Genomic DNA, 57671 nt, shown 5'->3' with positions numbered 1-57671 from the left:
AGGTGCCGTAGGTTCAGTAAAAGCAGATCAGCTACTCGAACGCCCCGCACCTTCACTTACACAGGCGCTTTCGGGTCGTATGGCAGGGGTGCAAGTAAATACTAACTCTGGCCGTCCAGGCGGTCGTACTACTATCCGGGTACGGGGTTTTAGTTCTATCAACTCTTCTAACAACCCTCTTTACGTAGTAGATGGTGTGATGCTTCCTCAAGGAAACCAAAACCAGTTTACCTCAGCAATCGATTATATCAACCCCAACGACATCGTGTCGGTGGAAGTATTGAAAGATGCTTCTTCTACCGCTATTTATGGAGCTAGAGGGGCTAATGGCGTAATCTTGGTAACTACCAAAAAAGGAAAAGCAGGCGAAGGAACGGTCACTTACAATGCCGACTTCAGCGTAAATACCATCGGACCCAACCGCCCTGAAGTACTCAATGCCAAACAATATTTGGCAGTTGAAGATTTGGCATGGGCCAATATGGCCAAGTATGACCCTGTAGGCTGGGCAGCAGGTAAATGGGCTTACTTAAACCCTAAACTTCGCCGCACAGATCCACGGATTTTTGATGCTAATGGAAACCCTCTTTACGACACCGATTGGTTTAAAGAGACTAGCCAAAATAGCCTTTCTCAAAACCACCAATTGGGTTTCAGCGGTGGTAACGAGCGTACACAGTACTCCTTCTCACTCAACTATCGCGACGACCAAGGGCTTATCAAAACTTCTTACATGAAGCGTTATGCAGGTCGTTTTACGATTGATGATCAAATCAAAAAATGGTTGAAAGTAGGAGGTACTTTGAGCTACAACAACCAAAGCGAAAACCTTGTGGATATCAATGACGCAGTAGCGCGCCAAATCGTGGAGGATTTTCCATTTATGCCTACTCGCTATGCCGACGGTACATTTGCCAACAACCGTGACTACCCCTACGCAGAGGGTACTATGAGCTCTTTGCACCGCTTGATGGGTCGTAAGTATATTTTGAATACCCAAACTACCGTGGGTAGTATGTACTCAAACATCAATATCGCTAAAGGATTGGAGATGCGTACTGTATTTGGGGTAAATGTATTGACCCAAGAAAACAACCAATCTCAAACTCGTACATTGAATATTGGTGGTAATGGTAATGCTTCTACTAGCAACAGTAAAGAGAGCTTCTGGTCGTTGGAAAACTATTTGACTTACAACAAACAAATCGGCGATAAACACTCTTTGACTGCCCTTTTGGGGATTTCTTGGCAAGAAACAAATGCTTTTAGTATGAGTGCAAGCATCAACAACTTTGCTACTGACTACTTTGGCTTTAACAACCTCGGTGCAGGTGCTACCAACCCTGGTGTGGGCTCAGGTGCATCTCGTTTTGCCTTTAACTCATACTTTGGACGTATCAACTATACCTTGTCCAACAAGTACTTGTTTACCTTGACTGGTCGTGCCGATGGTTCGTCAAAATTTGGGGATAACCACAAATATGCCTTCTTCCCTTCAGGAGCATTTGCGTGGCGTTTGTCTGAAGAAGATTTCTTGAAAGGCAACAATGTTATTTCTAATTTGAAATTACGTACTAGCTTTGGTTTGACTGGTAACTCCGAAATCCCGGCCTACTCTTCACTCGCCCTTCTTAGCTCAAACTACGCTACTTTGTACAACGATTCGCGCGTGTCAGGTACGGGTATTTCACGTTTGGCTAACCCCGATTTGCGTTGGGAAAAAACAGCCCAAGCTGACGTAGGTGTTGAATTGGGACTTTTGAAAGGCCGCGTAAATATTGAGGCTGACTTGTATTATAGAGAGACTACCGATATGCTTTTGGATGCCCCTGTACCGCGTACAAGTGGATACGCTACTATCAGACGTAACGTAGGCTCAATGTACAACAAGGGTATTGAAATCGCCATCAACTCTACTAACATCGACAACGGAGTAGTTCAGTGGAATACCACCTTCAACATTTCAATGAACCGTAACAAGGTGCTTTCTTTGGCAACACCTTCTGACATCTTCAATGTAGGGGGACCTAACTTCACCAACCCTACCAACGTGATTCGTATCGGAGAACCCGTAGGTTCGTTTTGGGGATTAACTCGCTTAGGTGTATGGAGCGAAGCCGAGCGCGAAGAAGCTGCTAAATTCACTAGCTACCGCAACGGTCTCACTATCTTGCCTGGTGATATTAAGTACTTGGATGTAAACGGCGATAAAGCAATTACTGATGCCGATCGTAGCATTATCGGAAACGGTAGTCCTAAAGGCTGGGGTGCATTGACCAACACCGTTCGTTATAAAAACCTTGACTTGACCTTAGAGCTTCAATATATGTATGGCAATGACGTAATGCTCATGAACCTTCACCCAAGCGAGGACCGCCAAGCACTTGCCAATAGCTATACATCTGTATTGAACGCTTGGACTCCTCAAAACCAAAACACGATGATTGCCGAAATTCGCGATACAAGAGCGGGCTATGTAACAAATGTGGATAGTCACTGGATCAAAAATGGCTCATTCCTTCGTGGTAGAAACTTATTGTTGGGCTATACTTTCCCTAGCCACGTTACTAGCAAACTAAAATTAAGCCGTCTTAGAATCTATACTAGTGCCCAAAACTTCTTCTTGTTGGTAGAAGATAAAATCGTAGGAGATCCAGAAGTAACTCCTACCAACCAAGGAAATGGCAACAGCGCCTTCTCTCAAGGGATGATTTGGCACAACTATCCTAAGCCTACCACTTACATGCTAGGGATTCAGGTTGGATTCTAATTAATTACTTAATTCAAAAACGAAATTTGCGATGAAATTAAATATCATAAAGAATGTAGGCAAGGCAGCGTTGTTAAGTGCTGTGTTGCTAGGACCGTCGGGTTGTACTGAATTCTTAAAAGAACAAGCACCGTCTAACTTAACGCCCGATAGCTTTTACACTATTCCCGATCACGCCGAGGCCGCTTTAGCTTCTGTATATGCTGACTTGAGATTCATGGGTGATGGTGCGGGGATTTTTTCTTCCAACTGGCAATTGCTAGAAGCACTTACAGGTACTTCTACTACCGAAACAGCCCAAAACTCTGACCTTAACAACTTGTATGGGTTGGTTCATGATGGTAACACCGCTCACGTAGTAAACTACTGGAATGGGCTTTATAAAGTAATTTCTCAAGCCAACCAAGTGATTGCGAAAGTACCGCCAATCACCCCTATGCCTGAGGCGCAGAAAAAGAAAATCTTGGGTGAAGCGCGTTTTCTTCGGGCTTCTGCTTACTTCACTGCCGTAAGACTTTGGGGAGATATACCATTGATTACAGATCCTCAAACTGCTGGTTCTACTGACTTTCAACCCACTCGTACTTCTCAAGAGGAGATTTATAAGTTGATTGTCGCTGACCTCACCGAAGCTGAAAATGCAGGCTTGGCATGGATGGATGTAAGCGGACGCGTCAATCTTGCCGCTGTAAAAGCACAATTGGCTCGTGTGTATCTCACAATGGCTGGTTTTCCTCTCAACAAGGGGGCTTCTCACTATCAACTAGCCGCTAGCAAAGCACTTGAAGTAATCACCTATGCTAATGCTAACCCTAATGTCATCAACTTGTTTGCCACGTATGAGGAAGTACATCAAGAAAACCTCAAAAACAGAATTGAGCACCTTTTCATGCTGCAATACAACACTGTGGTAGCCGGAAATCCGATGGGTAATATGTTCCCTAACTTCAAGCCCGTTACTTACAACGGTCCTTCAGGTACAGGTAGCACAGTGCCTACCCCTTCATTCTACAACTCTTATGAGCCAGGCGATTTGCGTGCTAAAGACCAAGAAGGGTATTTTTATACGACCTATTTTACAAATGGCAATGGAGCTCGTTTTAATTTAGGAGCTCCTTATATCTTCAAGCACTTCAATCGTACCGCAAATGGTACTTCTGGCACCGCAGGTACACGCCAAGACAACTTAAACGTACCTCAAATTCGCTACGCCGAAGTACTACTTACCTACGCTGAAGCCCAAAATGAAGTAGGTGGTCCTAATCAAGCGGCCTACGATGCGATGAAACGAATCAGAGACCGGGCTAAACTTACTACTCCTGCCCTTGGTACATTTACTCAAGCTACCTTCCGCGAAGCGGTTTGGAGAGAGCGTTGGCATGAGCTATGCTATGAGCAAATCACTTGGTTTGACATGGTTCGCCTTCGTAAAGTATACAACGAAAAAACCAATGGATTCGACAATTTCGTAGGCCACGTTAATCTAAGCTCCAACAAAGCACTCGAAGCTAAGCACTTGTTGTTGCCCCTTGGAAAACAAGAAATGCTTAACAACCCGAATCTAAAACCACAAAATCCAGGATATCCTAACTAGTTTTTGTGTTTGTTTTTTAGTATAGTTTACTCCCCAACCGAAAAAGTTGGGGAGTTTTTTGTTTTATTCACTTTGGCGGTCATGCTTCACCCACACTAGGTCTTCCGTCTGGAAGCCAATCGCCTTAGCCTTCTGAACATACGCCTGCTTCACCGACTCAGGAATAGTGGTGGTACGAGAAAGAATCCACATATATTTGGTATTTTCTCCTACTACTAGCGCGTATTGATAGTTTTCGTCAATAGCGATTACGTTATAACCCGCATAAAAAGGCCCAAAGAACGATACTTTCAATTTTGCCTCTTTAGGGTCACCCACCGGTTTGGCTTTACCTATGCTTTGTTCCCATTTTTCTTTTTTGAAATTGTAGCCTCGGTTTTCTACCCTGATATCACCATTGTCTTTGAGCGAATAGTGGGCTGTTACATTATCCAAATTGCGTTCCCATTTATAGTCCAAACGGGCTATCTCATACCACTTCCCAAGGTACTTTTGCTGGTCAAAAGGTTTTATAGGTACTGCACCTTTGGGTAAAAATCGAAAAGAAGTAAGCGCCACAAAGGTGGTCGCTGCTGCTGAGGCCAATAAGATAGAGGCCACTAATTTATTTTTATTCATAGCTCAATATTTTTATATACTTTCTTCCTAAAAACGAATGCCAACTAAATACAAATCAACATATGAGCCATTAAATATCAGTTAAAATGATTTTATTAAACACAATGGGTATAGAGTACCTTAATTTGAGAAAAAAAATGCTTTATTTGAGGAAATATCTTCAAACAAAAAACTAGCTTTCGTATGAAAAAACCTTTCCTTCTCACGGTTTTATGTGGGTTGGCGTTAAGTCAGCTATACGCCCAACGAACTTTGATTCATTGCGGTAAATTAATCGACGGCCTAGCCAACGACATCCAAAATCAAGTAACAATCATCGTAGAAAAAAATCGAATCATGGCCGTTGAAAAAGGCTATACCAAACCTCAACCTACCGACAAGCTCGTGGATTTGAAAGCAAAAACGGTATTGCCTGGCCTTACAGATATGCACGTACACATCGAAAGCGAAATGAGTCGTGACCAATATCTCAAACGCATGAGCAACAATCCCGCCGACATCGCTTTTGAGGCTCAAAAAAACGCGCTCACAAACCTCATGGCAGGTTTTACTGCGGTACGGGATTTGGGAGGTTCAGGAGTAAATATTGCCCTTCGCAATGCCATCACTAAGGGGCTTGTAAGTGGCCCTCGGATTTTCACATCTGGGCAAACTATCGCCACCACAGGCGGCCACGGCGACCCCACCAATGGACTCAGCCCGATGTATACCGTCCCCGACAAAGTGACCGACGGCATAGTGGACTCGCCTGACGCAGCTCGCAAAGCCGTAAGACAGCGCTACAAAGACGGAGCTGATTGTATCAAAATCACCGCTACTGGCGGAGTGCTGAGTATCGCCAAAAGTGGAAAGGCTCCCCAATTTACCGACGAAGAGGCCGTGGCTATTGTACAAACAGCCAAAGATTATGGATTTCATGTGGCCGCCCACGCCCACGGTACAGAAGGTATGAAACGGGCTATCAGAGCGGGCGTAACTACCATAGAGCATGGCACCTACATGGATGATGAGGCTATTGAGCTTTTCAAAAAAATGGGAACTTACTATGTACCCACTATTATTGCGGGACGTTCGGCGGCCGATTCGGCAAAAATTATCGGTTATTACCACCCTTTTGTAAGAATGAAAGCGTTGGAAACAGGGCCTTTGATTCAAAAAACATTCGAAAAAGCATATAAATCAGGAGTTAAAATTGCGTTTGGTACGGATGCAGGGGTATTTGCCCACGGCAAAAACGCCAAAGAATTTGAATACATGACCGAAGTAGGAATGCCCCCAATGGAAGCTATCAAAGCAGCTACTATTGTGCCTGCGCAGATTTTAGGCGAACAAAATAATATGGGTAGCATCTCTCAGGGAAAATACGCCGATATAATCGCAACCGACGAAAACCCTCTTCAAAATATCAAAACGCTTCAAAACGTAGTGTTTGTGATGAAAGATGGAATTATCTACAAACAATAGGTTTTTTTTAAAAAATCGCGTATATTCCAAAACCGTTAAGTAGGTAATAGAGTTAATATCAAAACTCAATACCATTAACTCTATTACTAATTTTACATCCTTGAAAAAAATCATCGTTATCGGTGCAGGATTTGCAGGACTTGCAACAGCTACAAGCCTAGCCGACAAAGGCTTTGAGGTCACTATCTTAGAAAAAAACGCTACCTTAGGCGGACGCGCTCGTCTTTTTGAGGTCGATGGCTTTCGATTCGACATGGGCCCAAGTTGGTATTGGATGCCTGATGTATTTGAAAATTACTTCGCCAAATTCAACAAAAAGCCTTCTGATTATTATCACCTAATCCGTTTAGATCCTTCCTATGCTGTCATTTTTGATTCGAATACCAAGGTCGATATTCCAGCAGGTATCGAAAAACTGAAAGCACTTTTTGAAAGCATCGAAATAGGCAGTGGCGCAAGACTTGAGGCATTTCTCCATCAAGCCGCCTACAAATACGACGTAGGCATGAACAAGTTTGTGTGGAAACCTAGCCGTAGCCTTTCCGAATTTGTAAGTTTAAAACTCTTATATGATTTGGGACGAATGGATGTACTACAGTCGTTTGCGACTCACATTCGTAAGTTTTTTACTGACCCTAAACTCCTTCAATTGATGGAGTTTCCGATTTTGTTTTTGGGAGCTACTCCCGAAAACACCCCCGCTATGTATAGCCTTATGAATTACGCCGAAATTGCACTTGGCACATGGTATCCGATGGGCGGTATGCACGAAATCGTCAAAGGTATGGTAAGTTTGGCGCAAGAAAAAGGGGTCAACATCTTGTGCAATCAGAATGTGGAAAAGATAGAAATCACGGGCTCAAAAGCCAAAAAAGTAATTACACAGCATACTTCTTTTGAAGCCGATGTAGTAGTAGCAGGAGCAGATTATCACCATGTAGATACGCAGCTTTTAGGAGAATATCGGAATTATTCAGATCAATATTGGGACAAACGCACCTTGGCACCGTCTTCATTGCTTTACTACTTAGGTGTCAATAAGCGTATTCCCAAACTTCTTCACCATAATCTTTTCTTTGATGAAGATTTTAAACAGCACGCTCACGAAATTTATACCCAACCTCAGTGGCCAAGCAAACCTCTTTTTTATGTATCAGCTCCTTCCAAAACCGACCCTACCGTAGCACCAGCAGGGCACGAAAATGTTTTTATTTTGATTCCGGTCGCCCCTGATTTAAAGGATGATAACGAAGCAACGCGGGAGTATTATTTTGATCTCGTCATGAATCGTCTTGAAGCCTATGTAGGAGAGGAAATTAGACCCCATATCGTATATAAACGTACTTTTGCCCACAGCGATTTTCGGGCAGATTACAATGCTTTTAAAGGAAATGCCTATGGCTTAGCCAATACTTTATTACAAACTGCTTTTTTAAAACCAAAACTTAAAAACAAAAAGGTCTCTAATCTGTTTTATACAGGACAGCTCACCGTTCCGGGACCTGGCGTACCCCCTTCTCTTATTTCGGGGCTAGTAGTGGCCGATGAAGTAGCAAAAGAGTTTGGATAAAATAGGAATTGTAGCGCATTACCATCTCGTAAATGGCTTTACTATCAAACGTTTGAAAATCAACCACACACCTTCAATCGCTTGTAGGTAAGCTTCTAAACCCTCAAAAAGACATTTAAAACCCATGATGCAGTTGTTTGACCAAACAAATCTTGAGTGCAGCAAACTTATCACCGAACGATACAGCACTTCCTTTACTTTGGGTATCAAGACCTTGGATAAGAAATTTCACTTTCCTATCTATGCTATTTATGGGTTTGTACGCTATGCCGACGAAATCGTAGATACTTTTTATGATTTTGATCAAAAGCTTCTTCTTGAGCGATTTGTCAAAGATACATACGAGGCGATTCATACTGGTATTAGCCTCAACCCTGTTTTGCATTCTTTCCAAATGGTAGTCAATCAATATCAGATTGAAAATGAGCTTATTGATGCTTTCTTGCACAGCATGGCTATGGATTTGGAAAAGCAAAGCTATACCGACGACAAATACAGTGAATACATCTATGGCTCTGCCGAAGTGGTGGGTCTGATGTGTCTTCGGGTGTTTTGTGAAGGCGACAAAGAGATGTTTAATCATCTCAAAAATGGTGCCCGTAGCCTTGGAGCAGCTTTCCAAAAAGTAAATTTCTTGAGAGATTTGAAAAGTGACTTTGTAGATAGAGGCAGGGTATATTTTCCAGGAGTAGATTTTTTAAGTTTTACAAAAGAAGCAAAACGCCAAATAGAAAAAGATATACAGGCAGATTTTGATGCCGCTTATTTAGCGATTAAGCAGCTCCCCCGAAGTGCCCGTATGGGAGTATATTTGGCTTATGTGTACTATCTCACGCTTTTTAATAAAATCAAAGAGACCCCTGCGACTCGCATTCAGGAAGAGCGTATCAGGGTACCTGATTTTCAGAAAGTAGCATTGCTCGCCAGAACTTATCTTCAATTTAGGATTTCAGATATTTAGTCTTTCTTACCCTTTATTCATAATAGTGCAAAAATGCCAAGGTGGATTCATTTCACTTTGGCATTTTTATCATACAATACCAATCAACATTCCTTACCTTACTCTTCTATAATGCCCCGGTACCCACACATAGTGGTTTCTTCGCCACCGATATTGGCCTGAGACCCATACGTGGCGTGGGGAGGGTTTTCGGGGAATCACTTCTACTCTCGCAATAGGTGGAGCAGGGCGTACTACGGTAGGTCTTACTACACAGCCTGACATCAGATAGGTCATCAGACCCACTACTGTAAATCCGAAAAATTTCTTGATTGTTTTCATAACTTGTGTGGCTTTCAAATTAACATTTAGCTATCACACTTAAAGTGTGTTCGTACTTCTGTTAGAGACCAAAAGGCTTCAATGGTTTAATCCAACAAAAAGCCCCCACCGATTGGGTGGAGGCTTTTGGCACAATTAGCGGTATATAAAAATCAATAGCCCGTATTTTGAGTCAAAGTAGGCTTACCATCTTTTTGACTGTTCAAAATCTCGTCTTGAGGTAGAGGGAAATAGTTGTTTTTAGTAGTAAAGACTTTCCCAGCCATGTATCCGCGCTTTTTGAAAGTACGACCAGAAGGTTCTTTTCCGTCAGCTGCTTCTTCTACGGCATATTTGTTGAGTACCTTTTCGGCAATTCCCCAACGAACCAAATCGAAGAAACGGTGGCCTTCCATCGCAAACTCAAGGCGTTGCTCCATACGAACGGCGTTTCTGCCAAAATCCGCTCCTTTGCTAGCAAAAGTACCCGTAGGATAGGGCTCTACTTTGTAGTTTACGGTTGGGTCTTGTACCGAACCTGTTTTGGCACGCACTCTGATTTGATTTACATAGGCCTCAGCAGCGGCAAGGTTGCCTAATTCTACTTCGCACTCAGCCAACCACAAAATCACGTGTGATAATTTCAACAAACGATAGTTGTTGTTGACATTACGGCGGCTTGTAGAGTGTGTAGTGCTATTTTCTTCGGCCAAATAGTACATCCATTTTTTGCCACTAAAAGGCCCTGCATAAGCTTGGTCGCGAATCCAAGTAGAGCCGGGCATCGGGCCCCAATCCAAGAAATTAACTCCTCTGCGGCCTACTGTCCAATCCAAACGTGGGTCAACAGGAATAGACTTGTCTAAAGTAAAGGCAGTACTTGCACTGATTCCTTGGTCATTGGGCAAGTCCACTTTGTTGTAAGTATCGAGCGTTCCGTCGGCGGCAGTTCCAATCATCGGCAAACCGTCTTCTGTTTTGAAAGCATTCACAAGGTTGTGAGAAGGCTGATAAAAACCGCAACATCCGCGACCTGGCGCCGTAGATGAGTAAGGCCAGTTGAGGTTGTCACCCGCATTTCCGTTGTTGCCGTTGGTTCCGTCGTTGACCGAAAACTGTACCTCAAAAATAGACTCAGTGTTATTATTACCCAAAGTTCTGTAATTGTCATGATAGTTAGCTACCAATTTTTTACCTGAATTTTTCAACACATCCTCCAGCAAAGTTTTGGCAGCGCTCCATTTTTTCTGGAAAATCAATGCCTTCGCTAAGTAAGTCTTGGCAGCCCACTGCGTAGCTCTTCCTTTTTGAGCTTGTACAGCGGGAAGGTTTTTGGCAGCGAAGTCAAAATCAGCTTCAATTTTGGGCCAAATATCTTCGGTGTTAGGTACTTTTGTAGAATTAGGGTCAGCGGCAACGTAGATTTTTTCGTCGATAAAAGGCACTTTGTTCCACATTTTTTTGGCCTCAAAGTGATAGTGACCTCTCAAAAACCGAGCTTCGGCCAGTACTTGCGTTTTTTCGGCGTCGGTCATATCTTTTACTGCGCTACCGCTTACGAGTTGGATTACTTCATTACAACGCGCCACGCCATCGTACGAATGCCACCATTTTCCCAAAAAGTAAGTATTATCAGAAAGCCAGTTGTACTGTTCAATAAACGATTGTTCGGGTTGGTCACCGGCGTCAGTTCCTTTTACGGCGTCGTCGCTACTGATTCCTCCAAACACATAATTGGAAATTGTAGATTGGCGACCTGTGTTTCCTGCTCCCACTCCATCGAGCAAAGAATACGCGCCTATCAATAAGGCATTCACGCCATTTTTGTTACTTAATTGCTCCAAAGACGCTCGTCCTTGCGGCTTCAAGTCAAAGAATTTTTCGGAGCAGGAAAAGCTCACCCCTACCAAAACTAATAATAAAGCTATCTTTTTCATGTTGATTTTCAATTAGTTTGTTTTACTGTTAGAATCCAAAGCGCAAGCCCACAATATACGATTTAGCAACAGGGTAGGCACCTTCATCAATACCCATGTGGATGTCTTGGTTGTCGTTACCTGAACTTCTCAAGTTGATATCAGGGTCAAGTCCTGAGTATTTAGTAAGGGTCAAAACATTCTGACCCTGTACATATACTTGGGCAGAAGCCAAGCCCGCTTTTTTCAGAATAGAAGACGGAATAGTGTAAGTCAATTGAATATTTTTCAAGCGCAAATACGAGCCATCCTCTAAGAAATAAGAAGATACTTGCTGACTAATCGCATCGCCAGAGTTGAGGCGTGGAAGTTTGGCTACATCACCTGATTTTCTCCAAGAGCTATAAAGCATATCTTTAGAGCGGTTGCCTTGAAACACGTTGAAATCAGTCCAGTATCTTACATAATTGAAGATTTGATTGCCTTGTACACCTTGCCCAAACATCGTCAAATCCCAGTTTTTGAATCCAAAATTGAGGTTGATACCATACGTAAAATCAGGGTGAGGATTGCCGATGATAGTTCTATCAGCTGCCGTAATGACACCGTCGCCGTTGACATCTCTAAATTTGAATGTCCCCTCTCTTGTATAGGAACCAAACTTAGGGGCGGCATCCGCTTCGGCTTGGTCTTTGATCACGCCATCCACAAAATACCCATAGTAGCTTGCGATTGGCAGTCCTGCTTTAGTAGCCGAAATAGCCGGAAGGCGAGTTGTGAAGCCAAACACAGTAGCATTGCGGTCATCGTTTAGTTTCAATACTTCATTTTTGTAATGTCCTAAACTCAATCCTACTTGATAACGGAAATCGCCTTTTTTGTCACGGAAGTTTAGACCAATATCAAAACCACGGTTACGTACTTCACCGATATTGGTATAAGGAATTGTACCCGAGCCTGCCGTTCTTGGAATGGCAATTTGGGTCAACATATCAGAAGTTACGCGATTGTACCAGTCAAAAACAAACTCCATTTTGTTGTTGAGCAAAATCGCATCAAGACCTAGGTTCGTAGAAGTATTGGTTTCCCATTTTCCGTTAGGGTTTCCAAACTGTACCAAGTCAAAACCACCCACGATTGACGACCCTGTACCGTTGATGTCATAGGCATTGTTGAGGGGATCAGCCGCATAGAGTGTGTAGGCATTGTACACGTTTGGAATGAGTTGGTTACCAGTTTTACCCCAACCTGCGCGGATTTTCAAGTCATTGACAAATTGAGCTTGTTTCATGAATTCAAACTCAGTCAGACGAAGACCCACCGAAAACGCTGGGAATACCCCATAACGATTGGCTGCCGAGAAGCGAGAAGAGCCATCGCGGCGCAAAGTAAAGTCGGCCAACAAGAAATCTTTATAAGAGTAGTTGATTTTACCAAATTGAGAGAAAAGAGAACTCAAAGTGGCTCCCGAACCAGCATTGCTCAAACCCGCTGCCGAACCAGCATCTAAGTAGCGATATTCTAAATCATCGTAAGCGAAGTTACTTCTACTAGCCTGAAAACCAAACGCGTATGTAGTCACCGCTTCAGTTCCTACCAACACATTGAGGGTATGGTCTCCGATGGTTGTATTGTAATTTAAGGTGTTAAACCAAGTCAAAGAGCGGTCAAAGTTGTTGATCACGTTGAGGCTATTGGCATTTCGTGCTTCGGCAGCTTCAATATCACGGTGGAAATACTCGGAGCGATTGTACTGATTGTATTCAAGACCAAGGCTAGTACGGGCTTTAAGTCCTTTGATAATATCTACTTCTGCAAAAGCATTTCCGAATACGTGGGTTCCTTTGGTGATGTTATCTTTTTCACGATAAAGACGTGCCAAAGGGTTGGGGGCATTTCCGAGGTTGGTACCTTTACTACCCGCAAATCCATTGTAAGGCGAAAGGTTGGTACCGCCTAGCTCAACTGGCCCTCCGGTAATATCAAACACTGGAATAATAGGATGCACCCGAATCGCAAACATGATAGGGTTTGACTCATTGTTGTTGGTGATACCTTGTCTTTCATCATAAGAAAAAGTAAAGTTTTCACCTACCGTAAATCTGCCTTTTTTGAATTCGGTGTTGGCTCTGAGAGAATAGCGGTCATATTTGGTATATCTCAAGATACCATCTTGCTTAAAGTAACCAGCCGAAATAGCATATTTTCCAGAATTTGTACCGCCACTTGCCCCAATTTGGAAGTTGGCGATAGGCGCAGGGTCAAAAATAACATCTTGCCAATCGGTACCTTCTTTGTTGGCTTTAGTGATATTAAAAGCCGTTTTTCCTAAGTTAGGATCGGCGATATCGTTGGTGTATGTATAGTTAGAGGGGAGTGTACCATACACGTTAGGATAAATATAATCAGCAATAGTCTGCTCGCCATTGGCTCCAAATTTATACTGTACAGAGGGGGATGTAGCGGAAGGATTTTTTCCGGCCCCTAAATCTGCCAAGTACAAATACTCACCTAATTCTTTGGTATTCAGCAGATCAAGCATTTTGCCAGGTCTTTGAGTACCTGTATAAAAATCAAATGTAATACTTGGTTCGCCTGTTTTTCCCTTTTTGGTAGTGATAATCACCACCCCGTTGGCTGCACGGGCTCCGTAAATAGAAGCCGCCGAAGCATCTTTGAGTACCTGCATTGACTCAATATCGTTGGGGTTGATTTGGTTGAGGGTACCTTGGGTAGGAACTCCGTCAATCACATACAGCGGGCTGTTGTTGTTGATAGAGCCAAAACCTCTGATACGGACCATCGTACCACCACCGGGAGAGTTATCGTTTCCGACTACTACCCCTGAAGCGCGCCCTTGCAGCATTTGCGTGACACTCGCAGCGGGAGTGGCAGTAAGGTCTTTGGCATTGACGACTGTCACGGCTCCCGTAATATCTTGTTTACGTTGCGTCGCATAACCCGTCACCACCACCTCCGACAGTGATTTGACGTCGACCTTAAGCGCCACATCAATGTTTGAACGACTTCCCACCACAATTTCCTGAGGAGTATAGCCAATGTAAGACACCACCAATACACTACCCGAGGTAGCATTGTTTAAGACATACTTACCTTCTCCGTCGGTAGTGGCGCCTGTATTGGTACCTTTCAAGAGTACACTTACACCAGGAAGAGGAGAGTTGTCGTTGGCGTCTGTCACACGCCCTGTGAGACGATTTTGCGCCCAAGACATGAGCGCGCCAAGCCACAATAGCGTGGCTAAGTAGAAGTGTTTTTTCATATGTAGATTAGATAAATTAAGTGAGCGCTACGATACTCAACACGTTGTAGCAGTATCATAAAGCAAGACAAAGGAATAATTTTACTTCATATATTACAAAAAAACCACCTTTTTTTTCTATCACATTCTTACCATGTTACTCCAATCAATTCTCAACCCTATTTTAGGGTAACAAACTCCAAGTAGCTTCACAGAGAGAGTACTATTATTTCAAACGTTTGCATATACTTTCAAGTGGGTCATATTTTTTATTTAAAAAATTCAATTATACTATTGCATAAAGTTTTCGGACTTATTTTTCACCAACCCATAATCGCTATTAACATTATATGAAAAAAACACTACGCATCTCTCCCGTTTTTTAGCTTTGATTTTATTAATAATCAGCACTTTATTAATCCTTCTTTTACTTTAAAAAAAATCAAAGCACTTTATTTCAATCTATTTTGTTGATGCAAAACATCACAGAGAGATAATGTCTGCTTAACAATTTGTTAAACGCTTAGCTAGACCTTTGTGGGGCTGTTTTTAGAAACTTTCAAATTCTAATCTATGAAAACTTTTTACAATTTAATGCCACCTAAATGGCTTGTTTGGTCATTTTTGGTGGTGGCAATCGGGATTTTACCGGCGGCTAGCTATGCTTCCGTCAAAACTACCGAGAAGACTATCAAGGGGCGTGTCACGGATGCGGCTAACAATGAGCCACTTGTGGGATGTAGTGTGGTAGTAAAAGGAACACAACGCGGAACCAACACCGACATTAATGGCAATTATTCGATTGTGGTCAATGACGACAATGCCGTATTGGTTTTTGGTTTTATTGGCTACGAAAAGCAGGAAATTACGGTAGGAGGCCGCACCACAATTGATGTCTCTATCAAATCAAGCGCTTCTGACTTGGCCCAAGTAGTAGTCATTGGCTATGGTAGTGCTACCAAAAAAGACATGACAGGCTCGGTCAAGTCCATCAAAAGTACTGATTTCAACAAAGGTATTATCAACTCTCCAGAGCAATTGCTCCAAGGAAAAGTAGCGGGCGTCAACGTCACCTCTGCCAGCGGCGAGCCCGGTGGTGCTCAAGGCATTACGATCAGAGGGCCAGGAGGAGTACGTACGGGAAGTACTCCTTTGTTTGTACTAGACGGTTTGGCACTCGACAACTCCAGCACTGGCGGTGCAACCAACCCCCTCAATTTCTTGAATCCTCAAGATATTGAGTCGATTGATGTACTTAAAGACGCATCAGCGACTGCCATTTATGGGTCACGCGGAGCCAATGGTGTGGTATTGATTACAACCAAAAAAGGCAAAGCGGGCTTTTCAAATCTCAACTTCTCTTCCAATGTCGGGGTATCTACTTTGGCACGCGCATTGGATATATTTAGCGCGGATGAATATCGCCAACAAGTCCCTAAAGTGGGGGGTGTTTTGGAAGATTTGAAAGGCAATACTGACTGGCAAAAAGAAGTAACGCGTACTGCCTATACGCAAAATCACAACCTTTCTTTTGGAGGAGGAGCCGACAAGCTTTCTTACTATGCTTCATTGGGGCTCCAAAATCAAGAAGGTATCTTGAAAAACAATCAGCTCAATCGCTACACGGGACGTATAAACGTTACTCAAAAACTTTTGGATGATCGCCTTACGGTGGACGTAAATCTAAACGCTACTTATACTATCAATGAGCGTCCCCCTATTGGAAGTATGTTAGGAGGTGCGATTTCGGCCAATCCCACCTATCCTGCTTATGATGCCAATGGCAATCCTTTCCAGTATGCTAGTGGTGTCAACCCGCTCATTCCCTTAAGGTTGGAAAAAGACATTACCAAAATCAACCGTGTGATTGGAAGTATTTCACCTTCTTTCAAAATCATCGACGGATTGGTATATAAACTCAACTTTGGTATCGACAACTCCAATTCGGTACGTGATTTGCAATCACTGCCCAATGCCGTGCCTCTACAAGACGGACGTCTTGAGACTATCTATACTTACAACAACAACAAGCTCATCGAAAACTACTTGACGTATACACTCAACAAAACCGACCATAGTCTGTCGGCATTGGTGGGGCATTCGTATCAAAAGATTTTTATCCAAGGTCGAAACAATAGCATCAATAAGTTTCCGATTTCGAGTATTGAGCCTATTTACAACCCTGGTTTAGGGCAAGAACTTACGCTTGCCAACAACAAACCCGGTGGATATGCCCTGATCAACGAGCTTCAGTCTTTTTTCTCACGCGTCAATTATCAATACAAAGACCGATACTTGATGACTGCCACTGTGAGAGCGGATGGCTCCTCCAAATTTGGAGCTAACAACAAATACGGCGTCTTCCCTTCTTTCTCTTTGGGTTGGAGAATTTCGGAAGAGTCGTTTATGAAATCGTCGCCATTTAGTGAACTGAAACTGCGCGCAGGCTGGGGTAAGACCGGAAACCAAGAAATACCGTCTAAAATCACCCAAGCCTTGTTTACTTCTCAGGTATCTGGCACCACGAGCTATCCTTTGTACCCTACGGGTTCGTACCCTCCAGGTACGTCTTACTCTCGTTTGGCCAATCCTGACATTCAGTGGGAAGTATCTACTCAAACCGACTTAGGACTTGATTTTGGGTTGTTTAATGGCGCTCTTTCCGGAACCGTGGACTTCTTCAACAAAGTCTCAAACAATATCTTATTGGAAGTAATTCCTGCTGACCCGGTACAGCCGGCGGGTACTTTCTGGACCAACGTCAAAGACATGACCATCACCAATCGTGGGGTAGAGTTGGATCTCAATTATCGGTATACTAGTTTAAATGGCCTTCGCTTTGATGTAGGGGGTAATATTACCTTCATTCACAACCGTGTTAAAAATTCTCCTTATTCGGTGATTCCGTCTGGCTCGGCTTCTGGTTCGGGACTGACCTCTGCTACCATCAATGGCTATCTCAACGACCAGCCTATTGGTACATTTTACTTGAAAGAGTTTACTGGATTTGACGACAAAGGCATCAGTACCTATCTAGATGCCGACGGTGATGGAATCGTTACGGACAAAGACCGTGTCGCTGCGGGGAGCGCACTTCCCACCAAGCAGTTCAATATCAACGGGAGCGTTGCCTACAAAGGATTTGATTTAGTAGCCAATTTTAATGGTGTTTCTGGAAACAAAATCTATGACAATACTGCCAACTCAAACTTCTACAAATTGAGGTTATCGAAAGGCATCAACACCACTCCTGAAGCCATTGCTTATCCCAACGAATCAGTCAACAATGCTGCGCCCGTTTCTACGCGTTATTTGAAAGACGGTGCGTTTTTTAGGCTTAATAACCTCGCTTTAGGGTACAATTTCAACACCAAAGCTTTGGGTATTAATAAATGGGTACAAGGTATTAGACTTTCGGTGACTGGTCAAAATCTCTTTGTTATTACTAAATATGACGGTTATGATCCAGAAGTCAATACTGACCGTACTATCAACGGTATTTCTTCATACGGGATTGATTATCTGAGCTATCCTAAAGCCAAATCATTCATTTTCGGTTTGAATGTTACATTTTAAATTTTGAATTCATGAAAAAGAAGATATATGTATTTTTGGCCGTATTGAGCTTATTTACGGTCAATAGCTGTACCAATTTAGAGGAGATTGTGCTGGACGAAACCTCTGCCACAGGTCTTTCTGACAAACAAGCCGCCGAAGGAATCATCGCTCCTGTGTATGCGCTGCTTCCTAACCTTTTCCAACATACCAATTACTTTGCTCTTCAAGAAATCTCTACTGACGAGGCTATCCTTCCTTACCGAGGTGGCACCGACTGGGGCGACAATGGTATCTACTTGGCCATGCACCGACATACCTACATCAGTACTGATCCCAACTTACGCAATACTTGGAACCTCATTTTGCAAGGTATGTCGCGGGCGATTACAGCGATTAATTCTTTGCCTACACTCAATGATCCCTCTTCCAAAACTTTTTTGGCAGAAGCGCGAGGTATGAGAGCCTACTATTCGCTGCTTACTTTGGATTTGTTTGGAGTAGTTTTTGTAAAAGAGAATTTAGGAGAGACTTCAAAAGTAATTCGCGGAAACGAAGCCGTTGAATATATCAAAAATGAACTACTAGCCGTCGAACCTAACCTTGATGCCACCGTAGGCCCTGGGCGCTTGTCTAAAGGGGCCGCCTGGGGATTATTGGCGCGTTTGTACCTCAATGCCGCTTTTTATCGCGACCCCTACGCAGGGCAGTTGACTTTCAAACCTGAAGATATGGACAAAGTGGTAGAGTACTGCGACAAAATCATTAACTCTGGTCAATATCAACTCTCTAGAGATTATTTCTCTATTTTCAACGACGATAATCATACCAATAAAGAATTGATTTTTGCAGTTGATCAACGTGCTGATCTCAATGGACATAACCGGATGGCGTATTTTTCACTTTCGGGTGACCAATTCCCGCTTCCTGCTTACCCCAATGCCAATGGCACTGACGGGCCAGCGATTACATCCGATTATTATCGTACTTGGGTCAATGCTTATGCGCCCAAAGACCCTTCAGTGGACCCAAGATTCTACAAACAAAATCTATCTATTTATTCTAATCCAGCGGATTCGTGCGTGGCTGCCGAAAACTTCAACATCAACCGTGGGATATTGCGTGGGCAGCAATATGGCTTGATTCGTCGCAATGGGGTATTTCTGAAATGTCCTGATGGAAAAATGAAAGTTGCTAAACTTTTCCACGATACACGCAACAAGCCCACCCTAGCCGTTGATTTTACCGAACAGGTTGATTTTACGGAAGCAGGAAGTAATTATAACACAGGTTATCGTGTCGAAAAATACGAGTTTAGCAAAAAATCAGTGAGTGGTCGGAATTTTGGCGAGGCCGACATTGTGATTGTGCGCTTGGCAGATGTGTATTTGATGCGTGCCGAAGCCAAACTTCGTAAAAGCAACGACGCCGCAAGCGCTCTTGCAGATGTCAATGCAGTCAGAGCAGCTCGCAATGTCACTACACCACCTCCTGCACTTAGCTCTATGAACTTAGATTTACTTTATCGTGAACGTGGATTTGAGTTTTATTGGGAAATGCTTCGCCGCACTGATATGATTCGTTTTGGAAAGTATGAAGATAAATGGACTGAAAAATCAAATACAGACCCTAACAAACGAATTTTCCCTATACCTCAAACGGCGATTGATGGAGCTTCCAATTTGCCGGGCTATCTGGTTCAAAATCCTAGCTATTAATTTTCGAGAATTTATGATTGATAACGCTGGCGATCTTTTGAAGGTCGCCAGCGTTTATTATTAGCGGTGAAAACTCTGTCCCACAAATTTCAGCACTTCAGGCAAAGCCGTACGCCAATACGACCAAGTATGCCCGCCGTCACGTACTCTAAATTCATGAGGGATTTTTTTATCAATCATCATCGCATGAAGAGCCATATTGCCCTTGATTAAAAAATCATCATCTCCACAATCAATATAATATTTTACCTTTTTCAAATCATCAGTATTCCCAGTTTCTACAATTTTAATGGGAGCATTTTTATAATAATGAGCCGTTAATCGATTTTTTCCAGTCAATCCTTTTCCATATAACTCTCCAAAGGTATTATCCCAGCTTGCTTGATCAGTACTAGACGTAAACTCCTCGTCGGTCCATACGGCTGCACTCAATGGCGCCGCCGCCACAAACATATCTGGGTGTTTGGTCGCCATGAGCAAAGTACCAAGGCCTCCCATTGAAAGCCCCGCCACCGCCCTAAACTCACGTTTAGAACGCGTACGATAGGTTGCATCGATGTAGGGGATTAGTTCCTGCACCATAAAATCCTCATACCGTATTTTGTTGTCATAAGAATTCTGATACCATGTCACCCCGGCATCGGGCATCACGATTATCATCGGTGGTGCTTCGCCAGCATTGATGGCTTTGTCGGCAATAATATGCGCTTCGCCAAACTGAGTCCAGCCCGTTTCGTCGTCGGTATATCCATGAAGGAGATATAAAACTGGATAGCTCCGATTGTTTTTTTCGTAATCGGCAGGAAGATATATGCTATACTTTATATCTTTTCCTAGAAGCTTACTTTTGACACTTAGACTTTCTTTGAGAGTGCCGTTTTGTGCGAAAATCACACTACAAAAAAACAATAAGAAAATGGTGTTAAATGTTTTCATATAATTGTATGTTTTTTCGTAAACATATCCACGCGCATGGTTCGTTCCAAGTTATATCATAGCCTCGACGAAAAGCTTATCCATTAAAACCTAGTTAAAATTCTCAGGCAAATTTTTTTGAAGAAATTCTTATTTTTAAAATTGAAGCTAAATCGCTCCTACACTTAGCTATTCGACTGGATATGAAAGTTTTAATTGTTGAAGACGAACCCAAATTAGCGGCGTTTGTCAAAAAAGGTCTTGAAGAACAATCTTGGGAAGTAGATGTGGCTTTTGATGGGCAAATGGGCAGTAGCTTGGCTCTTTCGAATCACTATGACGTAATCGTGCTGGATGTAAATCTCCCCAAAATCAATGGTTTTGAGCTGGCGAATCTTCTGCGTCGCGAAAATCTCCGAACTCCGATTTTGATGCTCACCGCTTTAGGTACCATCAATGACAAAATATCTGGCTTTGATGCAGGTGCTGACGACTACCTAGTAAAGCCATTTGAATTTCAAGAACTAATCGTAAGATTGAGAGCTTTACAAAAACGCAACTCCGAAAGTGGCCCCGTCACTAATCTTCTCAAAATTGCTGATTTAGAATTAGACCTCAACGAACGCATTGCCCGGCGTGGGGGAAATCGAATTGAGCTTACGGCCAAAGAATTTGGTCTTCTCGAATATTTCATTCGTAATAAAGGCAGAGTAGTATCCCGAGTCGACATTGCCGAAAAAGTCTGGGATATACATTTTGATACAGGTACTAATACCATAGATGTGTATGTGAATTTTCTTCGCAAAAAAATAGATAAAGAATTTGAGCATAAGCTTATCCATACAGTGGTAGGGATGGGTTATATCATGAAAGAATTTCAATAATACCTTGTGCGCTTTATGAATATTCGCGTCCGCCTTACTTTGCTTTTTGCTCTCTTGGTGGCGTCTATTATGTTAGTGTTTTCTTTTTCGGTCTATTATTTATATAACCAATATAGAGAACAAGAATTTAGGAAACGACTTCGGGATAAGGCACTTACCACAGTTAGGCTTTTTGAAGACGTAGGAGGTATTACCGAAGAGCTATTGCACGATATAAGCCGCAATGACCTCACCACGATGTACAAAGAGGAAATTACGGTATATGACGCCCACAATCAGGTAGTGTATGACAGTGGCGAAGAACCTTATCATATCAATGCTAACTTTTTAAATCAGGTACGACAAGGAAAGGATGTAAGTTTAAGAGAGGGTGACAAAGAAATAGTAGGGGTAAGGTATATCGACCAAAAAAAGCAAGTCTTAGTGGTAGTAGCTTATGCTATAGATAAGTACGGAATTAGTATTCTTGAACGTCTCCGAACTATTCTTATCACTGGCTGGGCCGTAAGTTTACTAATGGTAGTGCTAGCGGGCTGGTTGTTTTCGAGCGATGCCCTACGCCCTGTCTCGGATATCATTGAGCAAGTCAAAAACATTTCCGCCCGAAATATCCACGAGCGCCTTAAAATAGGCCGGCAAAACGATGAACTTGCCCAGTTGGCAGCCACTTTCAACGATCTCTTGAGTCGCCTTGAAGATGCTTTTAGTTCCCAAAAAAGTTTTGTGTCTCATGCTTCCCACGAACTACGCACTCCTTTGGCTATTATGATGGGGCAGCTTGAGGTATCGCTATTCCAAAAACGTACGATTGACGAATACCAAGAAACCATAAAGGAGACTATCGAAGAAGTAAAAAAAATGCGCGACTTGGTAAATGGACTCTTAGAGCTGGCTCGCCTCAATGATGAAGTCTCGCAGAATCATTTTTCAGAGCTTAGAGTAGATGACCTTCTTTGGCAAACACGCGATATTTTGATACACCATTGCCCCGATTATGATGTTCAGATTAAGTTTGAGGAGTTTCCTGAAGAAGAAGCTTTGCTGCAAATCAAAGGCGATTCGGCTCTTTTACAAACAGCTTTCCTAAATCTCATGGAAAATGGCTGTAAATACTCTCCCGACCATCACGTTAGTTTGACACTTCGCGCTCAAGAAGACCATATCAGGATTTCGTTTAGCGACCGAGGGGTTGGCATTTCGGACACCGATTTACCTCATATCTTCGAGCCTTTTTATCGCGCCAACTCCACGCAGTATGTAAAAGGCTACGGAGTGGGGCTTGCTCTTACTCGACGCATCATCGAACTTCACAATGGCCGTATCTGGGTTTTTTCGCAAATGGGGCTAGGAAGTCAGTTTGTGGTTACGATTCCATTTTAATTCCCTTTTAATCTGGCCTTAATGAGGGTTTAATGGGCTCTTAACACTTTTGTGCAGTTAAATTTCTACTTCTACACAATTGTTGTTATGAGATCAAAGCAAAGTATTTTTAGTAGCTTATCACACCATTGGAGCACCGACCTCCTCTCTGGCTTCTTAGTTTCTTTGATTGCTCTTCCGCTCTGTTTGGGCATTGCAGGAGCTAGTAACTTCCCTCCTATTATGGGCGTAATGACCGCTATCGTTGGAGGGATGGTCGTTGCTTTTTTTGCTGGCTCCGAGCTTACCATCAAAGGCCCTGCAGCAGGGTTGATAGTGATTGTAGCAGGAGCAGTAGATGAACTAGGCAAAGGAGACATGGAGCACGGCTGGAAACTTGCGCTGGGCGTAATCGTAATCGCTGGGCTAATACAAGTTCTGTTAGGATTATTAAAAGTAGCCAAGTTTGTAGATTTCGTTCCGCTTTCTGCCGTTCATGGAATGCTAGCCGCGATTGGAATCATTATTATGTCTAAGCAGCTTCACCTAGCAGTAGGTACCGCCCCGGCCGAAATGAAGGGCAAAGAGCCCCTCGAACTGCTCGAAATGGTTCCTCATAGCCTCGCACATATGGAGTATCATATTGCGATTATTGGCGGTGTAAGTCTTCTTATTATGTTTGGATGGCAGTATCTTAATATTAAAGCCCTAAAAAAAGTCCCCCCTGCTTTGATTGTGTTAGTTGTAGGAGTATTGCTTGGACAATATTTTCATTTGACCGAACCTTCCTACAAAAACCTAAAACCACTCGTTAATCCAGGCGATTTTTCGTTCAACTTTAACGCCGATTTTGCAGCACTTACTGATTCTACGCTATTGCCCATATTTTTGAAATACCTTTTGATGTTTGTCCTCATCGGAAGTTTAGAGTCGCTCCTTACTGGGCGTGCTATCGATTTGATTGACCCAGAAAAACGTAAGTCAAATTTGAGCCAAGATATTACAGCCGTAGGAATCGGTAACGTTATTGCGGGATTGTTGGGTGGCTTACCTATGATTTCAGAAGTAGCACGTAGCTCGGCCAATATCAACAACGGCGCCAAAAGCCGATGGGCCAATTTTTTCCACGGTGCTTTTTTACTTTTGTTTGTTGTGTTACTTGTACCCGTCATCAAAATGGTACCAGTAGCTTCATTAGCAGCCATGTTAATTTTTGTAGGGTTTCGTTTGGCTTCACCTCGGGAGTTTACGCACATTTACCACATTGGTAAAGAGCAGCTTACTATCTTTCTTATCACTATCATTACTACCTTAGCAACCGACTTATTGGTAGGAATAGCAGCGGGAATTCTTACCAAATTTATCATCCAGATAGCTTTTGGAGTCAAAATCAGCGACATTTTAAAGTCACGTTTTGATCTTACCGAAAAAGAAGTAGGAGTGTATCAGTTGAATGTAAACAATGCCGCCGTTTTTGCCAATTACCTTAAACTCAAAAAAATAATCGCTCAAGTTCCGGCGGGTAGTTCATTGGTGATTGATTTTTCAAAAGCAACTTACGTAGATCATACAGTAGCTGATAATCTCAATAACTTTAGAAAAGATTTTGAAGCCGCAGGAGGTGTATTGACTTTTCGAGGTTTAGATAAGCACGAGGCACTTTCGGAGCATCCTTTGGCCGCACGGCGTTTGCCAAAGCACCTTCGTAAAAGTAGAGTAGAAATAGCTTAAAGTTTTTAAAAGTTTCCAAAGCACAAAAAAAGCAGTGAATCACTGCTTTTTTTGTGCTTTGGAATGTATGAATGGGATAGCAAACCTATTTTAGGAAGCAATCCAACTAAAATTGTAATTCAAATCTGGAATTTTGGTACGCTCAGCTACCCTTCTCAAGCGAGCAGGAAGAGCCATCATGTAGTCTCTAGCACGCTCTCCGGCTTCATTGAGACCACTTATTTTATCGATTTTCCATTCTTCCAACAACGATTCCATGATTTCGATATAATCATACGTAGTATATACTCCGATGCGTTGTGCAGCATCTGAATAATGACTAAATGTTTCGCTCAATTTCACTCCCGTTTCACGCAAAAAATGAGCAGGCATTACAATCTTTTTACGCATCATATCTTCAAAAGCGAGCATCATCTCGGAAGGGTCTACCTCAAAAATACGCTCTACAAAAGCTTTATAAGCCTTGGCATGACGCATCTCATCGGCCGCAATCACCCCACACATTTTGGATAAAAGCACATTGCCATATTGCTTGGCCAAAGTAGCCGTACGTCGATGCGAAATATTGGTGGCAAGCTCTTGAAACGATGTATAAACAAAATTGCGATAAGGGTCTGTACCTGTTTGGATATCAAATCCATCGGCAATAAGGTACTGAGTCGATACCTCCATAGCACGCATATTGATACGACCCGACAAGTAGAGGTATTTGTTCAACAAATCGCCATGACGGTTTTCTTCGGCGGTCCAAGCGCGTATCCACTTTGTCCAGCCTTGATTAGGGTCTTGCTGATTTACTCCTTCTACAGTCATCAGCCAAGATTCGTAGGTAGGCAATGCTTCTTCTGTAATAGCATCTCCTACCAACACAGCCATGTAATCGTAGGGCAGCTCACGGGCTGCTTCTTGGAGGAGTTTGATATCATCCAAAAAGTTTTCGCTAGTGGCATCTGGCAAAAAATCAGCAGGTTGCCAAATGTTTTCGATGGGTTTGAGAAATTCATCAAAGATTGAATCAATCTTCTGACCAATGAACTTCATAACCTCTATACGGGTGGAAGGAAGTTGCATAAATATCAATCGGTTAAATAGAATATAACGAAATTTTGCCGAAGGTACGCATAATTTCAAAAAAAATGATTGCTAAGGTGTTTTAGGAATGTTTGATTAATTTTGACCCCAAAAGATTTTTTGCCCCAATTACATGAAAAAAATTCTAGATTACATTCTTAGTGCCATCTACTTGCTATACTTTGGGCTTACGTTGTTAGTATTTCACTTGATTCAGGTGATTTGTTTTAATTTTTTTAGTCGTAAAACTCACCAAAAATCCGTTCACCTGCTCAATGGCTCACTCTTGCATGGTCTATGGATAGTAGGGGCTCGCCTGCGATTTATTTCTAAAGCTACACTTCCGACCGACCGGCCCATTATTTTTATTGCTAATCATCAAAGTATGTTTGACATCGTAGGGATGATTTGGTATCTCCGCAAAAATTACCCCATTTTTGTCTCAAAAATTGAATTATCAAAAGGTATTCCGAGTATCTCTTATAATCTCCGCAAAAGTGGTGCGGCTCTCATCGACCGCAAAGATGGAAAACAAGCAATCATGGAAATCGCTCGCTTGGGAAAAATGATAGAAGAAACAAAATTTTCGGCTGCTATATTTCCAGAAGGTACTCGCTCCCGAACAGGAGCGCTCAAGCCTTTTGCAGCTGGCGGCGTGGGGGTTTTGATTAAGCGCGCCCCGAGTGCGTTAGTGGTGCCTGTAGCTATCAAAAATACCGGAAAACTCAACCCAAAAGGAATCTTTCCTCTTAGTAGTTTTGAGAAACTATCGTGGGTAGTTCTGAGTCCTATTGAGCCTAAAGGTAAAACAGCGGAAGAGGTGCTGGAACTAGCACGTACCGCTATTGAGATACAATTGCAATAGAGCCTTTAGAGTCGATACTCACAAACATTATATCCATTATTTAATCTTTTCCCATAAAATATTTGTTGGGATTTAGAAAATATAGTATCATTTTTGCATATTACTAAAAGTTGAAGTTGATTCTTAAAGTCACCTCAGGCCAATCAATGCATTACGCCAAAGTCGTTATATTGCTATTTTTTAGTCTCCTGATAGGGTTAATGACAACGCTTAAGCCTCTGGCAAGCGGAGGTAAGAAGGCACTTTCTACCGAAAATCAAGCCAAAAGCTCCTGCCCTAATTCAGACTGTGACTTTCCGACGGATGAAGAAACAAGCGAAGAAACCAACGAAGAAGATAGTGAATGGGACGACGAAATTGCATTTTTATTGAATGATATTTTCAAAGTATATGCCTTAGCGGAAATTTTCAGCAACTTCACTTATTTAGTGCTCAACCCCGAGCCTTTTAGTTCTATTTGTATTCCTCCTCCTGAGCAACCCTAAAGTTTTCTTGATTTGAAGAAATAAAAACGTTCCTTTTTCTGAGGACTGTTTTGCTTCAATTGTTGGTTTAAAACCCTCTCAACTACTGTATCTCAATAGGATTTGGTGACAATCATCCTCATATATTGTCTTCCTTGCTGAATACAGCTTATACATTGGGGGCTTAAGCCTACTTCTCCATTCTTTATCTCCCACTTAGTATAGATTTTCATATTTCAGACCTACAAAAATGAAGGACCTACTTAAAGATTTAAAACATGATTTACCAGCAGGATTAGTGGTGTTTTTGGTAGCATTGCCTCTCTGTTTAGGGATTGCATTAGCCTCAGGAGCTCCCCTTTTTTCAGGGATTATTACTGGGATAGTCGGCGGAATCGTAGTAGCCTTGGCAAGTGGCTCAGCCCTCAGTGTTAGTGGACCTGCTGCTGGCCTCACGGTGATTGTCCTTAACTCTATTCAACAGTTAGGCTCCTACGAAGTTTTTTTGGCAGCTGTGGTGTTGGCGGGTGTTATACAGGTTATTTTAGGATACTTGAAAGCTGGTATTATCGGGCACTATTTTCCGTCGAGTGTCATCAAAGGAATGCTAGCGGCGATTGGGCTTATCTTGGTTTTCAAACAAATCCCCCATGCTTTGGGCTACGACAAAGATAGCGAAGGCGATTTTGAGTTTTTACAAGTAGACGGCCAAAATACTTTTTCAGAAATCTTCAATGCCCTTAACTTTCTGCATCCTGGGGCTATTATTATATCAAGTCTCTCGCTTTTGATTCTGATTTTGTGGGACAAGCCTTTTTTGAAAAGATACACCTTCTTTAAATTTATACCAGGGGCCCTTATTGTGGTGATTTTGGGGATTGTGCTGAATCAAATTTTCAAAGTTTCTTTTCCTAAAATGGCACTTACCAACGACCATTTGGTAAAACTACCCGTGGCTAATTCGCTTCAGGAATTTGTGGGACAATTTACGCTGCCCGACTTTTCGGGTCTTGCCAATTATCAAGTTTATGTGGTAGCGATTACGCTTGCCATTGTGGCAAGTTTGGAATCGCTGTTGAGCGTAGAAGCTGCCGATAAGCTCGACCCTTATAAACGTAACACCCCTACAAATCGTGAATTGAAGGCGCAAGGTCTTGGCAATATAGTATCAGGATTGATTGGAGGATTGCCTCTTACGGCTGTCATAGTACGTAGTTCGGCCAATATCAACTCAGGTGGTAAAACCAAAATGTCGGCTATCATTCACGGTTTTTTATTGCTTATTAGCGTGGTGGGTTTTGCAAACTTACTCAACCAAATTCCCTTAGCGTGCTTGGCGGCCGTTTTATTGATGGTAGGCTACAAACTTGCCAAGCTATCGTTGTTTAAATCAATGTACCGTTTAGGGTGGGAGCAATTCATTCCTTTTGTGGTAACTATTGTGGCTATTCTGTTTACTGATTTGCTCAAAGGAATTATTATCGGCATTGCGATTTCTATCTTTTTCATCTTGCGCAACAACTATCGCCGGGCATATCTACTGATGAAAGAAGAGCATCTAGAAAACGAAAAAATCACGATTCAGTTGGTAGAAGATGTAACGTTTATTAATAAGGGTGTGATTACGTTGATGTTAGACAAGCTTCCCGAAAATTCTAATGTCATCATTGACGGTAGCAAATCTCACAACATTGATTTAGATGTGCTTGAAATCATCCATAATTTTAAAGAAACGGCCCTCTTGCGAGGAATTAACCTAGAACTACACAGTATTCCAGAGTTTAAAGGGCTAGCAGCTCACTAAGAAGACGATGTACCTCCCTTTTCATTTTTTTATTTAGCCAATGACTCTAAAGCATTTTAACAAAGATTTCTCGGCAGGTTTATCTGTTTTTTTGGTAACTCTCCCTTTGTGCCTTGGTATCGCCTTGGCATCAGGTGCACCTTTGTTTTCGGGTCTTTTGGCAGGAATTGTGGGGGGAATCGTGGTTACTTTGTTTTCGGGGTCAGAGGTAAGTGTGAGCGGTCCTGCGGCGGGTCTTACGATCATCGTACTAGATAGCATTGAGGTTTTGGGGAGTTTTTCTCACTTCCTTACAGCGGTAGTATTGGCAGGTGCATTTCAATACGTATTAGGCTGGCTCAAGGCAGGTAGGCTGAGTAGTTTTGTGCCTTCGAGTGTCATCAACGGCATGTTGGTAGCTATTGGCATTGTGATTATCCTCAAACAAATCCCCCACGCTCTAGGCTGGGATGCAGATGTTGAAGGAGAATTTGATTTTTTACAACTCAATCATCACAATACCTTTTCTGAAATTCTCGAAGCCCTCAGCCACCCTCATCCTGGTGCTATTGCGATTAGTATCACCTGCTTAGCTGTGATGATAACTTGGGAATATTTTTCAAAAAAAGACTTCCGTTTTTTCAAGGTATTTCCTATTGGCTTGCTGGTAGTACTTACAGGCGTTTTGATGAACCAAGTTTTTAAATTATGGATTCCGGGATTTTATTTAGAAGAGAGCACCCATCTCGTAAAGGTACCTCTCATCCTAAGTCTTGAAGATGCTTCTAGTGCTTTCCATTTCCCGGTTTGGGAAGCCCTCGCCAATCCTAAAGTTTATTTAGCGGCTTTTACGCTTATGCTTGTAGCAAGTATTGAATCTCTTTTAAGTCTTGAAGTAGCCGACAAACTTGACCCCCAACGCCGTGTTTCATCGCCAAGTCAAGAACTCAAAGCCCAAGGCATAGGCAATATGGTATCGGGGCTTATTGGAGGGCTACCGCTTACCTTAGTAACACTCCGTACTTCTGTCAATATATACAGTGGTAGCAAAACTCGTCTATCGGCCTTTATCCAAGGAGTATTGATGCTGATTGCCGTCATTACGATTCCGCAATTACTCAATTTTATTCCTTTAGCCTGTTTAGCTTCTTTGTTGTTACTGATAGGATACAAACTAGCAACTTCCCAAAAACTGCCCGAAATAAACCGCAAAAGTCTCCCACAATTTTTACCATTTTCTGTGACCATAGCCGGTATTATTTTTTCCGACTTGTTATTGGGTATTGTGCTGGGTTTGTTGGCAGGCATAATTTCTATCATTGTGACCAACAATCGCTCGGCCATCAGCATGGCTCGTGACCAACAAAACATTTTAGTCCTATTTATAAAAGATGTGACTTTTATGAATAAACCTTATCTCAAAAGTCTCTTAGACTCCTTTGAAAAAGGAGACTCGGTCTATATCGACGGTACGAGAGCCGAATTTATAGACCATGATATCTTTCAACTTTTAGAGAGTTTTAAAAAAGATGCCCTCTACCGAGGAATTCAAGTTGAATTTAAAGGAATTTCACCACATAAATATTCATTCAAAAATGCAATCATATCAAAAACTCCTTTTAGCTAATAAAGCATGGGCTGCCGATAAATTAAGAGTTGACGAACAATATTTTGAAGAGCTAGCGGCTGATCAAAAACCCGAATTCCTCTGGATTGGCTGTGCCGATAGCCGTGTACCCGCCAATGAAGTAACTGGTACAGCTCCGGGCGAAATATTTGTACACCGTAATGTAGCTAATCTTGTAATTCATACCGATATCAACATGCTTAGTGTATTGCAGTATGCTGTGGAGGTACTAGAAGTAAAACATATCTTGGTAGTCGGCCACTATGGATGTGGGGGTGTAAAAGCCGCCATGAGCAACAAAGATTTTGGCCTGATTAACAAGTGGCTACGAAACATTAAAGATGTATATTCTAAGCACAGTGAAGAACTCGAAGACATCGAAGATTTTGACCAACGGTTCAATAAGCTCGTTGAATTTAATGTGATGGAACAAGCTAAAAATCTAGCCAAAACTACGATTATTCAACGAGCTTGGAAAAAACGTCAATACCCTCATATTCATGGGTGGGTGTTTGATTTACACACTGGGCTTATTACCCAAACCTCCGAAATCTTACCAGGAGCCGAAGTCGAGTCAATTTATCGATATGACTTTGAAGAATACGGCGAAGAGCTAACCCAGCATTACAACAATTCTTAAAAAAGCACAGGAGAAAGAAATCTAAATTCTTTCTCCTGTTTTTTTATAGCCTCAGAGAGTGAGCCAATAATTAAATTTGAACACGACAGCTCTATTTTTGTTCCTAAAAAGAGGGTCGGTATAGTAATTGTCGGTATATACCAAGAAAAAATCTGACATCGGTTTGTACCTCCATTGCACTCTACTATTGACGTTAAAATTGTTGTTTTGGGTATTAAACTGTAAAAAAGTAGTCCAAAATAGCTGGGTCGAAAAATTGATTTCTACCCGTGGGCTTACCAAAAGGAGCCGGTCATTGCCATAAGGCCTGGGTAAGGTAATGTCGTTTTGTTCAAAACTCATCGAAAAATTCCCCCAGGGCTGAGCCCGATAGTTCATCTCTAGGGCATATTGCTGAAGTGTTCCGTTATAAAAACCGCCTGTACGGAAACTTACAGTGTAATAAAACTTTTTTCGGTAGTCAGAGCCATAAGTAGCACTGTATTGGCTGTAAGTATAATTGTTGGCCGGTAGGGCATAATCACTATCGGTAAAAACAAACGGAAACAATACATTGACGCGATTGTGATCGTACCTGAGTGAAAAACTGCTAGTATTCTGGAAAAGTACATTGTAGCCAAAGGCAGTCGAATACTCCCCCAACTCGCCATTAGGATACAACAATAGAAAATTTTCGGTACCCAATGAATGGCTACTGATTTTGCCTTTTTTAGGGCGGATGGTATATTCAGCTTCACTGTATATTTGTTTATACCCAAGCCTTATGGTGGTATCAGACTGGATTTTGCCAAATTGATCAAGCCTAAAAGTAAAATTATCAACTCGATTTAGAAAACCCATATCGGCGTAGTAGTTGGTACCAATCCCTATATAATCTACAAAAAAATTCAGGTTTCGGCCAAAGTATCCAAATCCAGCCTGCTTTACATCACTATTTTTTTTAATCGTGCTTTTTTGAGACAGGTGATATCCCGCCCACGCCGACAAATCCCCTTTGACATTTGAATAACTAAACTCTAGTCCTTGATTCCGGCCATATTCGTTCATTGGGTTGGCTTTTCGCATGGCTTCAGTCATAAACCCTTGCCGATTGAGCGCATAGCCTTTAATAAGCGATCGTTTTAGTACTTTACGGTTAAAAGAAAATGCCGTGAAGTTTTGGGCGGGGGTCAAGCTATCTTTAGAGGCAGTTTGCATTGTCATTAGACCTACTCGCCAATTTTTGTCAAGATTACCACTCAATCGTACCCCTCCTATAATCCGAATCGGTTGGGCATTGCGGTCCAGACCTACTGCCCTCGAAAAAAATGGTCGAAAAGGCGGCGCACCATAGCTACTAAACAAGTCGTCGTTTTCGAGAAAAAAGGTACGCCGCTCAGGAAAGAAAATACTAAACCTAGTCAGGTTGGTAACTTGCCTGTCTACTTCAATTTGGGAAAAATCCGGATTGAGCGTAACATCCAAATTGAGCGAAGAATTGATGGCGATTTTGGCATCAAGACCTCCATTAAAGCTACCTTTTGTGAGCTTTCCCTCGACATGATCATGTGATACTCCTCCCGTGATGTAGGGCACCAAAGAGACGTTGCCTTTGACAGTAGGTGGCGTATCTTCCCACACAAGCGCTCCCGTGTATCCTAAATCATAGCCGTTGAAATTGACCGGAACGAAAGTCCAAGTTGAATACTGATTATTTTTGAGGTCATTTCGTTCAAAGTTAATTCCCCATTGGGTTTTGGATGGGTCATAACGCAAGGTTTTGAAGGGAATCGCCATCTCAATTGTCCAAAAGGTATCATAAATTTTGGTTTGCGAATACCATTTATTGTCCCAGCTACCGTTTAGTTCGTCCGAAAAAAAAGTAAGCAATCCTTCCCATTGAGCATTGGCGGCATTTACGCCAAAGAAAAAACCATTGGTACGTTCGTTGATAGGATCCAGAATAAGCCCAAAAGCATCCGAATCCCAAAATGAAGCATCTCTTTTGAGGGTCTGTATGATATGCTGGTTAGAATCTCTACATACTACTCCTACATACAAAAAACGGTCATCAAAGGCCATTTTTACTTCGGTATCACGCTTAAGAGGTACATTGTCTTGGGGCCAATGCGGTGCAAAATTTTTACTAGCTGTGGCAGTTTGCCAAGCCTCATCCGAAAGCTCGCCATCTATTTTGATGGGGATGGGGGTGCGGCGAATACGATGTTGGTATTTTTCCTGATAGGCAGCGCCACCAAGCGGGGCACTTTTTTCTTGTCCCTGTCCCCCTAACACAGCCCCAAATGTAAAGAACAAAACAAAAATTTTTCGGTAGAATAGGGTCATATTAACGATTAAATCTGATACTAAATAGCTAACTTACAAAGTTAACAAAACGGGTTTGAGTATATTTTACCAAAAACTTCAAAGGTTTAAAAAGAGGGATGAAAGGCAAGGGAAATAGAATAAAGCGTACTCTGACCAACTTTTCTGATGTAAAGGTTGTTGTAAATTAACAACCCATTTTAACAAACTAAATGAAACAGTTTTTTGCCACTCTCCTTGCTCTCAGCTACTTCTACAGCGCAGTAGCACAAACCTCTCTCCCCAAAAGCACTTGGCGTGCTGCTCTTCAAAGAGAAAACCATGACTTGCCTTTTGGGCTTGAAATCACTCCCAAAACCAACGGTAAATATGAAGTAGTGGTCATCAATGGCGCCGAACGACTCCCTATGGATGAAGCCTACATGGAAGGCGATTCTTTACACATCCCGATGTTGATTTTTGACTCCGACTTGGTAGCCAAAGTGAGCGGCAATCAAATGAAGGGCTCATGGAAGAAAAACCGAAATGGTAAATGGGTATCTGTATTGCCTTTTAAAGCAGAGAAGGGTAATGTGTATTGGTTTGCCAAGACACCCCAAGCTACCACCAAAAATATATCTGGCAAATACGCTACTTATTTTCATCGTCCCGAACGTAAAGATTCTTCTTTTGCGGTCGGTATTTTAGACCAAAAAGGCAGTAAGTTGGCGGGTACTTTCTTGACTCCTACCGGCGATTATCGTTATTTGGCAGGCGACATCGTAGGGGATAGCCTTTTCATGTCATGCTATGATGGTTCGCACGCCTTTTTGTTCAGAGCGGCTATTTTGCCCAATGGTCAAATCAAAGGGGGATTGTGGTCTGGTATTTCAGGTTATCAGCCTTTTACGGCTACGCTCGACCCAAGTGCCGCTTTGCCGCCTCCTACGGCACTTACTTACTTAAAACCAGGTTATGAAACCCTAGATTTTTCATTCCCAGACACGAAAGGCAATGTAGTTTCTCTCAAAGATGATCGCTACAAAGGAAAAGTAGTGGTATTACAAATCTCAGGAACATGGTGCCCCAACTGCATGGACGAAACGCGGTTTATGGTGCCTTGGTATAAGAAAAATGCGTCGCGAGGAGTCGAAATCATCGGGCTTATGTTTGAGCGTTCAGGTGATCTGAAAGTCTCAGGTCCGAAAATCGATTTTATGGGCAAACGTTTCGGGGTGCCTTACCCCTTACTTTTGGCGGGCGTAGTAGATGCCAATGCCGGCAAAGCATTGCCTGCCCTCAACAATATTTCGGGCTATCCTACTACAATTTTTATTGACAAAAAAGGCCGTGTCCGCGAAATCCACACTGGCTTTTCGGGACCCGGCACTGGCAAATATTATGATGAGTTTATTGAAGATTTCAATGCCCTCATCAACAAACTTTTAAGTGAATAATCTGATTAAAAGACTCCTGTCATATCTATTTTGGATAGGAGTCTTTGTTTATTTTTATTAACAGCCTCAATGTCTCAAAAAGAAAAATTACTTCTCTTCGTGCTGGCGTGCTTAAATTTCACGCATATCATGGATTTTATGATTATGATGCCCCTTGGGCCACAATTGATGCGACATTTCGATATTTCGCCTCAAGAGTTTGGGCTTTTGGTATCGGCATATAGTTTTAGTGCGGGCCTTTCTGGTTTTTTTGTGGCTTTCATTGCCGATAAGTTTCCGCGCAAGCAAATCATGCTCATTGCTTATACAGGTTTTGTAGTAGGCACTTTGGCGTGTGCTATGGCACCTACCTTTGGTCTACTCATGGCGGCCCGCACTTTTGCGGGGGTTTTTGGGGGCGTACTAGGTGCTCAAGTGATGTCGGCAGTGAGTGATGTGTTTGAATATGAGCGTCGTGCAAGTGCCATGGGTGTAGTTATGACTGCTTTTTCGGTGGCATCGGTTGTAGGGGTTCCGTTGGGACTTTATTTAGCTTCCGAATTTAGCTGGCACGCGCCATTTTGGTTTGTGGGGATTGTGGGTATCGCAGTCATTGGGTTGATTTGGCGGTATGTTCCTCGCCTCGACGGACACTTACAAAATCCGTCTCCCCTCAAAACCCCACCTTTTGCGGCCATTACCAATATTTTGTCAGACACCAATCAGCTACGTGCACTGTGGCTGACGGCGACTATCATGTTAGGGCATTTTAGTATTATTCCGTTTATTGCACCCTTCTTGACCGCCAATGCCCATTTTAGCGAAAACAAGCTGTATCTAATATACGCCGTCGGTGGAGGGCTTACCCTTTTTACGGCTCCTCTGGTAGGAAAATTCGCCGACCGTCAAGGCAAATATCCCGTATTCGTGATTTTCGCTTTGCTATCCATGATTCCGATGTGGCTCATTACCAATTCTACCTCCAATCATCTCTTCTCTGTTTTGGGAACAGCCGCTATCTTTTTTGTTTTTTCAAATGGTCGTCTCATTCCCACGCAAGCCATGACCTCCTCTGTAGTGTTGCCTCAGCAACGTGGTAGTTTTATGGCTATTAATACCTCTTTACAATTGTTGATGCAGTCGGTAGCAGTATATCTGGCCGGTCTTATCATTCAAAAAATGCCTGATGGAAAACTCCTCCATTATGATTGGGTCGGATACGGTGCGATGTTGTTTATATTTTTCAGCATTTTTATTGCCAAAACCGTCAAACCTGTCGACAACCCACCCCCGCATCAAGAAAGTGAAATGCTGGAATGCTAGTCTGATTCGTTTTTTTCAAACAGCTACTGCCAAATAGTTAGTTTATTGATTGCGTTGAGGCTGTTTTGCAGTTGGGTCTTTTGTAGATTTAGGTATCTGATTACGGTTTTGGTTATTGATGATGATGCCTTTGCAGATAGAGCAATTGTCAGGGTTGAGGCGTTGGCTAAATCAAAGCAATTAAGATAACCCCTTAGCACATGGGTTCGGGGCAGTAGGGTAAGTGATAAAACTTTGCTGAATCAAGGGGCAAAACGGCAAATAGCTCATCTGGGCAAACTATTCCTTGGAGAAGAAGTCTGCCTTTTCGCTTTACACCATCACCGTCTTGCTCCTCCCTGATGATTGTTCTGAAATTGCTTGGGTGTTATGCCAACATATTTTTGGAAAATTTTGTTGAATTTGATGGCCTGCGAATACCCAAGCCGTTCGGCTATCTCTGCCGACTTATATCCTGTTAATAGTAACATTTTGGCGTGCTCTATTCTTTTTTCCAGGTATAACTGATAAAAAGGCTTTCCATAGACTTTCCTAAATCCATTTTTGAAGGTCCCGAGGCTAATCCCAAATTCCGCCGCAATTTGCGTTTCATTGGGTATAGACTGTTCGATATTCTTATTAATGTATTTCAGATAAATAGATTCTATGAGTTTCAAATTGGGGATCAATGGTGCCTTTGAAACATACGTAGGGTTGGTTTTTGGTTCGTTGGCTATGGCTATAGCCGGAGATTGGGTATTTTCGGTTTGATCTGAAGAGATCACTGTGAAAGTAATGTTATGGGAAAGCAATAGCATTACTACTATATGGGCGTTTTCGGTCGAAACCGAAAATTCAACGGTTGAAGGGAGTGCGCTCATAGTCATGAATTTCAAAATGGCACGAATTGGGTGAATGATTAAATTTTTGTTTAAATACACGCGTAAAACCCGATGGATGATGATACCCAACTTGATAGGCTACATGTGTGATGGAATATTTACCTGTTAGAAGTAAGCCTTTGGCATACATCATTTTTCTGTCGACAATGTATTGATGGGGAGTGGTTCCATATAATTCGAAGAACAAATTCTTAAATTTACTTACACTCATTCCAGCCATTTTGGCCATTTCGTTGATGGAAGGAGTCGCTTTTTTAAAATCATAAGTTATCTTCTCTTCTACTTCTTTAATCCTCTGCAAGTCCAATTCCTTAAAATTCGCCGTATTTCTGCTTAAAATTTCTGCCTGTAAATCATCGACCAGAAAATAGAGAAATTGTAGAAAGTAACTTTTGGCCAGTAAATCCTTGTTGACAGCGCGCTGATATTCTCTATGAAACGCTAAATATCTCGAAGTAAACAGGCTGTGTTGATTACTCCAGCTGCTCAGTATTTTAGAGATAATATTACCTAAATCAGCCGGAAAATTTCCTACTTGATTGGTAAGCCAATCCATACGAACCCCCACCACAAAAGACCGCCCTTGTTCATAAGGGGTGCTTATTAAGCAGTAATCGCCTTCCATAATAGGCTGAAACGTATCGGTAAAGCCCCGTAAGTGGTTGCCGTGTGGGGGTATTAAGGAAAAAAAATAAGCGTAATTCGACCCAAAATCGAACAGCTCAAGGCTTTTTTTTACTCCACCTCCGCTTGATTCATCGGAGATCTTTCTTTTGAAGCTTGTTAACCAAAAATCTAACTTTATATCGGCCATAGGGTAATACACTTAATGTGTGCATTACCAAAAATGGGATATATTTATCTGCTATTTTTGAACTAAAGGGATATAAATATGGTAAATGGTATATTTTTGGCGGTAATTGGATACTTTTGCATTATGTATGTTTTTTTAGAAAACCTTTCAGCTCTTTTCTAAAGCTTTTTCCTACTGGAAGCACTATCGGTTCTGTCAATTGAACTGTATCGGCTTTCGAATGCTGAATATGTATCCTATTGACCGCATATTTATGGTGAATACGAATAAACTGATCGTTTAAATCTTCTTCCAACAATTTACTTAACGACTTTTTTAGTACATACTTTTTGGCCGATGTATGAATGTAACAATGACTGTCGTCGGCTTCAATGTACATAATTTCCGCAAACCAAACCTGATCTTTATGCCCTGCCTTACTGCTCAAGTACAGGTATTTCTTATCTAAAAAATCATATTGTTTACTTTTTTGGTGCGCTTCCAACGTCTTTTCGATGGTCGATTGAAGCGTAATAGCATGAAAAGGCTTAATAAGGTAATGAACGCTGAGATACTTTTGTGACTCCAAAAACAACTTTGGGTCTTGGGAAGATGTCATTAATACAACTGGTAATTGAGTATCCTTAAAAATTTTGAGAAGCTCTAAACCAATAGGTTTGTTGTCAATCATTATATCCGATAAAATCAAGTCAACCTTATGGTCATTAAGGTAGGTAATCAGATCTTCCAATTTCGAATAAATACCCCCCAAGCGATACTTATATTGAGAAGAAAGGTGCTTGGTAAGCATCATTTCTATTTTTATCTGGTCAATAGGGTCATCTTCCAGTATGGCAATTGAGATGTCATTTATTGATACATTTCGGGTATTTTTCATACCTATTCAAACAATTAATTAAACATTTTGTTTAAACATTAAGTGTTCTAGCTTAAACTTAAAAGACATAAAAATATAACCAAAGACGTTTAAACCCATATAAGTGAAAAAAAAATACCATTTTTGGTAAGTCAAAAAACGTTTTGGCTAAATCGTTATCAGTGTTGTTTTAAGGATATACAACTATTTTTGATTCGGATTTGACTAAAATATTTCAGCTATAAAACGTATCGTCAGGCTTCATCGCAGCACTATAACACTTCATTCTGAATGTTATAAAACAATTGTCAGTTTCTACATATCTTTTACATCATTGATGATATTTATGTTGGACTATTATTCTCTTGCGCTTTTCTTGACCCAAAGAATATTTTTAACAAAGATGAGTTTAGAAAGTGGTCTTTAAGTTAAAAATATACTTATCGAACAATACCTATTGGCATCTAAAGCTTCCCCTTCCTTAAGTCACAAATCAATAAATTATGCCATTGTATGTTAGAAGATTATCTAAAAGCCTAATGACGGGTTGCTCATTGTTTTGGAATTATTTTGTTCGAGGACAATACAACTATATCTTCAGCTCTTTCAGGAATTATTATTTGTTTTCTCCCAAGGCCGCAGAAAAAACCGGGCCTCTAGAATCGCCATGTATCATGCCCTTACCAACCAAGTAGTGAGCGAATCATATTGTAGTTTGGTTTTGGAGGCTAAAAAACATAACTTAATGAAATACCCTATTTTTTTTATCTTTTTGAGTTGCTTTGCCGGGGTAGGACATACCCAAAATAAATCCTTCAATTCTTTTCGTGATTATCTTATTCCGGCTTCTCGTTTGGATAGTTTGAAAAAAGTAGAACGAAGCATACCACCAAACTCACAATCAAACCAAGACTTGCATTTATTGATTGCGATTGAGTTGGGAAAACAAAATCATTATGATACAATAGACAAACAAAAAGTGAAGCAAATCATACAGCTTGCTTCAAAACAGAAGTCACCGCTGGAATTAGCGATGGCCTATTACATACTGGGAAGAGAATATACCATTGACCAAGACGACTCCCTCACTTATAGTTATTTAACAAAAGCAGAAAAAATTTTTACGGTAGGCAATGATACTACGGGAATAATTCATTGTTCCAAACTCTTACGTGCCCATACAAGAAGAGCAGATAAAAATCTACCCAAATTTTACTTTGATAGAATCGTGGCACTTGGTCAACAATCAAAGTATCCCCTTGACAATTACATGTATTACCTGCTTATTATGGCGTGCGACCCTTATTTTGAGACTCAGCCAACGGAACTTCAAATGTCGGAAGCACTGAGAAAGACAATCGAAATTATTGATAAATATCCTCATTTTGAGTACATCCGAGCCAACGTATACAAAAACATTCAGGAAGGGTATTTGCGGAAGAAAAAATATGATAAAGTGCTTGAATTTGCTTTGAAAGTGATGAACCATACAAGCAAAAAAATTGATTTTATGGATTATCAATATTTGGGCAATGCTTATCTGTTAATAAAAAAATATGATAGGGCCATAGCAGCCTTGGAAGAAGCCGCAAAGCGCATAAAGATAGAAAGACCCAAGTCAATCATACGACTAAGAAACATATATGTATTCTTAAAAAAAGCATATTATGAAGCTGGAAATTTAGAAGCAAGCATACAGATAGACCAAAAGTATGACAGTCTGGTTTCTGTAATCAGTAATAATGACCGTAGTGTAGCGCTATTTCACCTGCGGGAAAAGTACTCATTTGCGGATAAAGAAGGGGAGCTCAAAAGACTTTCTCTGGAAAATGAAATAGCGGACTCGCAAAAAAGACTTTTGTTTGGAGGCTTAATGATGGCTCTTATATTGGTTGTAATCATACTTTTTTTCTCCATAAAACTCCGAAAAACATACAGCAGACTTTTGGAGCTGCAGCAGGGTCGTGACAAATTCTATACCATCATTGCCCATGATTTGCGCTCACCCATCAACAGCCTCAATGACATGGGAGTGGTATTACAACACCTCATCCAAGAAGGCAAAAAACAGGAGTTGGACAAAGTCATCCAACAAATAGAAAATATGAGACAGAAAACCCAACTGCTGCTCAACAATCTGTTTGAGTGGGGAAAAAGTCAGTATTTTACGCCTGAGGTTGAGCAGGTCAGGCAACCAACGGATGTGGGACCTTTGCTGTGCGAACTCTATCAAACGTATGTGCCTTTTGCCGAAGCCAAAAAGATTGTCATGGTTGCTGATTTGCCATCAAGATTGGTAGTCTCTGTGGACTCCAACGGCTTGCTGATGACGGTGCGTAACCTACTGGACAACGCCCTCAAAAACACACCTGCCGGCGGAGAGATCAAAATAGAAATGAGTGAATCTACGGCCCACAAAACAGCTCAATCTTTTTCAAAGCTAACGATCACCGATACCGGCAAAGGCATTTCCCCCGACCAGCTTCGCTATCTGCAAGAGGTATTTGCCAGAAAACTCAAACCCGAAGTAGGAGTACACGGACTGGGGCTGGGTATGGTATTGAGTCATCATTTTGTACAAAAAAATAAGGCTGAACTAACCGTACAAAGTGAACTGGGAAAAGGCACCTGTTTTAGCATCGTTTGGAAAGATTGAAAATAACAAATCCTTAGAAAAATAAATTTCTCACAATAGCCCTCAAAACGCCTATTCGATAAAATAGAAAGCCCTCCGAATTTTCAAACCACCAACGTTATGAAATACATTATTCTCCTTACTTTATGGATTTGTGCCATCAAGTTAGCTTATACCCAAAACAAATCCTTTACAAGTTTTCGTGATTATCTTGTTCCTGCTTCCCGTTTGGATAGTTTGAGAAAAGTAGAACAAAGCATATCACCCAACTCACAGTCGAGCCAATACCTGCATTTATTGATTGCCATTGAGTTGGGCAAGTCGCATCGGAGAGATTCGATCACTGCGCAACAATACAATAAAATAGTGCAATTGGCTACCAGGCATAAATCAACCTTGGGGCTTGCCATGGCAAATTATCTCATGGGTATTTACAATTCATCGTGGCAGGAAGATCTTGCTTATGAATACATTATGAAAGCACAGAAGCAGTTTGCTCAACAGAAAGATACGTCAGGTATAGTGCAATGCCTTAGTTGGTCACTGAGACATTTTATACAAGATGACACAAACTACGGCCCAATGAGTAAAGAGGATGTGCTGAAAATGAATCGGGAGAATTATGCTAAGTTGGTAGCCCTTTCCGAAAAATCAAAGCACGCCATCGACAGGTTTACGTACTATCGAATTGTTTTGAACAGTCCTCCATCTTTTTCCCAAGAAATAACCGAAAAACAACGAATGGAAGCTTTCAGAGCGGCCAATGAAATACTGGACAAAAACCCGCACTTAGCATACTTGAGAAAAGCAATTTATACGGCTACTCAACAAGGTTACTTTTTTTTAAAAAAAACAGACAAATACTTGGAATATGCTTTAAAAACACTGAATTATCCTGGCATCAAAGCCATTAGTCAGGATTATAGAAATGTGGCTGAGGCTTACATAAAGTTGAAGAAACCCGACAGTGTGATTGTGTACCTGGAGGAAGCAATCAGGCTGATTAAGATAGAAAATCCAAAGAATATAATGGTATTGCGGTGGATGAACAGGCGTTTAAAAAACGCATACTTTGAGATAGGCAATTGGAAAGCGGGTATAAAGGCATACGACGAATACGACAAGTATAATAATCTGATTCGTGACAATGACCGCAGATTGGCCGTGTATGGAATCAAAGAAAAATATTCCTTTACCGAAAAAGAAGCCGAACTCAAACGGATTTCCTTAGAAAAGCAGGTGGCCGAAAGCCGAAATCAACTACTCCAAGCGCAATATGAAGCCGAAAAACGCGAGGCCACTTTAAAAAACCTGGCCTTAGAAAACCAAGCCACTGAAAGCAAGGCCAAACTGCTCCAAAGTAAGATAGAAGTTCAAAAAAAAGAAAGTACCATCCGAATGGCAGAAGCCCAAAAACAACTCTTGTTTGGTGGTTTGCTGGTCGCTTTGGGGTTGATTGTAACCATTCTTGTGTTTTCCATAAAACTCCGAAAAACAAATACGAAACTCTTGGAGCTTCAACAAGGTCGTGACAAATTTTATACCATCATTGCCCATGATTTGCGCACACCCATCAACAGCCTCAATGACATGGGAGTGGTATTACAACACCTCATCCAAGAAGGCAAAAAGCAGGAGCTGGACAAAGTCATCCAACAAATAGAAAATATGCGGCAGAAAACCCAACTGCTGCTCAACAACCTGTTTGAATGGGGGAAAAGTCAGTATTTTACGCCTGAGGTTGAGCAGGTCAGGCAACCAACGGATGTGGGACCTTTGCTGCGCGAACTCTATCAAACGTATGTGCCTTTTGCCGAAGCCAAAAAGATTGTCATGGTTGCTGATTTGCCCTCAAGGTTGGTAGTTTCTGTGGACTCCAACGGCTTGCTGATGACGGTGCGGAACCTACTGGACAACGCCCTCAAAAACACCCCTGCCGGCGGAGAGATCAAAATAGAAATGAGTGAATCTACGGCCGACAAAACAGCTCAATCTTTTTCAAAGCTAACGATCACCGATACCGGCAAAGGCATTGCCCCCGACCAACTTCTCTATCTGCAACAGGTATTTGCCGGAAAACTCAAACCCGAAGTAGGAGTACACGGACTGGGGCTGGGCATGGTATTGAGTCATCATTTTGTGCAAAAAAATAAGGCTGAACTGACCGTACAAAGCGAACTGGGAAAAGGCACCTGTTTTAGCATCGTTTGGAAATCTTAAACAAAAGACAAAAGTGTATCCTTGATTTACTCGGTATTTAACGTATGAAATACGCTGTCCTTTTTATTTTTTCAGTTTGTGTTTTTAGGGTGGGACATACCCAAAACAAATCCTTTACAAGCTTTCGTGATTATCTCGTTCCTGCTTCCCGTTTGGATAGTTTGAGAAAAGTAGAACAAAGCATATCACCCAACTCACAATCAAGGCAATACCTGCATTTGTTGATTGCCATTGAGTTGGGTAAGTCGCATCAGGACGATTCGATCACTGCGCAACAGTACAATAAAATAGTGCAATTGGCCACCAGGCATAAATCCATCTTGGGGCTTGCCATGGCAAATTATCTCATGGGATTGTATAACTCATCGTGGCAGGAAGAGGTTGCTTATGAACAAATGATGAAAGCACAAAGCCTGTTTACCCAATTGAAAGATACGTCAGGCATCGTTCAATGCCTTGGTTGGTCATTGAGACAATTTACACAGGATGACCCATCCTACGGTTCATTAGGTAAAAAGGATTTGTTGAAAATGAATCAAGAGAATTTTGCTAAGCTGGTGGCTCTTTCCAAAAAATCAAGGCACGCCATTGACAGGTTTACGTACTATCGAATTGTTTTGAACATTCGTCCACCTTTTTTCCAAGAAATAACCGAAACACAACAAATGGAAGCCTTCAGAGCGGCCAGTGAAATACTGGACAAAAACCCGCACTTAGCATACTTGAGAAAAGCACTTTATCGGGCTGCTCAACAAGGCTACTTAAATTCAAAAAAATTTGATAAACTCTTGGAATTGGGTTTGAAAATACTGAACCATCCCGAAATTAAAGCCACTTACCCGGATTATAGAAATGTAGCCAATACGTACACACATATAAAAAAATACGACAGTGTTATTGTGTATATGGAGGAGGCGATTAGGCGAGCCAAGATAGAAGATCCTAAGAATCTAAGGGCGTTACGGGGAATGAACAGGCGTTTAAAAAATGCATACTTTGAGGTAAGAAAGTGGGAAAAGGGTATAAAAGCCTATGATGAATACGATAAATATAATAATTTGGTTCGTGACAATGACCGTAGATTGGCCGTGTATGAAATCAAGGAAAAATATTCCTTTACCGAAAAAGAAGCCGAACTCAAACGGATTTCCTTAGAAAAGCAGGTGGCCGAAAGCCGAAATCAACTGCTCAAAGCGCAATATGAAGCCGAAAAACGCGAGGCGGCTTTAAAAAACCTGGCCTTAGAAAACCAAGCCACTGAAAGCAAAACCAAACTGCTCCAAAGTAAGATAGAAGTTCAAAAAAAAGAAAGTGCCATCCGACTGGCAGAATCCCAAAAACAACTTTTAGTCGGCGGTCTGCTGGTCGCTTTGGGATTGATTGTAACCATTCTTGTGTTTTCCATAAAACTCCGAAAAACAAATACGAAACTCTTGGAGCTGCAACAGGGTCGTGACAAATTCTATACCATCATTGCTCATGATTTGCGCACACCCATCAACAGCCTCAATGACATGGGAGTGGTATTACAACACCTCATCCAAGAAGGCAAAAAGCAGGAGCTGGACAAAGTCATCCAACAAATAGAAAATATGCGGCAGAAGACCCAACTGCTGCTCAATAATCTGTTTGAATGGGGAAAAAGTCAGTATTTTACGCCTGAGGTTGAGGAAGCTGGGCAACCAACGGATGTGGTACCTTTGCTCCGAGAACTTTATCAAACGTATCTCCCTTTTGCCGAAGCAAAAAAGATTGTCATGGTTGCTGAGCTGCCTTCAAGGTCGGCACTCTCTGTGGCTCCCGGCGGCTTGCTGATGACGGTGCGTAACCTACTGGACAATGCCCTCAAAAACACCCCTGCCGGCGGAAATATCAAAATAGAAATGAGTGGATCGTCGTCTGCCGACAGCCCTAGTCAATCTTTTTCAAAGCTAACGATCACCGATACCGGCAAAGGCATTGCCCCCGACCAGCTTTACTATTTGCAACAGGTGTTTGCCGGAAAACTCAAACCCGAAGTAGGAGTACACGGACTGGGGCTTGGCATGGTATTGAGTCATCATTTTGTGCAAAAAAATAAGGCTGAACTGACCGTACAAAGTGAACTGGGAAAAGGTACTTGTTTTCAATTAACTTTGAAGACTTAAAAACACACCGCCCCTTTTCGTTTTTAACTTGCTAAAAGCGCATCTTTGAAGCAGAAAAACAAAAGTGATAAATAGTATGATGATTTGGCTAAACCATCGGAATGGTTCTTGTTAAAAAATGGCTGTAATAGTCAAAACATGAAATACCTGTTGACGCTTTTTGGGGCTTTGTTCATCACCCTATCCCTCCATGCCCAAAAACTGCATGTACTGTTTGTTGTCGAAAACGAAGATCCTAATTTTGGCTTACTGCAATTGCGAAGCGAAGCCGATATGCTTCAAATCTTAGAAATCGCAGAATGGGGTTTGGGCTATAAAATGGAGGTGATGCACCTGACAAAACAAAAATTTACCGCAACAGACCTTCAGCAAACCATTGATTCGCTTCCCACCGGAGCAAAAGACATCATAGTGGTGTATTATGCTGGCTTTGGACTTCCTCCAACCAATAAAAAGGGCTTTTTTGCTAACTGGAAATTGCGAGACGCCCCTACCAAGGGGCTCTCGGTGGATGAAGTGGCGGGGTGGTTGGAAACCAAACAAAAAGCTCAAAAACTGCATTTGGGGTTGATTGTGTCGGAATACAGCGCCCAAAGCATTCATTCATCCCAACGAGTAATCGACACCCTCGGCACTTCGATTGTGTATCGGCAGCAAGTGGTTCAAAAACTGTTTTTAGGGCAATGCGGCATCGTCAAAATGGGAAGTTCCCGGCCTTATGAGCCTTCTTGGGTCAATAAAAACCACAGTGCCCCTTTGTTTACCGAATCACTTGTACGTGCTTTTGAGCGAATGCTCATGCCGGTGGATTCGAGTGCATTGAGGCACGTTTCGTTTGGGCAGTTTCATGCTTATGCGTCTTCTTATCTAAATCGGTATTTTAACGACTTACCAATTAGCCAAACACCTATTTTAGAAATTAAATCCTGCAAAGACAGTACCTACAGCACCACAATAGAAGCGCGGCCCAATTCTGTAGCGGCTCCTATCAAAGTGGTGGGAGGGTTGCTCAATTCATTGGCCCAAAATAAAGATACCCTCCAACGTCACCAGATTAAACAACAACTTGCCGATTATTTTACCCCTGATGCCACCGTCAGGGTTTTTCGATTGTATGGGATAAACCGTATACCAAAACCAAAAGAATATACTGTAGAGACATATTTTAATATGATACACCTGCCCAGTAAAAATCCGGGGACCCAAGAAGTAATACCCAACATGATGTACCTATACATTGGCAAAATAGAAACCGATAATACTGATTCTAAACGCCCCCTCATCAAACAGCTATCCGTTTCCGAAATGTGGGGCAATGTTTCGCATTGATGTCACTTCAGCTTATTGGACTTAATGTTTTTTTCCCTGCTATTTTAATAATTTGCTGCGACCTTTAGCCGTCTTTGTATTCAATTTGGCATGAAAATTGTCCAAAAGGAAGGCGGCTTTCACGGCCCAAACTATCCCTATTTTTGCCTTCTATCCACAAACCTTCCTTCCCTATCTCTTCCGTTATATTTTAAAAAACTCATTCCAAAGCTAGAAATTAGGGGTCTCTTGCATTCCCTTTTTTTTATCCTCTCCGCGATTGGCTTAGGCTTACACAAAAATAACCAAAACGATAAGTGGTATACCAATTTGGCTAAATCGTCGGATTAGTTCTTGATGCAAAACAACTATGTAGATTCCATTGAGTTTCATCAAATTTATTCTCAAATCGCATGATTGTTTTTTACCGCTTCCGTATCCCTAAGTACTTACTGACAACAAGCCTACTTTTGTTGTGTATGCTGGCGGGAATAGTGAGGTCTTACGCACAGACCGAAACCTTTCCATCGGGTTCGTACATCATTAACATGGGGATTACCCCGCAAACCCAAGCTAATGCGCTGAGACCCTACGGGTTGATATACGATTTGTTGAAAAACGACAAAATCCCTGTCAAATGGGTCATCAGCCAAACCAAAGGCATCGATGGCATAGACTTTAGCCATCAAGGGGTAGATTTTCGAGGGGGGACGTTCATTATCCCTGCCCCTTTTCGAAACTCCTCGGTGAATGGAAAAATTAGTAGCTATGGTGTTTCTGGAATAACCACAACTAGCCCTTTGACCGTAAACGTAACCTATACGCTCACGTCAGCTCCCCGCTGGACATTGGACGACAAGAATGGAAAAATTGCGGAAGGCTTCTTCAGCCAAGCAGGGATTCCATCCTCAGCTTACAACTTTAAAGACCCCCAAACCCTTGGGGTGTGTGATGATATTTTTGTGATGCCCCATGCCGACCCCACATGGAGTACCCACGGCAACCTGTACAATTGGAATCGTAATAATCGTGGGTCGATTTGGGCGGGCTGTAAAGCTGTTTCGGAATTGGAAAATATGAACAATGGTAGCCTGCAAACCAACTTCTTGGCTAACAATGTAGGTGGCGTTGGCAATGCCTTGGTGTTTTCCAACCAACACAATGATGGAAGTCCTCCATATACTCGTATCAACCCAAGTAGTCCTGCATCTCAATACATGGGGGCGTCTGACGCAGCCCACCCTGGAGGTGCCGAACAAATCTACCTGCCCAAAGCAGGGGGAGGCTGGCGGTCGTCGACCCAAGTTATCGCTTTTGACCCTTCCCAATCCAATGTACCCGGGTTATCGCCCGGGCCAGCAGCCGTGATTGTTTTTGGCCGTGGTTTTGGTTTGAATACTTCTGGCTGGGTAATGTACGAAGCAGGTCATGACATCAAGAAAGCAGGCGGTACGGCCAGCATAGCTGCTATCCGTCCCTTTTTTAATTTTAGTCTTTTGTCTTCTGTAGATAAAGTACCTTTTATCAGTGTGGCAAATGTTCCTACAACCTTGTCAATAGGTGTTGGCTATGCAGTCAGTGTCACGGCTACCTCTCCGGTATCTTCCCCACTTACTTATCAATGGACGAGTAGCTGCGGAGGTACTTTTGCCAATCCCAACGCTGCCAGTACTACATTTACCCCTCCTAATGTGGGTAGCGTTACCTCTTGTATGATTACCGTCACAGTATCCGACGCCTGCGGCAGACAAACCTCCTCTGCCACGCCTATCACCATTCAGCCTTGTACTCAATCAGTTAGCTCTTCCATAACACCGTTGTGTCCAGGTACTACCAATACTGGTGCCATCACTATGACTGTTACGGGCGGCACTGCACCTTATACTTATACATGGACTCGCTCTGGCGGCGGCTCTGGTTCAGGCAATGGCACTACCATATCTGGCCTTGCTACTGGTACTTATACAGTTACGATTACCTCTGCAAGCGGATGTGCCAATACGTTCACCGCTACGGTAGGTACCTATCCCGCTATTGTCATTACGCCTACGACGACTCCAGTGTCTTGTAATGGCGGTGCAACGGGGGCCATCAGCCTGTCGGTTTCGGGCGGGACGCCGGGTTATACCTACAATTGGGGCGGTGGCATCACTACCCAAAATCGTAGTGGCCTAACGGCAGGCAACTACAGCGTAACTGTCACCGACACCAAGGGGTGTACCGCTACTGCAAACAACATCAGCGTAACCCAACCCGCAGTAATTAGCGCTACACCCACCGTAACAAACGTGCCTTGTTTTGGGCAATCTACGGGTGGTATCACACTTACAGTGGCCGGCGGAAACGCCCCCTATACCTATCAATGGAACGACGGAGCCTCTACCAAAGACCGTACCAATATCCTTGCCGGGACATACAGTGTGACCATCACTGACGCAAACAGTTGTACTGGAACAGTAACCAATATTTCAGTTACGCAGCCTTCAGCCGCACTTACGGCTTCTTTGTCAAAAATAGATCCAAGCTGCGGAGCCACCAACGGCAGTGTTACGGCTACGGTATCTGGTGGCACTGCCCCCTATACCTACGACTGGAACGGTACACCTACCGGTGAGGGCACGCCTACCATTACCGGTTTGACCGCCGGAAATTATCAAGTAACTGTCACCGATGCCAAAAACTGTACCGTTATTGTTTCTATTACCTTATCAACCGCTGCCTCAATTGTATTGACGACCAATGTTACACCTCCAACTTGTCCACCTGGTTCTAATTCTCCTTTGGGGGCAAACGGGGTCATTGATTTGGTGGTAACCGGTGGAACATCACCCTTTACCTACAATTGGACAACTCCAAATGGAACAGGTCTCACCCCAACAACTCAGGATCAATCAGGCCTGTCGGCTGGAACTTATAATGTAACCGTAACCGATGCTGGGGGGTGTACAGCCAGTACTTCAGTAATACTTACAGCCATAAATCCTCCACCAGTCCAGCCAATAACGATAAACAATAACTAACATTTTTAACGGCTCTAATAAGATGATGGCATTCAAAAAAGGATGTTCAAAAGCATACCTATTGATTGTCTGAACCAGATTCGATCTTGAAGGAAAGAAAAAATAATAGAGATTTCTAATGGAATACAAACTGAAAAATAAACTTGGTACTGCACGTAAAGATAATGTAGTACAACCCAGCCAAAGGAATCTATTTCTAATAGTGTCTTTTGTGGAGGGGGCTGCGGTTATGATCATAGAGCTACTGGGTGCAAAGATTGTAGCCCCGTTCTATGGCACCTCCATGTATGTTTGGGCCTCGGTATTGGGCGTTACGCTCATTGCTCTTTCTGGCGGCTATTTCATTGGTGGCAGTGTTTCTAATAAATACAAAGACAAAAGCCCGCTGTTTGCAGTACTTGCTGTCGGAGCAATATTAACAATCATTGCCCCCCGAATTGCACCCGCTATCATGATGGCTACGGCCGATCTGGGAGTTCGTATCGGCTCATTAATCTCGGTTTCAATCTACTTATTGCCTCCCATTTTTTGCATGGGGATGGTTTCTCCCATCATCATACAGCTCATCAATCAATCCGAGGCAAATGCAGGGCAAACAGCTGGTACCATCTATGCCATTTCTACAGTAGGGGGCATACTCGCTACATTTCTTGCGGGTTTTGTGCTCATACCCGAGCTCGGTATCCGAACAACGGCCACTTTTACAGGGCTTGTGCTGATAGTCGTTTCCGCAGTCGGTATGTTGAGCCGAAAACAAAAAACGCAGGCTGTTCTTTCCTTTGTCCTTTTTATTTTTTCTGTTCCGTTCGTCTACAGCAAACCTACCGCTGATCCGGCTATTACAATACAGTATCAGTCAAGCGGTATATTGGGAGAATGGACGGTTGTAGATCACAAAGGTTTTGCCAAAGACGGCCGTCCAGTTAACACAAGGCAGTTGTTGCTAAATGGAATAGACCAAACGTTTACGAATGTTGGCATTGAGCCATTTTCAGTATGGAGATATCCCCATAAAGTGACGGCTTTAGCAGGGATAAAGCCAGCTAAGAGTAAGGCTTTGCTACTGGGAATGGGGGGAGGAAGTATTGCCCATAATTTGATTCGACTTGGGTTTGAACTTGATATTGTGGAGTTGGACGAACGGATTCCGGTTATCGCTGAAAAATGGTTTGGTTATTATCCCACCTCTGCTAATCTGATCATTGATGACGCACGCCATTACATTCGAAATACCGCTAAAAAATATGATGTGGTCATATTGGATATTGTAAATGGAGAGGTACAGCCCTCCCACATGTTTACCCAAGAAGGTTTAAGAGAGTTAAAAATGGCATTAAACAGAGATGCCTTGGTGATCGTGAATTTTCAGGGTCAATTGGACACTGAAGACCCCAAACTTTCACGTGCTCCTCGTTCGGTCATCAAAACTTTTGAATCTATTGGATACAAAATGTTTGCGGTTAAGAATGAAAACAAATCGCTATCTGCTGATTTATTGCTCTACGGAACCTCAGGTTCACTGAATATCAAAGAGGCCCTCAGCCAAAATTTAAGATATAATGAGCTAATGCCGAACGATCACTTCTCAGCGGCAGATTATGCCCCAATATCAGCGTCCGCTTATGAATTGGGGGATGTGGAGGTAATGACGGATGACAAACCGAACTTAGAATTATTGAATACTCCAACTGTATTGAATTGGAGAAAGAATAAGATTGAATACACTGTAAATGGACTCATCAAAAAAGGAGTCCCTATTTACTAATCATCAATAAAGAATTTTATGTGTCAATCGAATCAAAAGCTATACTATGGAAACCATCTACGTAACTAAGCAAATAAACAATAAGTCTTCTCAGATTTATTGTCGTTTGTCGCGTATCACAGTTCTTTTATACCTGTTTTTGGGGGTTGTGGGGGTTATCCATGCCCAGACTGTGACCATTACCTCATCCAAAGCAACTCAGGTTTATAAAGGGGCCAATACCCGAAACTTTGGCTCTTGCCAGGGGATCGGTCCAGACAATGCGACCAATTACCAGCAAAACCCCCTCATTCAATTTGATTTGTCAACTATCCCGGCCGGGGCAACGATCACCTCGGCAACCCTCCGAATGGTACACGCTCCAAACGGTACAGGATGGGATAACGAGAAAGGTTCATCGTTTACGTCAATCATCAGAAGGGTTACGACGTCTTGGGATGAAGGCAACTCCTGTAACGCCAATGGATCAGGGGCCACCTGGAACACCCCCGGAAGCGGCAGCTGGACTGGCGGGAGTTACGCAGGTACAAATTATGGTACACTAACAGCTGGTGCATCTGATGCTACGGGTACAGTCTATAATATCACCATTACGTCGTTGGTGCAGGAGTGGTACAATGGTACCTCTCCGAATCATGGTTTGGGGATAGTACCTTCAACCCTTGTAGGTGACAAAGAAGAATCTTGGTACTACATGTACAGCGATGATGCAACTGATGCGAATAACCGTCCACAGCTTATTGTCAACTATTCGCTGCCACCAGTAGGAGGAACAGCCGCTAAAACGGATGCCTGTATCGGTGTAGCCAATGGAACCATAACCGTATCTAACCCAACTGGAGGAAGCGGTACGTACCAATACCGAGTCAACTCCGGTACTTGGCAAAACAGCAATGTATTTAACAGCCTTACGGCTGGAAACTATACGGTGCAGATACGAGACGCCAATAATATAACGAATCAAACGACGCTCACCCCCAACCCCCTTGTAGTCGGTAGTTTACCCGACTCCGACGGGGATAATATTTCGGACGCGTGCGATTTAGACGATGATAACGACGGCATATTGGATACCGTGGAGGGGTCTGGCAACACAGACGGAGATGGCCTGATTAATTCATTAGATAATGATTCTGACGGGGACGGATGCGCCGATGCCATAGAAGGCGGTGGCAGCTTTACGGCAGCCAATATAGATGCCAATGGCCGGCTCACCGGAGGCGTTGGCTCAAACGGTGTCCCAACAGCTGCGGGTGCCGGTCAAACCGTTGGTGGCAGTCAGGTAGCTACACAGGTTATTATTCTGACCCCCCCAGGCAATCAGGCTGTGGCAGCGGCTGCACCGGCTACTTTTAGTATCTCTGCTCGCGGTGATAACGCTACCTCGTACAGTAGCGGTACGCCCAGCTACGGTACAGCCGGCAACTCCAACGCGAATCTATTATACCAATGGTATTTGGGAGACCCTGATGCTGGGGGAACAGCCCTGGCAAACACGGGTGTATATAGTGGCGTAACAACCGCTACGCTCAATATATCGAACAGTACGGGGTTATACGGGAATACGTATTTCGTGCTGGTCACGCATAGTTCCAATGATTGTATCCGACTCAAACGCTCAGCGGCGCTTACGTTATTTTGTGGTGCTATCACTGCTTCCGTGACATCTCAAACGAATATCAATTGCTTTGGTGCCTCCACCGGTGCGGTCACTGTGGCAGGTGCAAACGGACTTGCACCATATACATATAAACTGGGAAGTGGTGCTTTTGGTAACTCAGGTACGTTTACCAACCTAACTGCTGGTGCTTACATCATTACTGTAAAAGATAATGGCGGTTGTGAGGAGACCGTTAACGTTATAATTACGCAGCCTTCGGCAGCTTTGGCTGTTAGCCAATTAACCGTACAGCCACAATGTTTTGCCTCAGGAAGCATTACTCCTACCGTAATCGGAGGAACTGCGCCTTATACCTATGACTGGGCAGACATAGCTGGAACCAATAATACTGCTAACCGAGCAGGCTTAGCCGCAGGTACGTATAGTCTGACCGTTACCGATTCGAAAGGCTGTACGGTTTCGAGTGGCAATATTGTTTTGAATGTCCCCAGCAATTGCGACCCCATTGATATTTGTCGGAGCAGCGTCGCAGAGGTATTCTCTGTTACTCCCGACCCTGCCAATATATCCTATACTTGGACGGTTCCTGCTGGGGCAATCATTGTATCAGGACAAGGTACGCCAGAAATCAGGGTTAATTGGACCGGTGTCACGCCCGGGACTTATCAAGTGTGCGTTGTAGCGGTGAATAATTGTAATGAAAGTGCCCAGACTTGCATTGATGTAGATGTCATTCAACCCACCGCACAAGCCTCCGTAGTATTGCCTATTTGTAAAGATAGAACAATCAGTTTGTTGGCTACTGGTGGGGTTTCTTATTCATGGACGGGGCCAAGCGGCTTTACGTCGTCTAGTGCGAACCCCACCATACTTAATGCAAATGCAGCCATTCACAACGGTACTTATACAGTCGTTGTGACGGATGCTTCAGGCTGTCAGGCCACAGCTACCGTCAACGTTACGGTAGAAGATAACCCAGTACTTACCACGGCGTCGGTCACAAATGCTACCTGTAACCAATCAAATGGAGCCATTAATATTACAGTAACTGGTGGTACACCTGCTTATAATTACAGTTGGAATAACGGGGCCACCACCGAAGACTTGACTAATTTGAGTAGTGGTAGTTATACCTTAACGGTCACGGATTCAAAAGGCTGTTTTCAGACTTCAACCGTTGCCGTCATCAGTACAGACGGACCGACTGTTACAAACACAAAGACAAATGTAACCTGTAACGGTGCAAGCACCGGAACTATAAACGTGACTGTGACGGGCGGCACAGCCCCTTACACCTACTTGTGGTCTGATGGAGCCACTACTGAAGACAGAACGGGATTAACTGCTGGCACTTACAGCGTAACTGTGAGGGATGCCACCGGATGTGTAAGTACTACATCCGCTACCATCACGCAGCCAGCGGGGATTGTGCTGGATCATGTTAAAACGAATGTCAATTGCTTCGGAGGCTTAACTGGAAGCATAGACTTGAGCGTATCGGGTGGTACTTCACCGTACAGCTACGCATGGACTCGTAACTCAGTTCCTTTTTCGGGTAATATCCAAGACCAGTCTTCTATAGGAGCAGGTACTTACCAAGTAACAGTCACTGACGCCAATGGCTGTACCGCAACGCAGACCATCGTACTCACTCAGCCAAGTGCGGCTTTAGGTGCTACCCGGGTTATTTCCAATGTAAGTTGTCGCAATGGTACAAATGGTCAAATTGTATTGACCGTAACCGGCGGTACAGCACCCTATACCTACGCTTGGACGGGTCCAAACAGCTTCACAGCGACTACAAAAGACATCATTAATCGCCCAGCAGGTACGTACAATGTGACCATCACTGATGCGAATGGTTGCACCTTCCCACTGGTAAACATGGTGATTACCCAACCTTCCTCTTTGGTTGCGGTAACTCCTGTTGGCACAACCAACGTGTTGTGTTTTGGGGATGCGAATGGAAGTATAGATATCACGGCTACCGGCGGTACGCCACCGTATACATATGGATGGAATACCGGTGCTACTACCCAAGATATCAGTGGGCTGAATCCTGGAGACTATAATGTAGTGGTAACCGATGCCAATGGCTGTTCGATTACATCAAACATATTTACAATTTCCGGTCCAACTGCCCCCATATCTGCTACGATAACGCCTACTGAGGCGGATTGTTTTGGAGCATCCACTGGCCAGATTTCTCTTATAAGTGGCGGTGGTACACCTACTTATACCTATCTATGGAGTAACGGTTCGACCAATCAAAACCTGTCTAATGTACCAGCAGGAGATTATTCGGTGACAGTTACCGATGCAAACTTGTGTAAGCAAGTATTCACAACCTCAGTGGGTCAACCCATCCAAATCATCATAACGGGGGCAATTACCAATGCACTTTGTACTGGAAGTGCAACCGGTGCTATAACAGTATCCGTAACAGGTGGTTCTTCAATTTATACCTATAAATGGATAGATGGCCCTACTTCAAAAGATCGTACCAATTTAGTAGCGGGTAACTACACCTTAGAAGTGACCGATAACGCCGGATGTAAAGTTTCTAAAACCTTTACGGTTAATAATACCTCCAGCCTTTCGCTATCGTCTATAACTACCCCTATCAGTTGTTTTGGCAACACCAACGGTAGAGTAAACCTCATCGTTACTGGTGGCGTTGCACCCGTTACGTTTAGCTGGTCCAATGGTGCCTCCACAGAAGATATTTCAGGTTTGGCAGCAGGGACTTATTCAGTTACTGTTACGGACAACATCGGTTGTGTGAAAACATTAACGGCAAGCCCCGTTACGCAACCTACTCTTTTAACAGCTACTGCTTCACAAACAAAAAGTGTAACATGCAAAGGGGGAAGCAATGGTGAAGCAACGGTTACGGGTAGTGGTGGAACAGCCCCTTACACGTACATTTGGTCCAATGGAGCAATGACCACGACGGCTACAGGGTTAGCGGCTGGTACATACAATGTATTCGTTACGGATGCCAATGGGTGTACGGCTACCGCCTCGGTAGTGATTACTGAACCCACAACTGAAATAGAGCTATTTGTCAACGTGTCAAATACCTCTTCGTGTGCTATCAACAAGGGTGCCATAGATTTAATCATCCAAAATGGAACAGGTCCATTCTCGTACGTATGGACTGGTCCAACCGCCATTGGGAATATCCAAGATCCTTCAAACCTATCGGCAGGTACCTACAATGTCACAGTGACTGATGCATTAGGCTGTACCAAAACTATCTCCGCTACCGTTGGTAGTGCCCCTACGCTCTCAGTAAGCGTATTGATTGAAAACAGCAGTTGCCAGGGAATTGATGGTAAAGCATTTTCAGTAGTGACAGGTGGGGTTGGACCATACACCTACTTATGGTCTCTTGGCAATATTACAACTAAAGACCTAACTGGTTTATCAACAGGCACTTATACCGTAACCGTAACTGACGCCAATGGTTGTACCGCCTCTGCCTCTGGCACTTTTACCCCTCCGAATTGTCAGCCGCCAGTAGCAGTTGATGACCCGTATACAACTCCTTTCAATACACCCGTCAGCGGCACAGTAGCCCCCAATGATTCCGATCCTGACAATACGTTGTCCGAATTATTATTTGATCCTTTGGCGGCACCGTTATTAAGTGAAGGAATTATTGTGTGGGACACAACAAACAATGGTTCATTTACCTTTACCCCAGCTTTAAATTTTGTGGGAGTTGTTACTATTCCTTACAAAGTCTGTGATCCTACTGGTTTGTGTGATAATGCAAATTTAATCATCACCGTGAGCGCACGTCCGCCAGTAGCCACTGATGATTTCAACAATACGCCTATTAACACCCCTGTCACAGGTAACGTATTGACCAATGATGATGACCCACAAGGATTACCATTGACGGTCAACACCACAATACCGAGCATCTGCCCACCACAACACGGCACAGTGGTGATGCAAGCCAACGGTAACTATACCTACACTCCAAATAACAACTTCGTAGGAACGGACAGGTTCTGCTATGTGGTCTGCAGTAGCATCAATTTGTGCGATACGGCTACTGTTACCATTGACGTCTTGCCGCGACTCACAACCAACAGTGTGATAGCCAACGACGACGCGAGTCAAACGCAAGTAGGTGTTCCGGTGAAAGTACGGGTGTTGCCCAATGATTTTGACCCGCAAGGCGACAAGTTTGCTTCTGTCACCAGAATCAGCAACCCTACCAACGGTACGGTGGTCTACAACGCCACAGATAGCAGTTTCACTTACACGCCAACGGGTGCATT

General features: G+C 42.8%; 34 protein-coding genes (1 of these 34 cut by a window edge). 24 read left to right on the top strand and 10 right to left on the bottom strand.

What is annotated here, in order from left to right:
- Both G563_RS0124545 and G563_RS0124540 read left to right on the top strand, forming a co-directional pair.
- Window positions 1-2770: the 3' portion of a SusC/RagA family TonB-linked outer membrane protein gene (locus G563_RS0124545; RefSeq protein WP_028667661.1), read on the top strand. Its footprint begins 440 nt before the window's first position; 2770 of the gene's 3210 nt are visible here — the last part of the coding sequence; its start codon lies beyond the left edge, outside the window; it ends in the stop codon at window positions 2768-2770.
- Between the two features lie 31 nt (window positions 2771-2801).
- Window positions 2802-4364, top strand: coding sequence for a RagB/SusD family nutrient uptake outer membrane protein (locus G563_RS0124540; protein WP_028667660.1), 1563 nt, complete (start codon window positions 2802-2804; stop codon window positions 4362-4364).
- Window positions 4365-4427: 63 nt separating this feature from the next.
- On the opposite strand, the gene G563_RS0124535 is transcribed toward G563_RS0124540, so the two are convergent.
- Window positions 4428-4982, bottom strand: coding sequence for a lipocalin family protein (locus G563_RS0124535; RefSeq protein WP_028667659.1), 555 nt, complete (start codon window positions 4980-4982; stop codon window positions 4428-4430).
- A 183-nt stretch (window positions 4983-5165) separates the two neighbouring features.
- Between G563_RS0124535 and G563_RS0124530 the strand changes: the two genes are divergently transcribed.
- From G563_RS0124530 to G563_RS0124515, 3 genes are all read left to right on the top strand, one after another.
- Entirely contained in the window at window positions 5166-6446 is a 1281-nt protein-coding gene (locus G563_RS0124530) for a metal-dependent hydrolase family protein (protein ID WP_028667658.1), read from the top strand.
- A 100-nt stretch (window positions 6447-6546) separates the two neighbouring features.
- Window positions 6547-8016: a bifunctional phytoene desaturase/3,4-desaturase gene (gene crtID / locus G563_RS0124525; RefSeq protein WP_028667657.1), complete on the top strand. Its 1470-nt coding sequence runs from the start codon at window positions 6547-6549 to the stop codon at window positions 8014-8016.
- Between the two features lie 124 nt (window positions 8017-8140).
- Window positions 8141-8977: a phytoene/squalene synthase family protein gene (locus tag G563_RS0124515; RefSeq protein ID WP_028667656.1), complete on the top strand. Its 837-nt coding sequence runs from the start codon at window positions 8141-8143 to the stop codon at window positions 8975-8977.
- 93 nt (window positions 8978-9070) lie between these two features.
- On the opposite strand, the gene G563_RS37770 is transcribed toward G563_RS0124515, so the two are convergent.
- From G563_RS37770 to G563_RS0124505, 3 genes are all read right to left on the bottom strand, one after another.
- Entirely contained in the window at window positions 9071-9298 is a 228-nt protein-coding gene (locus tag G563_RS37770) for a hypothetical protein (protein WP_084650971.1), read from the bottom strand.
- Between the two features lie 152 nt (window positions 9299-9450).
- The gene (locus G563_RS0124510; RefSeq protein WP_028667655.1) at window positions 9451-11214 is read right to left on the bottom strand and encodes a RagB/SusD family nutrient uptake outer membrane protein; all 1764 of its coding nucleotides are present in this window, start codon (window positions 11212-11214) and stop codon (window positions 9451-9453) included.
- A 28-nt stretch (window positions 11215-11242) separates the two neighbouring features.
- Window positions 11243-14476 (bottom strand): SusC/RagA family TonB-linked outer membrane protein, encoded by a 3234-nt coding sequence (locus G563_RS0124505; protein WP_028667654.1) that lies wholly within the window; start codon window positions 14474-14476, stop codon window positions 11243-11245.
- Between the two features lie 552 nt (window positions 14477-15028).
- Here G563_RS0124505 and G563_RS0124500 point away from each other — a divergent pair.
- Together G563_RS0124500 and G563_RS0124495 are read left to right on the top strand one after the other, a co-directional pair.
- A complete protein-coding gene (locus G563_RS0124500) occupies window positions 15029-18031 on the top strand; it encodes a SusC/RagA family TonB-linked outer membrane protein (protein ID WP_028667653.1) in 3003 nt (1000 codons plus the stop codon).
- 11 nt (window positions 18032-18042) lie between these two features.
- Entirely contained in the window at window positions 18043-19728 is a 1686-nt protein-coding gene (locus G563_RS0124495; protein ID WP_028667652.1) for a RagB/SusD family nutrient uptake outer membrane protein, read from the top strand.
- Between the two features lie 60 nt (window positions 19729-19788).
- Here the strand turns inward: G563_RS0124495 and G563_RS0124490 are convergent, their stop codons facing one another.
- The gene (locus G563_RS0124490; protein WP_028667651.1) at window positions 19789-20664 is read right to left on the bottom strand and encodes an alpha/beta hydrolase; all 876 of its coding nucleotides are present in this window, start codon (window positions 20662-20664) and stop codon (window positions 19789-19791) included.
- Window positions 20665-20846: 182 nt separating this feature from the next.
- Here G563_RS0124490 and G563_RS0124485 point away from each other — a divergent pair, with 182 nt between their 5' ends.
- The 3 genes from G563_RS0124485 (at window position 20847) to G563_RS0124475 (ending at window position 24617) form a co-directional block, all read left to right on the top strand.
- Window positions 20847-21527 carry a response regulator transcription factor gene (locus G563_RS0124485; protein ID WP_028667650.1) on the top strand — a complete coding sequence of 227 codons (681 nt, stop codon included), beginning with the start codon at window positions 20847-20849 and terminating at the stop codon, window positions 21525-21527.
- Between the two features lie 15 nt (window positions 21528-21542).
- Window positions 21543-22907, top strand: a complete 1365-nt coding sequence (locus tag G563_RS0124480; RefSeq protein WP_028667649.1) for a sensor histidine kinase — start codon at window positions 21543-21545, stop codon at window positions 22905-22907.
- A gap of 87 nt (window positions 22908-22994) precedes the next feature.
- The gene (locus G563_RS0124475; protein WP_028667648.1) at window positions 22995-24617 is read left to right on the top strand and encodes a SulP family inorganic anion transporter; all 1623 of its coding nucleotides are present in this window, start codon (window positions 22995-22997) and stop codon (window positions 24615-24617) included.
- Between the two features lie 90 nt (window positions 24618-24707).
- Here the strand turns inward: G563_RS0124475 and G563_RS0124470 are convergent, their stop codons facing one another.
- Window positions 24708-25688 (bottom strand): acyl-ACP desaturase, encoded by a 981-nt coding sequence (locus G563_RS0124470; protein ID WP_028667647.1) that lies wholly within the window; start codon window positions 25686-25688, stop codon window positions 24708-24710.
- 133 nt (window positions 25689-25821) lie between these two features.
- On the opposite strand from G563_RS0124470, the gene G563_RS0124465 reads away from it, so the two are divergent.
- The 5 genes from G563_RS0124465 (at window position 25822) to can (ending at window position 31067) form a co-directional block, all read left to right on the top strand.
- Window positions 25822-26553 (top strand): lysophospholipid acyltransferase family protein, encoded by a 732-nt coding sequence (locus tag G563_RS0124465; protein ID WP_028667646.1) that lies wholly within the window; start codon window positions 25822-25824, stop codon window positions 26551-26553.
- 200 nt (window positions 26554-26753) lie between these two features.
- A complete protein-coding gene (locus G563_RS0124460; RefSeq protein ID WP_028667645.1) occupies window positions 26754-27038 on the top strand; it encodes a hypothetical protein in 285 nt (94 codons plus the stop codon).
- Window positions 27039-27267: 229 nt separating this feature from the next.
- Window positions 27268-28821 carry a SulP family inorganic anion transporter gene (locus G563_RS0124455; protein WP_028667644.1) on the top strand — a complete coding sequence of 518 codons (1554 nt, stop codon included), beginning with the start codon at window positions 27268-27270 and terminating at the stop codon, window positions 28819-28821.
- Between the two features lie 40 nt (window positions 28822-28861).
- Entirely contained in the window at window positions 28862-30427 is a 1566-nt protein-coding gene (locus tag G563_RS0124450) for a SulP family inorganic anion transporter (protein WP_028667643.1), read from the top strand.
- Window positions 30396-31067, top strand: a complete 672-nt coding sequence (can, locus tag G563_RS0124445) for a carbonate dehydratase (RefSeq protein ID WP_028667642.1) — start codon at window positions 30396-30398, stop codon at window positions 31065-31067. Before G563_RS0124450 ends, can begins: the two co-directional genes overlap by 32 nt.
- A gap of 51 nt (window positions 31068-31118) precedes the next feature.
- On the opposite strand, the gene G563_RS0124440 is transcribed toward can, so the two are convergent.
- Window positions 31119-33392 carry a carbohydrate binding family 9 domain-containing protein gene (locus tag G563_RS0124440; protein WP_028667641.1) on the bottom strand — a complete coding sequence of 758 codons (2274 nt, stop codon included), beginning with the start codon at window positions 33390-33392 and terminating at the stop codon, window positions 31119-31121.
- Window positions 33393-33583: 191 nt separating this feature from the next.
- Between G563_RS0124440 and G563_RS0124435 the strand changes: the two genes are divergently transcribed.
- Together G563_RS0124435 and G563_RS35775 are read left to right on the top strand one after the other, a co-directional pair.
- The gene (locus tag G563_RS0124435) at window positions 33584-34807 is read left to right on the top strand and encodes a peroxiredoxin family protein (RefSeq protein WP_028667640.1); all 1224 of its coding nucleotides are present in this window, start codon (window positions 33584-33586) and stop codon (window positions 34805-34807) included.
- 69 nt (window positions 34808-34876) lie between these two features.
- Window positions 34877-36109, top strand: a complete 1233-nt coding sequence (locus tag G563_RS35775; protein ID WP_051211173.1) for an MFS transporter — start codon at window positions 34877-34879, stop codon at window positions 36107-36109.
- A 320-nt stretch (window positions 36110-36429) separates the two neighbouring features.
- Here the strand turns inward: G563_RS35775 and G563_RS0124425 are convergent, their stop codons facing one another.
- The 3 genes from G563_RS0124425 to G563_RS0124415 form a co-directional block, all read right to left on the bottom strand.
- Window positions 36430-36969, bottom strand: coding sequence for a helix-turn-helix domain-containing protein (locus G563_RS0124425; RefSeq protein ID WP_028667639.1), 540 nt, complete (start codon window positions 36967-36969; stop codon window positions 36430-36432).
- A complete protein-coding gene (locus tag G563_RS0124420) occupies window positions 36944-37804 on the bottom strand; it encodes a helix-turn-helix transcriptional regulator (RefSeq protein WP_028667638.1) in 861 nt (286 codons plus the stop codon). The genes G563_RS0124425 and G563_RS0124420 overlap by 26 nt, the downstream gene beginning before the upstream one ends.
- A 121-nt stretch (window positions 37805-37925) precedes the next feature.
- The gene (locus G563_RS0124415; RefSeq protein ID WP_028667637.1) at window positions 37926-38681 is read right to left on the bottom strand and encodes a LytR/AlgR family response regulator transcription factor; all 756 of its coding nucleotides are present in this window, start codon (window positions 38679-38681) and stop codon (window positions 37926-37928) included.
- A 724-nt stretch (window positions 38682-39405) separates the two neighbouring features.
- On the opposite strand from G563_RS0124415, the gene G563_RS0124410 reads away from it, so the two are divergent.
- The 7 genes from G563_RS0124410 to G563_RS35770 all read left to right on the top strand — a co-directional run.
- Window positions 39406-41316 carry a tetratricopeptide repeat-containing sensor histidine kinase gene (locus tag G563_RS0124410; RefSeq protein ID WP_028667636.1) on the top strand — a complete coding sequence of 637 codons (1911 nt, stop codon included), beginning with the start codon at window positions 39406-39408 and terminating at the stop codon, window positions 41314-41316.
- Window positions 41317-41415: 99 nt separating this feature from the next.
- Window positions 41416-43515: an ATP-binding protein gene (locus tag G563_RS0124405; RefSeq protein WP_028667635.1), complete on the top strand. Its 2100-nt coding sequence runs from the start codon at window positions 41416-41418 to the stop codon at window positions 43513-43515.
- Window positions 43516-43559: 44 nt separating this feature from the next.
- On the top strand, window positions 43560-45662 hold the full coding sequence (locus G563_RS0124400; protein WP_084650968.1) for a tetratricopeptide repeat-containing sensor histidine kinase: 2103 nt from the start codon (window positions 43560-43562) through the stop codon (window positions 45660-45662).
- A gap of 138 nt (window positions 45663-45800) precedes the next feature.
- Entirely contained in the window at window positions 45801-46991 is a 1191-nt protein-coding gene (locus G563_RS0124395) for a hypothetical protein (RefSeq protein WP_028667633.1), read from the top strand.
- A gap of 392 nt (window positions 46992-47383) precedes the next feature.
- Window positions 47384-49990: a hypothetical protein gene (locus G563_RS0124385; RefSeq protein WP_084650967.1), complete on the top strand. Its 2607-nt coding sequence runs from the start codon at window positions 47384-47386 to the stop codon at window positions 49988-49990.
- 118 nt (window positions 49991-50108) lie between these two features.
- A complete protein-coding gene (locus G563_RS0124380; RefSeq protein ID WP_028667630.1) occupies window positions 50109-51755 on the top strand; it encodes a spermidine synthase in 1647 nt (548 codons plus the stop codon).
- Window positions 51756-51801: 46 nt separating this feature from the next.
- The coding region (locus G563_RS35770) for an Ig-like domain-containing protein (protein ID WP_037328007.1) at window positions 51802-57671 on the top strand (5870 nt) is incomplete at its 3' end.

The sequence above is a fragment of the Runella zeae DSM 19591 genome (assembly GCF_000423565.1).
In the GTDB taxonomy this organism is placed as follows: domain Bacteria; phylum Bacteroidota; class Bacteroidia; order Cytophagales; family Spirosomataceae; genus Runella; species Runella zeae.
Note: the sequence above shows the minus strand (reverse complement) of the source record. Positions and strands in the feature narration are given on the sequence as shown.

What these genes read in the sequence shown, in the direction of transcription:
- G563_RS0124540 (WP_028667660.1), top strand. Translation starts at nt 2,802, where the DNA reads ATGAAATTAAATATCATAAAGAATGTAGGCAAGGCAGCGTTGTTAAGT.
- G563_RS0124535 (WP_028667659.1), bottom strand. Translation starts at nt 4,982, where the DNA reads ATGAATAAAAATAAATTAGTGGCCTCTATCTTATTGGCCTCAGCAGCA.
- G563_RS0124530 (WP_028667658.1), top strand. Translation starts at nt 5,166, where the DNA reads ATGAAAAAACCTTTCCTTCTCACGGTTTTATGTGGGTTGGCGTTAAGT.
- G563_RS0124515 (WP_028667656.1), top strand. Translation starts at nt 8,141, where the DNA reads ATGATGCAGTTGTTTGACCAAACAAATCTTGAGTGCAGCAAACTTATC.
- G563_RS37770 (WP_084650971.1), bottom strand. Translation starts at nt 9,298, where the DNA reads ATGAAAACAATCAAGAAATTTTTCGGATTTACAGTAGTGGGTCTGATG.
- G563_RS0124510 (WP_028667655.1), bottom strand. Translation starts at nt 11,214, where the DNA reads ATGAAAAAGATAGCTTTATTATTAGTTTTGGTAGGGGTGAGCTTTTCC.
- G563_RS0124505 (WP_028667654.1), bottom strand. Translation starts at nt 14,476, where the DNA reads ATGAAAAAACACTTCTACTTAGCCACGCTATTGTGGCTTGGCGCGCTC.
- G563_RS0124500 (WP_028667653.1), top strand. Translation starts at nt 15,029, where the DNA reads ATGAAAACTTTTTACAATTTAATGCCACCTAAATGGCTTGTTTGGTCA.
- G563_RS0124495 (WP_028667652.1), top strand. Translation starts at nt 18,043, where the DNA reads ATGAAAAAGAAGATATATGTATTTTTGGCCGTATTGAGCTTATTTACG.
- G563_RS0124490 (WP_028667651.1), bottom strand. Translation starts at nt 20,664, where the DNA reads ATGAAAACATTTAACACCATTTTCTTATTGTTTTTTTGTAGTGTGATT.
- G563_RS0124485 (WP_028667650.1), top strand. Translation starts at nt 20,847, where the DNA reads ATGAAAGTTTTAATTGTTGAAGACGAACCCAAATTAGCGGCGTTTGTC.
- G563_RS0124480 (WP_028667649.1), top strand. Translation starts at nt 21,543, where the DNA reads ATGAATATTCGCGTCCGCCTTACTTTGCTTTTTGCTCTCTTGGTGGCG.
- G563_RS0124475 (WP_028667648.1), top strand. Translation starts at nt 22,995, where the DNA reads ATGAGATCAAAGCAAAGTATTTTTAGTAGCTTATCACACCATTGGAGC.
- G563_RS0124470 (WP_028667647.1), bottom strand. Translation starts at nt 25,688, where the DNA reads ATGCAACTTCCTTCCACCCGTATAGAGGTTATGAAGTTCATTGGTCAG.
- G563_RS0124465 (WP_028667646.1), top strand. Translation starts at nt 25,822, where the DNA reads ATGAAAAAAATTCTAGATTACATTCTTAGTGCCATCTACTTGCTATAC.
- G563_RS0124460 (WP_028667645.1), top strand. Translation starts at nt 26,754, where the DNA reads ATGACAACGCTTAAGCCTCTGGCAAGCGGAGGTAAGAAGGCACTTTCT.
- G563_RS0124455 (WP_028667644.1), top strand. Translation starts at nt 27,268, where the DNA reads ATGAAGGACCTACTTAAAGATTTAAAACATGATTTACCAGCAGGATTA.
- G563_RS0124450 (WP_028667643.1), top strand. Translation starts at nt 28,862, where the DNA reads ATGACTCTAAAGCATTTTAACAAAGATTTCTCGGCAGGTTTATCTGTT.
- can (WP_028667642.1), top strand. Translation starts at nt 30,396, where the DNA reads ATGCAATCATATCAAAAACTCCTTTTAGCTAATAAAGCATGGGCTGCC.
- G563_RS0124440 (WP_028667641.1), bottom strand. Translation starts at nt 33,392, where the DNA reads ATGACCCTATTCTACCGAAAAATTTTTGTTTTGTTCTTTACATTTGGG.
- G563_RS0124435 (WP_028667640.1), top strand. Translation starts at nt 33,584, where the DNA reads ATGAAACAGTTTTTTGCCACTCTCCTTGCTCTCAGCTACTTCTACAGC.
- G563_RS35775 (WP_051211173.1), top strand. Translation starts at nt 34,877, where the DNA reads ATGTCTCAAAAAGAAAAATTACTTCTCTTCGTGCTGGCGTGCTTAAAT.
- G563_RS0124425 (WP_028667639.1), bottom strand. Translation starts at nt 36,969, where the DNA reads ATGAGCGCACTCCCTTCAACCGTTGAATTTTCGGTTTCGACCGAAAAC.
- G563_RS0124420 (WP_028667638.1), bottom strand. Translation starts at nt 37,804, where the DNA reads ATGGCCGATATAAAGTTAGATTTTTGGTTAACAAGCTTCAAAAGAAAG.
- G563_RS0124415 (WP_028667637.1), bottom strand. Translation starts at nt 38,681, where the DNA reads ATGAAAAATACCCGAAATGTATCAATAAATGACATCTCAATTGCCATA.
- G563_RS0124410 (WP_028667636.1), top strand. Translation starts at nt 39,406, where the DNA reads ATGAAATACCCTATTTTTTTTATCTTTTTGAGTTGCTTTGCCGGGGTA.
- G563_RS0124405 (WP_028667635.1), top strand. Translation starts at nt 41,416, where the DNA reads ATGAAATACATTATTCTCCTTACTTTATGGATTTGTGCCATCAAGTTA.
- G563_RS0124400 (WP_084650968.1), top strand. Translation starts at nt 43,560, where the DNA reads ATGAAATACGCTGTCCTTTTTATTTTTTCAGTTTGTGTTTTTAGGGTG.
- G563_RS0124395 (WP_028667633.1), top strand. Translation starts at nt 45,801, where the DNA reads ATGAAATACCTGTTGACGCTTTTTGGGGCTTTGTTCATCACCCTATCC.
- G563_RS0124385 (WP_084650967.1), top strand. Translation starts at nt 47,384, where the DNA reads ATGATTGTTTTTTACCGCTTCCGTATCCCTAAGTACTTACTGACAACA.
- G563_RS0124380 (WP_028667630.1), top strand. Translation starts at nt 50,109, where the DNA reads ATGGAATACAAACTGAAAAATAAACTTGGTACTGCACGTAAAGATAAT.